At 67.2% G+C, this 56035-nt stretch carries 58 protein-coding genes and 1 tRNA gene (1 of these 59 cut by a window edge); 33 read left to right on the top strand and 26 right to left on the bottom strand.

The window, feature by feature from the left end:
* The 3 genes in view from VNF71_05250 to VNF71_05240 are tightly spaced (at most 11 nt apart) and all read left to right on the top strand, a layout consistent with a single transcriptional unit that may run on beyond the window.
* Positions 1–1131: the 3' portion of a DUF501 domain-containing protein gene (locus VNF71_05250; protein ID HVA73950.1), read on the top strand. 177 nt of this gene lie to the left of the window's left edge; the window shows 1131 of its 1308 coding nt (coding positions 178–1308); its start codon lies off the left edge, out of view; it ends in the stop codon at positions 1129–1131.
* Between the two features lie 11 nt (positions 1132–1142).
* Entirely contained in the window at positions 1143–2222 is a 1080-nt protein-coding gene (locus VNF71_05245) for an alanine--glyoxylate aminotransferase family protein (protein ID HVA73949.1), read from the top strand.
* Positions 2219–2866, top strand: a complete 648-nt coding sequence (locus VNF71_05240) for a GNAT family protein (protein HVA73948.1) — start codon at positions 2219–2221, stop codon at positions 2864–2866. Before VNF71_05245 ends, VNF71_05240 begins: the two co-directional genes overlap by 4 nt.
* 28 nt (positions 2867–2894) lie before the next feature.
* Here the strand turns inward: VNF71_05240 and VNF71_05235 are convergent, their stop codons facing one another.
* Genes VNF71_05235 through sodX form a run of 3 tightly spaced genes read right to left on the bottom strand, consistent with a single transcriptional unit; the run spans position 2895 to position 5240 of the window.
* On the bottom strand, positions 2895–3932 hold the full coding sequence (locus tag VNF71_05235) for an NAD-dependent epimerase/dehydratase family protein (GenBank protein ID HVA73947.1): 1038 nt from the start codon (positions 3930–3932) through the stop codon (positions 2895–2897).
* Positions 3933–3936: 4 nt separating this feature from the next.
* Positions 3937–4815 carry a lysophospholipid acyltransferase family protein gene (locus VNF71_05230; GenBank protein ID HVA73946.1) on the bottom strand — a complete coding sequence of 293 codons (879 nt, stop codon included), beginning with the start codon at positions 4813–4815 and terminating at the stop codon, positions 3937–3939.
* A 14-nt stretch (positions 4816–4829) separates the two neighbouring features.
* Entirely contained in the window at positions 4830–5240 is a 411-nt protein-coding gene (gene sodX, locus VNF71_05225) for a nickel-type superoxide dismutase maturation protease (GenBank protein HVA73945.1), read from the bottom strand.
* Between the two features lie 19 nt (positions 5241–5259).
* Here sodX and sodN point away from each other — a divergent pair, with 19 nt between their 5' ends.
* Both sodN and VNF71_05215 read left to right on the top strand, forming a co-directional pair.
* Entirely contained in the window at positions 5260–5676 is a 417-nt protein-coding gene (gene sodN / locus VNF71_05220; protein ID HVA73944.1) for a superoxide dismutase, Ni, read from the top strand.
* Between the two features lie 77 nt (positions 5677–5753).
* Complete coding sequence (locus tag VNF71_05215) at positions 5754–7286, top strand: MFS transporter (GenBank protein ID HVA73943.1); 1533 nt, start codon at positions 5754–5756, stop codon at positions 7284–7286.
* A 10-nt stretch (positions 7287–7296) separates the two neighbouring features.
* Here VNF71_05215 and VNF71_05210 read toward each other — a convergent pair.
* A tRNA-Leu gene (locus tag VNF71_05210) sits at positions 7297–7377 on the bottom strand.
* 111 nt (positions 7378–7488) lie between these two features.
* On the opposite strand from VNF71_05210, the gene VNF71_05205 reads away from it, so the two are divergent.
* Entirely contained in the window at positions 7489–8367 is an 879-nt protein-coding gene (locus VNF71_05205) for a DMT family transporter (protein HVA73942.1), read from the top strand.
* Between the two features lie 29 nt (positions 8368–8396).
* Positions 8397–8822: a DUF1707 domain-containing protein gene (locus VNF71_05200; GenBank protein HVA73941.1), complete on the top strand. Its 426-nt coding sequence runs from the start codon at positions 8397–8399 to the stop codon at positions 8820–8822.
* 19 nt (positions 8823–8841) lie between these two features.
* Here the strand turns inward: VNF71_05200 and VNF71_05195 are convergent, their stop codons facing one another.
* Positions 8842–9783, bottom strand: a complete 942-nt coding sequence (locus tag VNF71_05195) for an NAD(P)H-quinone oxidoreductase (GenBank protein ID HVA73940.1) — start codon at positions 9781–9783, stop codon at positions 8842–8844.
* A gap of 17 nt (positions 9784–9800) precedes the next feature.
* Complete coding sequence (locus VNF71_05190) at positions 9801–11036, bottom strand: NlpC/P60 family protein (GenBank protein HVA73939.1); 1236 nt, start codon at positions 11034–11036, stop codon at positions 9801–9803.
* A gap of 129 nt (positions 11037–11165) precedes the next feature.
* Between VNF71_05190 and VNF71_05185 the strand changes: the two genes are divergently transcribed.
* A complete protein-coding gene (locus VNF71_05185) occupies positions 11166–12563 on the top strand; it encodes a class II fumarate hydratase (protein HVA73938.1) in 1398 nt (465 codons plus the stop codon).
* A 13-nt stretch (positions 12564–12576) separates the two neighbouring features.
* Here the strand turns inward: VNF71_05185 and VNF71_05180 are convergent, their stop codons facing one another.
* Entirely contained in the window at positions 12577–12912 is a 336-nt protein-coding gene (locus VNF71_05180) for a metalloregulator ArsR/SmtB family transcription factor (protein ID HVA73937.1), read from the bottom strand.
* On the bottom strand, positions 12899–13330 hold the full coding sequence (locus VNF71_05175) for an SRPBCC domain-containing protein (GenBank protein ID HVA73936.1): 432 nt from the start codon (positions 13328–13330) through the stop codon (positions 12899–12901). Before VNF71_05175 ends, VNF71_05180 begins: the two co-directional genes overlap by 14 nt.
* Here VNF71_05175 and VNF71_05170 point away from each other — a divergent pair.
* The 5 genes from VNF71_05170 to VNF71_05150 are packed head-to-tail and all read left to right on the top strand — an operon-like array spanning position 13316 to position 17564.
* Positions 13316–14029: an ATP-dependent Clp protease proteolytic subunit gene (locus VNF71_05170; protein HVA73935.1), complete on the top strand. Its 714-nt coding sequence runs from the start codon at positions 13316–13318 to the stop codon at positions 14027–14029. The genes VNF71_05175 and VNF71_05170 overlap by 15 nt on opposite strands.
* A gap of 49 nt (positions 14030–14078) precedes the next feature.
* Positions 14079–14567, top strand: a complete 489-nt coding sequence (locus VNF71_05165; GenBank protein ID HVA73934.1) for a hypothetical protein — start codon at positions 14079–14081, stop codon at positions 14565–14567.
* Positions 14567–15373: a hypothetical protein gene (locus tag VNF71_05160; protein ID HVA73933.1), complete on the top strand. Its 807-nt coding sequence runs from the start codon at positions 14567–14569 to the stop codon at positions 15371–15373. The genes VNF71_05165 and VNF71_05160 overlap by 1 nt, the downstream gene beginning before the upstream one ends.
* Before the next feature lie 24 nt (positions 15374–15397).
* Entirely contained in the window at positions 15398–16609 is a 1212-nt protein-coding gene (locus tag VNF71_05155) for a hypothetical protein (protein ID HVA73932.1), read from the top strand.
* 22 nt (positions 16610–16631) lie between these two features.
* A complete protein-coding gene (locus tag VNF71_05150) occupies positions 16632–17564 on the top strand; it encodes a CoA ester lyase (protein HVA73931.1) in 933 nt (310 codons plus the stop codon).
* Positions 17565–17597: 33 nt separating this feature from the next.
* Here the strand turns inward: VNF71_05150 and VNF71_05145 are convergent, their stop codons facing one another.
* Together VNF71_05145 and VNF71_05140 are read right to left on the bottom strand one after the other, a co-directional pair.
* Entirely contained in the window at positions 17598–19199 is a 1602-nt protein-coding gene (locus VNF71_05145; protein ID HVA73930.1) for an acyl-CoA dehydrogenase family protein, read from the bottom strand.
* 11 nt (positions 19200–19210) lie between these two features.
* Positions 19211–19864, bottom strand: coding sequence for a methyltransferase domain-containing protein (locus tag VNF71_05140; GenBank protein ID HVA73929.1), 654 nt, complete (start codon positions 19862–19864; stop codon positions 19211–19213).
* Positions 19865–19927: 63 nt separating this feature from the next.
* On the opposite strand from VNF71_05140, the gene VNF71_05135 reads away from it, so the two are divergent.
* The 3 genes from VNF71_05135 (at position 19928) to VNF71_05125 (ending at position 23384) form a co-directional block, all read left to right on the top strand.
* On the top strand, positions 19928–20440 hold the full coding sequence (locus VNF71_05135) for a MaoC family dehydratase (protein HVA73928.1): 513 nt from the start codon (positions 19928–19930) through the stop codon (positions 20438–20440).
* Between the two features lie 192 nt (positions 20441–20632).
* Positions 20633–21370 (top strand): MBL fold metallo-hydrolase, encoded by a 738-nt coding sequence (locus VNF71_05130; protein ID HVA73927.1) that lies wholly within the window; start codon positions 20633–20635, stop codon positions 21368–21370.
* A gap of 136 nt (positions 21371–21506) precedes the next feature.
* On the top strand, positions 21507–23384 hold the full coding sequence (locus tag VNF71_05125; protein HVA73926.1) for an AAA family ATPase: 1878 nt from the start codon (positions 21507–21509) through the stop codon (positions 23382–23384).
* Between the two features lie 26 nt (positions 23385–23410).
* Here the strand turns inward: VNF71_05125 and VNF71_05120 are convergent, their stop codons facing one another.
* Positions 23411–25564 (bottom strand): S9 family peptidase, encoded by a 2154-nt coding sequence (locus VNF71_05120; protein HVA73925.1) that lies wholly within the window; start codon positions 25562–25564, stop codon positions 23411–23413.
* Between VNF71_05120 and VNF71_05115 the strand changes: the two genes are divergently transcribed.
* The 11 genes from VNF71_05115 to VNF71_05065 all read left to right on the top strand — a co-directional run bounded on the left by VNF71_05115 (position 25563) and on the right by VNF71_05065 (position 34990).
* Positions 25563–25793, top strand: coding sequence for a hypothetical protein (locus VNF71_05115; GenBank protein HVA73924.1), 231 nt, complete (start codon positions 25563–25565; stop codon positions 25791–25793). The two genes, VNF71_05120 and VNF71_05115, sit on opposite strands and share 2 nt — an antisense overlap.
* Before the next feature lie 66 nt (positions 25794–25859).
* Positions 25860–26912 (top strand): LLM class F420-dependent oxidoreductase, encoded by a 1053-nt coding sequence (locus tag VNF71_05110; GenBank protein HVA73923.1) that lies wholly within the window; start codon positions 25860–25862, stop codon positions 26910–26912.
* Between the two features lie 213 nt (positions 26913–27125).
* Positions 27126–27317, top strand: coding sequence for a hypothetical protein (locus tag VNF71_05105; protein HVA73922.1), 192 nt, complete (start codon positions 27126–27128; stop codon positions 27315–27317).
* Positions 27318–27375: 58 nt separating this feature from the next.
* Positions 27376–28377, top strand: coding sequence for a patatin-like phospholipase family protein (locus tag VNF71_05100; GenBank protein ID HVA73921.1), 1002 nt, complete (start codon positions 27376–27378; stop codon positions 28375–28377).
* 99 nt (positions 28378–28476) lie between these two features.
* A complete protein-coding gene (gene sufB / locus VNF71_05095) occupies positions 28477–29880 on the top strand; it encodes a Fe-S cluster assembly protein SufB (GenBank protein ID HVA73920.1) in 1404 nt (467 codons plus the stop codon).
* 53 nt (positions 29881–29933) lie between these two features.
* Entirely contained in the window at positions 29934–30479 is a 546-nt protein-coding gene (locus tag VNF71_05090) for a hypothetical protein (GenBank protein ID HVA73919.1), read from the top strand.
* Between the two features lie 6 nt (positions 30480–30485).
* Entirely contained in the window at positions 30486–31808 is a 1323-nt protein-coding gene (locus VNF71_05085; protein HVA73918.1) for a SufD family Fe-S cluster assembly protein, read from the top strand.
* Entirely contained in the window at positions 31801–32115 is a 315-nt protein-coding gene (locus tag VNF71_05080) for a non-heme iron oxygenase ferredoxin subunit (protein ID HVA73917.1), read from the top strand. Before VNF71_05085 ends, VNF71_05080 begins: the two co-directional genes overlap by 8 nt.
* Positions 32112–32915 (top strand): Fe-S cluster assembly ATPase SufC, encoded by an 804-nt coding sequence (sufC, locus tag VNF71_05075; protein HVA73916.1) that lies wholly within the window; start codon positions 32112–32114, stop codon positions 32913–32915. Before VNF71_05080 ends, sufC (VNF71_05075) begins: the two co-directional genes overlap by 4 nt.
* Positions 32916–32919: 4 nt before the next feature.
* On the top strand, positions 32920–34344 hold the full coding sequence (locus tag VNF71_05070; protein HVA73915.1) for an MFS transporter: 1425 nt from the start codon (positions 32920–32922) through the stop codon (positions 34342–34344).
* 16 nt (positions 34345–34360) lie between these two features.
* The gene (locus tag VNF71_05065; GenBank protein ID HVA73914.1) at positions 34361–34990 is read left to right on the top strand and encodes a hypothetical protein; all 630 of its coding nucleotides are present in this window, start codon (positions 34361–34363) and stop codon (positions 34988–34990) included.
* Between the two features lie 25 nt (positions 34991–35015).
* Here the strand turns inward: VNF71_05065 and VNF71_05060 are convergent, their stop codons facing one another.
* From VNF71_05060 to VNF71_05045, 4 genes are all read right to left on the bottom strand, one after another.
* The gene (locus VNF71_05060; protein ID HVA73913.1) at positions 35016–35774 is read right to left on the bottom strand and encodes a PaaX family transcriptional regulator C-terminal domain-containing protein; all 759 of its coding nucleotides are present in this window, start codon (positions 35772–35774) and stop codon (positions 35016–35018) included.
* Positions 35775–35787: 13 nt separating this feature from the next.
* Positions 35788–36447: an adenylate/guanylate cyclase domain-containing protein gene (locus tag VNF71_05055; GenBank protein HVA73912.1), complete on the bottom strand. Its 660-nt coding sequence runs from the start codon at positions 36445–36447 to the stop codon at positions 35788–35790.
* Between the two features lie 96 nt (positions 36448–36543).
* Positions 36544–37551 (bottom strand): NlpC/P60 family protein, encoded by a 1008-nt coding sequence (locus VNF71_05050; GenBank protein ID HVA73911.1) that lies wholly within the window; start codon positions 37549–37551, stop codon positions 36544–36546.
* 201 nt (positions 37552–37752) lie between these two features.
* On the bottom strand, positions 37753–38964 hold the full coding sequence (locus tag VNF71_05045) for an acetyl-CoA C-acetyltransferase (protein ID HVA73910.1): 1212 nt from the start codon (positions 38962–38964) through the stop codon (positions 37753–37755).
* Between the two features lie 40 nt (positions 38965–39004).
* Between VNF71_05045 and VNF71_05040 the strand changes: the two genes are divergently transcribed.
* Positions 39005–39280, top strand: coding sequence for a DUF3039 domain-containing protein (locus tag VNF71_05040; protein HVA73909.1), 276 nt, complete (start codon positions 39005–39007; stop codon positions 39278–39280).
* Positions 39281–39283: 3 nt separating this feature from the next.
* On the opposite strand, the gene VNF71_05035 is transcribed toward VNF71_05040, so the two are convergent.
* Entirely contained in the window at positions 39284–40510 is a 1227-nt protein-coding gene (locus tag VNF71_05035; protein HVA73908.1) for an FAD-dependent oxidoreductase, read from the bottom strand.
* A gap of 116 nt (positions 40511–40626) precedes the next feature.
* Here VNF71_05035 and VNF71_05030 point away from each other — a divergent pair, with 116 nt between their 5' ends.
* Positions 40627–42192 (top strand): hypothetical protein, encoded by a 1566-nt coding sequence (locus VNF71_05030; GenBank protein HVA73907.1) that lies wholly within the window; start codon positions 40627–40629, stop codon positions 42190–42192.
* A gap of 52 nt (positions 42193–42244) precedes the next feature.
* Here the strand turns inward: VNF71_05030 and VNF71_05025 are convergent, their stop codons facing one another.
* Genes VNF71_05025 through sufC (VNF71_05015) form a run of 3 tightly spaced genes read right to left on the bottom strand, consistent with a single transcriptional unit; the run spans position 42245 to position 44802 of the window.
* Positions 42245–42742 carry an SUF system NifU family Fe-S cluster assembly protein gene (locus VNF71_05025; GenBank protein ID HVA73906.1) on the bottom strand — a complete coding sequence of 166 codons (498 nt, stop codon included), beginning with the start codon at positions 42740–42742 and terminating at the stop codon, positions 42245–42247.
* 18 nt (positions 42743–42760) lie between these two features.
* Positions 42761–44068: a SufS family cysteine desulfurase gene (locus VNF71_05020; GenBank protein HVA73905.1), complete on the bottom strand. Its 1308-nt coding sequence runs from the start codon at positions 44066–44068 to the stop codon at positions 42761–42763.
* Positions 44059–44802 carry a Fe-S cluster assembly ATPase SufC gene (gene sufC / locus VNF71_05015; GenBank protein ID HVA73904.1) on the bottom strand — a complete coding sequence of 248 codons (744 nt, stop codon included), beginning with the start codon at positions 44800–44802 and terminating at the stop codon, positions 44059–44061. Before sufC (VNF71_05015) ends, VNF71_05020 begins: the two co-directional genes overlap by 10 nt.
* 99 nt (positions 44803–44901) lie before the next feature.
* On the opposite strand from sufC (VNF71_05015), the gene VNF71_05010 reads away from it, so the two are divergent.
* Positions 44902–47037, top strand: a complete 2136-nt coding sequence (locus VNF71_05010) for a glycogen debranching N-terminal domain-containing protein (protein HVA73903.1) — start codon at positions 44902–44904, stop codon at positions 47035–47037.
* Positions 47038–47049: 12 nt separating this feature from the next.
* Here VNF71_05010 and VNF71_05005 read toward each other — a convergent pair whose 3' ends face one another.
* Positions 47050–47667 carry an MBL fold metallo-hydrolase gene (locus VNF71_05005; GenBank protein HVA73902.1) on the bottom strand — a complete coding sequence of 206 codons (618 nt, stop codon included), beginning with the start codon at positions 47665–47667 and terminating at the stop codon, positions 47050–47052.
* Between the two features lie 62 nt (positions 47668–47729).
* Between VNF71_05005 and VNF71_05000 the strand changes: the two genes are divergently transcribed.
* Entirely contained in the window at positions 47730–48845 is a 1116-nt protein-coding gene (locus tag VNF71_05000; protein ID HVA73901.1) for an acyl-CoA dehydrogenase family protein, read from the top strand.
* Between the two features lie 31 nt (positions 48846–48876).
* On the opposite strand, the gene VNF71_04995 is transcribed toward VNF71_05000, so the two are convergent.
* Entirely contained in the window at positions 48877–49395 is a 519-nt protein-coding gene (locus VNF71_04995) for a gamma carbonic anhydrase family protein (protein HVA73900.1), read from the bottom strand.
* 341 nt (positions 49396–49736) lie between these two features.
* Here VNF71_04995 and VNF71_04990 point away from each other — a divergent pair, with 341 nt between their 5' ends.
* The gene (locus VNF71_04990; GenBank protein HVA73899.1) at positions 49737–50510 is read left to right on the top strand and encodes an alpha/beta fold hydrolase; all 774 of its coding nucleotides are present in this window, start codon (positions 49737–49739) and stop codon (positions 50508–50510) included.
* Here VNF71_04990 and thiE read toward each other — a convergent pair.
* From thiE to aceE, 4 genes are read right to left on the bottom strand one after another with little or no spacing between them, the layout of a single operon-like run.
* On the bottom strand, positions 50507–51199 hold the full coding sequence (gene thiE, locus VNF71_04985; GenBank protein HVA73898.1) for a thiamine phosphate synthase: 693 nt from the start codon (positions 51197–51199) through the stop codon (positions 50507–50509). The two genes, VNF71_04990 and thiE, sit on opposite strands and share 4 nt — an antisense overlap.
* Complete coding sequence (gene thiS / locus VNF71_04980) at positions 51192–51392, bottom strand: sulfur carrier protein ThiS (GenBank protein HVA73897.1); 201 nt, start codon at positions 51390–51392, stop codon at positions 51192–51194. Before thiS ends, thiE begins: the two co-directional genes overlap by 8 nt.
* 3 nt (positions 51393–51395) lie before the next feature.
* Complete coding sequence (locus VNF71_04975) at positions 51396–51980, bottom strand: HhH-GPD-type base excision DNA repair protein (GenBank protein HVA73896.1); 585 nt, start codon at positions 51978–51980, stop codon at positions 51396–51398.
* A gap of 18 nt (positions 51981–51998) precedes the next feature.
* Positions 51999–54704, bottom strand: a complete 2706-nt coding sequence (aceE, locus tag VNF71_04970) for a pyruvate dehydrogenase (acetyl-transferring), homodimeric type (GenBank protein HVA73895.1) — start codon at positions 54702–54704, stop codon at positions 51999–52001.
* Between the two features lie 65 nt (positions 54705–54769).
* Here aceE and VNF71_04965 point away from each other — a divergent pair, with 65 nt between their 5' ends.
* Positions 54770–55279: a ribonuclease H gene (locus VNF71_04965; GenBank protein ID HVA73894.1), complete on the top strand. Its 510-nt coding sequence runs from the start codon at positions 54770–54772 to the stop codon at positions 55277–55279.
* Here the strand turns inward: VNF71_04965 and VNF71_04960 are convergent.
* The coding region (locus VNF71_04960) for a lipid II flippase MurJ (GenBank protein HVA73893.1) at positions 55276–56035 on the bottom strand (760 nt) is incomplete at its 5' end. The genes VNF71_04965 and VNF71_04960 overlap by 4 nt on opposite strands.

The raw sequence follows: 56035 nt of genomic DNA, 5'->3' as shown, positions 1-56035 counted from the left end.
GCGAGGTCTCACGCTCGCTACGCCGCGGAGCGCGGCCGGCTCCTCCCCCCCGGGTGGGAGGGGCCGGCGCCTTCGGGTGGGGTCGGAGGCGCCCGCGCGGGGGTGAAGTGCCTACACGCCCATTACGCGTGGTTTCTCGCCGGCGGCGATGATCCCGTGGGCCGGTGGGTGGCCGGCCGTCTGCGCCCACAGTCGCTGGCGGCGATCGACTGCGGGACCAACTCCACACGCCTTCTCGTGGCCGACGCGGAAGGGCGCACGGTCGAACGGCTGATGCGGATAACACGACTCGGTCAGGGTGTCGACGAGACGGGACGTCTCCGGCCCGTCGCGATCGACAGGACCATCAGCGTGCTGTCGGAGTACCGCACCGTGATGGACAGCTTCGGGGTCGGGCCGGTTCGGATCGCGGCGACTTCGGCGGCGCGCGACGCGGCGAACCGCGAAGACTTCTTCGGGCGTGCCCAGGCGGTGGTCGGCGTGCGCCCGGAACTGCTGGGAGGAGACACGGAGGGCGCGCTGTCCTTCGCCGGTGCCACAGCAGGGCTCGACCCGTCGGGAGCACCGTGGTTGGTGGCCGACATCGGCGGCGGGTCGACGGAGCTGGCCGTGGGGGACGAGCCAGGCGGGGATCCGATCGACGTGGTCTCCCTCGACGTTGGATGCGTACGCATCAGCGAGCGCTTCCTTGACGGCGACCCCCCGGCGGTACCGAGCATCGCCGCGGCGCGGCGACACGTGTCGGGGGTGCTGAAGGAAGCGTCCGCCGTCCACCCGGGTTTCGGGACGGCGGCGACACTGGTCGGCCTCGCCGGCACGGTCGCTTCCCTCGCAGCGATAGACCAACGGCTGGACGAGTACGACCGCAGCCGGGTCCACCACTACCACCTGAGCCGCCAGTGTGTGGAGGAGATGCTCGACGTCTTGGCGCGCGACACGGCCGAGCAACGCGCCCGGCGGCCAGGCGTGGAGCCTGGCAGGGTCGACGTCATCGTCGGCGGGACGATCGTGCTCGCGGCGTTGATGGACCACTTCGGCTTCGACGACTGCCTCACGTCCGAGGCTGACATCCTGGACGGGATGGTCATGAGCCTGCTTCAGGCCCGTTCGGCTCCCCACACCGGCGTCTAGCATCGGCACCCATGGTTCTGACCGATCGAGTGCTCATGGGTCCCGGCCCCTGCAACCCCTATCCGGAGGCGACAGCCGGGCTGTCCCGCCCGATGCTCGGGCACCTCGACCCGGAATTCATCACCATCCTCGACGAAACCTGCGACCGTCTGCGCTCGGTGTGGAAGACCACCAACCCGGTGACGTTGCCCGTCTCGGGCACCGGGTCGGCCGGCATGGAAGCGGCGTTCGTCAACCTGGTCGGGCCCGGCGACGTAGTCGTCGTCGGCGTGAACGGTCTCTTCGGTGAACGGATGTGCGACGTGGCGGCCCGCTGCGGCGCCGAGGTCGTCCGCGTGGACTTCCCGTGGGGGCAGCCGGTCGATCCGGACGCTCTGCTGTCGGCCCACCCCGCGCCCAAGATGATCGCCCTCGTGCACGCCGAGACCAGCACAGGGGTGCGCAACGACGTGGCCGCGGTCGCCGCAGGCAAGGGGGACGCCCTCGTGCTGGCGGACTGCGTCACCTCGCTCGGCGGCATACCGGTGGACATCGACGGTTGGGGTGTCGACGTGGCGTACAGCGGCACACAGAAGTGCATCGGGGTGTCGCCTGGCCTCGCGCCCATCACCGTCGGTCCCCGCGCCTGGGGCCGCAGGGTGGAGTGGCCGCGCAGCTGGTACTTGGACCTCGGGATGATCGGTGACTACACCGCCGGGGCTACGCGCAAATACCACCACACCGCCCCGATCGCGATGGTCATGTCGCTGCACGCAGGGCTGGGCGCGTTGATCGAGGAGGGGCTCGATGCGGCCGTGGCCCGGCACGCCGAATGCGGGGCCGCGTTGCAGGAAGGTCTGCAGAAGATGGGGTTCGAGCTGTGGGCCGCCGAAGGCCACCGCCTCCCGCAGCTGACCACGGTCGTGGTCCCCGCCGGTGTCGAGGACGCAACGGTGCGCCGCACCCTGCTCTCGCGCTACGGCATCGAGATCGGCGGCGGGGTCGGGCCCTGGGCCGGCAAGATCTGGCGTATCGGGTGCATGGGTCACACCGCGCGCCTCCGCAACGTGACCCTGCTGCTCGCAGCGCTCGGCGAGATACTCGGCCGGTGAGCTGGATCGGCACCAACCGGGTGAGCGTGCCCTCGCTCACCGGGCGACGGGTGCTCCTGCGCCCGCTCACCCCGGCGGACTTCGAGGCGTGGCGCGAGGTGAGGACGCGCTCCCGGGATTGGCTCGTGAAGTGGGAGCCGCGGCCGCTGCCGGGCCAGCCGGACGCCACGGAGGATCGCCGCGTGTTCGCCGCCCGCTGCGGGGCTCGCGAGCGCGAGCGGCAGCTCGGGAGCGGTTACGGGTTCGGCATCTTCGTCGGGCCGGGGCGCGACCGCTTTGCCGGCGAGATAAACCTCGGGTCGGTCCAGCGGGGCCCCTACCAGAACGCATACGTCGGTTACTGGATCGACGAGGCCGCGGCCGGTCACGGCTACGTGCCCGAGGCGTTCGCCGTGCTCTGCAGGTTCGCGTTCGACGATCTGTCCCTGCACCGTCTGCAGGCGTCGATCATCCCGCGGAACCGGCCGAGTCACCGGGTGGTCGAGAAGCTGGGCTTGCGAAACGAGGGCGTCGCGGTGCGCTACCTGCAGATCAACGGGGTCTGGGAGGACCACGTGCGCTACGCGATCACGTTCGAGGAGTGGGCCGAGCGTCGCGAGGAGCTCATGGCGGCGTGGATCCTGCCCGACGAGGGCGACTCCTAGCGCACGGAGGAGTTACCGGGCGGAGTCCTCAATGGCGTACGACAGCCGGCGAATGCCGGAAGAAGGCCTCCACGTCGCCCTCGTAGCGGTACGTCGGCCTCGTCTCGCCCATCACGCGACGCAACCGGGTGTCCTCCACGAAGTTCTCGACGGCGCCCGCGGTGGTGTAGCGGTAGCGGAAGCCGGCGGCCTTCAGCTTGCGGTTGTCGATTCCGCGGCCGAACCGGAGAAGGTCGAGCACCTCCGGCGGGAGCGACAAGATCCTGGCCCGGTTGAGCGGTGCGACCGCAAGACCTGTCAGGACCGGGCTGAGGGGGAGCGCGGGCTTGCCGGCGATGGCCCGGATCTCCGACCATGGCAGCCGCCCGTCGCCGGCGACGTTGTAGACCCCTTCGAGGCACCCCCGGATCACGAACTCGATGGAGCGCACGACGTCTTCCTGCTCCACGAACTGCAGCTGCGGGTCGAAACCGACGATCGACGGGACAGCCGGCATGGACAGCGCCTTGGATAGCGAGGTCGCCAGACCGTCGCCGAGCACGTTCGCGCAGCGCAGCACGCAAACCGCGACGGCAGGGTTGTCCTCCGCGAACGCTCTCAGGTAGCTCTCCACCTCCAGCAGCGACCGTTCCGTGCGCGTGCGAGCCGGACCGGTGCGCCGGGTCTCCTCGCTGAACCAGGTTGGATCTGTCCGCGACGCTCCGTACACGAGGGCCGAAGACTTCACCACCAGGCACCGGACCTTGCTGTCCTCGCCTCCAGCCGCAGCGAGCAGGTTCATCGTGCCGATGACGTTCTTCTCGTGGATGCGCCGGTCGGGCATGAGCGACGAGTCGACGACCAGTCCGGCGTGGACGACCGTGTCGACCTGCGTCGCCTTCATCAAGCGGGCGAGGATCGAGTAGTTGTCGTCCGCGCGAACGAACTCGGTGCGCTCGAGCGGGACCACGGGGTTCTCGCTGTCCATCCCGACGATCACCTCGACGTCGGGGTCGCGCTCGAACGCGAGCGCCAGGCGGCCGCCCCAATACGTGGAAAGGCCTGTGATCAGGAGTCGGCGGCCCAAAACGTCACCCGAACCACACGCTGCGGCGTTTGCGAAGCATGTCGTAGATGCTCATCTGCATTCTCCGGCGAATCGCCTCGGCCTCTTCGAATACGTGGCTTCGCGGGTATCTCTCCTGGTCCGGCTCGACGTCGAAGGTGACCGGGTCGAGCACTCGCACCTTGATCTTCGCGGGGAAGTAGCCGAGTAGCCCGAGTGGTCCGAGCAGCAGCATGTTCGCCGTGATCGGGACATACGGGACACCCAGGATCTTGGCCAGGCGCTGCGCCTTGACCACGATCGGCATGACCTCTTCCGAGCCGACGACGGTGATCGGGATCACCGGTACGCCCGCCCGCATGGCGATCTCGACGAATCCCCCTCTGCCGAAACGCCTGAGCTTGTAACGCTCGGTGAAGGCCTTTCCGGTTCCCTTGGTGCCTTCGGGGAACACGAGCGCAAGGTGCCCCTGGTCGTGCAGGAGCCGGTAGGCGTTGTCCGGGTGGGCGGCGACACCACCGCCCCGGGCCCACAGCGTGCCCACCACGGGCAGGGACCGGAACAGGTGGTCGGCCATGCCGTACACGGGCCTTCCGATCTCCTCCTCGATCCCGTGCATGATGATCGGAGCGTCCGCCGGTATCGCGCCGGCGTGGTTGGCGACGAGGAGCGCCCCGCCCTTGGCCGGGATCTTCTCGATCCCCTCCCACTCGACCCTGAACCAGTACCGGTACAGGGGTGTATAGATGCGCCGGAAGAGCTCCCTGGCCGATTCGGACCGGCCCCACTCGTCCACGTCGCTGTGCCGCAGGTCGGGTGGTGGAGCCGGCTCCTCCAGGGGACGGAGCGGGACCAGGGCACCCCCGCGGGCTGGGTGCTGCGTGACCCCGGCCGGTGGCGACATGAGATCCGATGGTACTAGGGACGCCACGTGGCCCTTTCCGTCGGCGCGTAGCGGTACACGATCTTCCCCACCACCGCGCTCCGGCGCACCGGGCCGAAGGTGCGGCTGTCGGTGCTGGCCGAGTCGTTGTCGCCCCTCACCTCCAGGGAATCTCGGGAGACGCTATGGACACGCTTCACCAGGAGCCGTCCCTCTTGCCCGGGATCCGGCACCGCGACGACGTCGCCGGGACGGATTCGCCCCGCCCTGACCGCCAGCAGACGGTCGCCGGCCTCGAACGACGGCAGCATGCTGTCGCCCACGACCTCCAGGCGCCTGCAGCGACGCGCGATCTCCCACGCTGCAGCCGCGACGGTCCCGAGGACCGCCGCCGCCGGCCAACCGCGTCGGGGAGAGTGGGTAGGGTGAGAACGCTCACAGACCATGACGAAGGAGCCTCGGATTATGACGATTGTCTCTCGACTGTTCAGCTTCGCGGATCGCGTAAGCGCGCCGCAGCAGGCCCACGCGCACTGCGACCTGCCCTGTGGCGTCTACGACCCGGCGCAGGCCCGGATCGAGGCAGAGTCGGTCAAAGCGTGCATGGAGAAGTTCAACGGCTCCGACGACAACGTCTTCAAGACCCGCGCCGTGATGATCAAGGAGGAGCGAGCGGAGCTCGTGAAGCACCACCTCTGGGTGCTGTGGACCGACTACTTCAAGCCGAACCACCTCGAAGCTCACCCGGAGCTGCACGAGCTGTTCTGGAACGCGACCAAGGCCGCCGGTGAAGCCAAGAAGACCAACGATGTGTCCGTCGCCGAGGACCTCCTCGCCAAGATCGGCGAGATCGACAAGATCTTCTGGGAGACCAAGAAGTAGAAACCACAGGCGCTGGCCCCACGGAGCCTCTCGGGGCTGCGCCGCTGTGGGCTCCGTCAGCCTTATCGTTGGTCTGAATGGGAGCCATCGACTACGGCCGGCAGTGGCGCCGGCACGCGGATCGGGCTGCTCGGGCGACGGGCAGGCATCTCGACCGCGTTCTCGGGGGTCCGGATCGGCGCCGGATCATCGTGGTCATGGCGTGCGTGCTGGCGCTCAACAGTGCCGACTCGGCGACGGTCGGCGCATCCGCCACACAGCTCCGCTCGGCGCTGCACATCGACAACGCCGACATAGGCATCCTCGTGGCGGTCAGCTCCCTGGTCGCTGCGGCCGCCAGCATCCCTTTCGGCATCATTGCCGACCGGTGGCGGCGAACCCGTGTCCTCGGCTTCACCATCGTCACCTGGAGCGCCGCGATGCTCTGGAGCGCGACTGCCGGGTCTTTTTCCGAGCTGCTGTGGTCCCGTCTCTTCCTCGGGATGGGGACGGCCGCCGCCGGGCCGATCGTCGCTTCTCTCATCGGCGACTACTTCGGCAGCGCCGAGCGGGGGCGCATCTACAGCTACATCCTCACCGGTGAACTCGCCGGCGCGGGTGTCGGCTTCGCGATAACAGGCGACATCGCCGCTATTTCGTGGCGGGCAGCGTTCGTCGCCCTTGCCCTGCCGGCCATGTACCTCGCCTGGCAGGTCCTGCACCTGCCCGAACCTGAACGCGGCGAGCAGGACCCACTGCGGGGGATGGGGGGCGCGGCTTCAGAGCCGACCGACGCCCAGCGGCTCGCCGAGGAACGGGGTATCCAGCCGGACCCGGCGAGGATCCTCGGGCCGGAAGTTCGCAGCATGGGCCTGCGCGACGCCGTGCGCGTCGTGCTCGGGATCCGTACGAACGTCACGCTCATCATTGCGAGCGCGTGCGGCTACTTCTACCTCTCGGGCATCGAGACGTTCGCAGTGGAGTATGTAAAAGAGCAGTACGGGGTGGATCAGGCGCTCGCGAACCTGCTCCTGTTCGTGCTCGGGGTGGGGGCGGTCGGCGGTGTGCTCCTGGCGGGAGGGCTGAGCGACCGCCTGTTGCAGAGGGGCTTTTTGACGTCGCGGGTTGTCGTCCCGGGTGTCGCAGCGATCCTGGCGAGCTTCCTCTTCCTGCCGGCGATCCTGACGCGGAGCACGATCACCGCCATTCCTTATCTGACCGCCGCGGCCTTCATGCTCTCCGCCCAGAACCCTCCGATCGACGCCGGCCGCCTCGACATAGTCCCGCCTCTTCTGTGGGGGAGGGCGGAAGGTATAAGGACGGCTCTGCGAACTGCCGCTCAGTCGTTGGCCCCGCCGATATTCGGGTTCATGTCCAACTCGGTGCTCGGCCACGGCAGGAAGGGCCTCCAGCTGACGTTCAGCGTCACCTTGGTCCTGCTCTTGGCAAGCGGGGTGATCCTGCTGCGCGCGGTCAGGACGTATCCGGCCGACGTGGCAACAGCCTCGGCGTCGCGGGACCGCGAAGTGCGCCAGGGTCCGACGCGGGGAGCCCAACCGGACAGCGCGGGCTCGCCGGTACCCCCGCCGCCCGCTGGGCCGGTATGGCCTGACCCGCCTGTGCCGACCTGAGCTCAGTCCGTGGGCGCGGAGGGATTCGAACCCTCATGCTCGAAAGCCGCAGGGTTTAAGCCCGCTGTGTCTGCCATTCCACCACGCGCCCTCAGAACCTGTCGCCAAGCCGCGTGACGGGAGATGCGACAGCTTCTCATCGCACAAGTCTGGCATGAGCCAGATCGCCGGCGACGCGAGGGAACCGGGTTACCCTCGCCCGATGTTGGCGGTGCTGTGCGCCATTGGAGCGGCGATGATGTACGCGCTGGCATCGGTGCTACAGCAGCGCGGCGCTGCGAAGCAGCCTCTCGAGAGCTCTATGCGGTTCGGCCTCCTGGCCCGACTGCTACGCCATCCGGTTTGGGTTCTCGGGCTCGGGTGCGACGTGGCGGGCTACGCACTGCAGTTCGTGGCCCTCGGTCGCGGACCGATAGTCGTGGTGCAGCCCCTTCTCGTCTGCGGCCTGCTGTTCGCGCTTCCGGTGGGTGCCGCCTGGGCGGGGCGGATGCTCACCGTCCGCGACTGGCTGGCAGCGATCGCCGTGTGCTCGGGCCTCGCCGTCTTCCTCACGGTGGCCGCGCCGGAGAGAGGCCGCGCCGACGTCAGCGCGCCGGTCTGGGCGGCCCTGCTCGCGGGCGGCGGAGCGGTTTCCGCCGTCTTGGTGCTGGCGAGCCGGAGACGAGCGCCGTGGCAGCGAGCGATGCAGCTCTCGGCAGCGGCCGGCGTGATCTACGGGGTCGCGGCTGCGCTGACGGTGACCGCAGCTCATCTGCTCGGGAAAGGGGTTCCGGTGCTTCTGGAGCACTGGCAGCCATACATGCTGGTCGCGGCGGGAGTGGTCGGCATGCTGGTGGCACAAAGCGCATTTCAGGCCGGTCCGCTGGACGTGTCCCTACCGATGATGAGCGTGGTGGATCCCGTGGTCAGCATCTTGATAGGCGCCTTGGCCTTCGAGGAGAGCGTCGCGTCGGGAGCTTCGGCCGTGGCGGGCGAGGTGCTGTCACTGGTGGTCATGTTCGCTGGGGTCGTCGTCCTCGGCCGCTCGCAGGCGATGCAGGCTCTGCACGGGGCCGGGGGGCCAGGCAGTTCGAAGGCTTGAGCCCCCGACGCAATACCATGCCTTCACCCATGCGCATCTCTGACACCGAGCGCCAACGGACTATCGACGAGCTGCGCCGCCACTGCGCGGCCGGGCGCATCGACGTCGACGAGTACGCACACCGTATCGAGACGGTGATGGGCGCCTCGACCCTCGAGGATCTCGATGCGGTCCTCCATGACCTGCCGATGCTGCGCATTGCCGACCCCTCGATGCCAGGGGAGCGGTCGGGGTCGGGCTCGCTGTTCGAGCCTCGGGGTCTCGCCCCGGGCGAGGAAGCGGGTGGTGGACGGCGTCTGGCGGCCGCGGTGACGGTCCTGCTGACAGTGGCGATCGTGATCACTGCGGCCGTGCTGCTCGCTGTCGTGTCGTGGGGCTGGGCGCTGGTGCTCCTGGGGGGATGGACAACCGGCCTGGTCCAGGGAGTCGTCCTGCGAAGGCGCCGTCGCGCCTAGCGAGGCTCTGCGAACCTCTTTAGCCGGTGGTCAGCAGGATCTTCCCGAACTTCCCGCCGCTGTCGAAGTGGGCGTACGCGTCCTCGGCTTCGGTCAGGGCGAAGGTCCTGTCGATCGGGACCCGCAACCGGCCGGCCTCGAACAAGGGCAGCACATGTGCCTCCACGAGCCGAGCGGCGGCTGCCTTTCCCTCGAGAGGCCGCGAGCGCAGCGTCGAGCCGTGGATCCGGCCGCGCCGCGACATGAGCAACCCGAGGTTGATCTGCCCGCTTGCCCCGGCCCCGATTCCGATCACGCAGATGCGCCCGCCGGTCGCGAGCGAACGCAGGTTCACGTCGAGGTTCACTGCGCCGAGGAGCTCCAGGATCACGTCGTAGGGGCCGTTTGCCTCGGTCTCGGCGGGGTCGACGACGGTCGCACCGAGTTCTTCGACCGCCCGCCGGCGGTCCACCGAACGCACGGTCGCCACGACCCTCGCTCCTGCGGTGGCAGCCAGCTGGACCGCCGCCGTGCCGACACCGCCGGCAGCCCCGTGGATGCAAACCCGGTCGCCAGGTGCCAGCCCAGCCTGCGTGAAGAGGGCGTCGTGGGCAGTCGTGAACACCTCAGGCAACCCGCCGGCGGACCCCCAGTCCAGGCCGGCCGGGATCGGCATCGCCTCGCGCTCGTGAACGACTGCCAGTTCGGCCTGCCCGCCACCACCGACCACCGCCATGACCCGGTCGCCGAGACTGAAACGCGAGGTCCCGGGGCCGGCACCAACGACCTCGCCAGCGAGCTCCAGGCCCGGTATGTCCGGGGGTGCTCCCTGCGGGGCGGGGTAGAGGCCGCGCTGCTGCATCATGTCTGCGCCGTTCAAACCGGCAGCTCTCACCCGAACCAGAACCTGGCCCGCGCCCGGGACGGGATCGGGGTGCTCTTGGACCGAGATCCGTCCGTCGCCGGTCGTGACAGCAAGCACGGCAACGATGGTAGGCGTCAGCTGGAGGTGGTCACTCTCCCTGCGCCGAGAAGGTCGGACCAGTAGATCGACTGGATGCTCACGTTCTGCCCTGTCTGGGGTGCGTCGATCATCTGCCCGTTACCGATGTAGATGCCCACGTGGTCGACGTTGTTCGGGGTCCCGAAGAAGATGAGGTCGCCCGGAATGGCGCTCGACACTGGGACCGGCTGCGTGAGGTTGTACTGGTCTTGAGCGAGGTGCGGGAAGTAGATGCCCGCCTGCTCCCAGGCCATCATCGTCAAGCCGGAGCAGTCGAAACTGTTGGGGCCGGCGCCGCCCCACTGGTAGGGCTTGCCGAGCTGCGCGTACGCATACGCGATCGCTTTGTTCGCCCCGGGAGCTTGCGTGTAGCTGCCGCTGGAACTCCCCGAGGAGCTGCCCTGCGACGATGAGCCCGAGGTGGCCGGTGTGGTGCCGGCCAAGGTCGTCGACGTGTGTCCGGCCGGCGGGGTGGTCGTGGGTGATGGTTTGGAGGTGGTCGGCGGTGCCGATACCCGGTGTTGCTGTGCCGCGAGGGCTGCTGCTTTCGCGGCTGCCTGCTGCTGGGCCTGCACTTGTGCGATCAGAACGGCCATCTGCCCGTTCACCTGCGCGAGAGCCTGGCGCCGGGCCGTGTCGGCCTGGATCGCAGCCGCTTTGTCGGAAGCGATGGTCGACAGCGTGACCGCGGCGTCGTGTTGCGCCGTGGCCAGCTGGCGCGCCTGCGACGCCTGCGCGGACATCACCTGCTGGTAGGCCTCCAGCGCCCGCTTCTGGCCTCCGCTGACGATCTCGGCGTACGACAGTGCGATGTTGGGGTCGTGGTTGGCGTTGCCGGGGACCGAGCCGACAACTGGAGCCCCTCCTACGACGTAGGAAAGGACTGCCTGCTGCTTGAGCACCTTCCGGGTCACTACCGCCTCAGCGGCGGTGCGCGCGGACTCCGCCTGCAACGCCGCGACCTGGCTCGCCAGCTGCGTGCTCCTGATCTGAGCGGCGTTGTAGGCCTCGGCCATCTTGTCCAGCTGACGGCCGTCGGCCTGGATCTGGGCGGCGAGTTCCTGCGCCTGGACCTGGAGCGAGGCCTCCGTCGGAGCGGTGGTCGTGGGACCACCGGAGCCCGCGGCGGCGGCCGCAGGCGCGCCGGCGGCGAATGCGGCGGCCGCAGCCAAGGCTGCCGCGAGCGCCGTGGCCCGGACCAGCCGGGGGGAGCGTCCACACGGGTCGGTCATGAATGTCCGATCGTCGGGCAGTTCTGCTCGACTCTCAATTCACTCTAACCACAGGAGTCACTTGGTCAACATCGGCTGACCAATCGGTCACCTTGACTCTTCAGTCCATCGGTGCTGTACGGTCCGGATATGAGCAGCCAGACAAGCGGAGAGTTCCGGATCGAGCACGACTCAATGGGGGACGTGCGGGTGCCCAAGACGGCCAAGTACCAGGCGCAGACCCAGCGGGCCGTGGACAACTTCCCGATCTCGGGCACCACTGTGGAGCGTTCGCTCATTTCGGCACTTGCCGCCATCAAGGGCGCGGCCGCCGCCGAGAACGCCCGCTTGAAGACGGTGGAGCGGAAGGTCGCGGAGGCCATTCGTTCGGCGGCTGAGGAGGTGGCCGCCGGCCAGTGGGACGCCGAATTCCCCATCGACGTATTCCAGACCGGTTCGGGCACGTCGACGAACATGAACATGAACGAGGTCCTCGCGACGCTGGCCACGGAGCGCCTCGGCTCCAAGGTGCACCCCAACGACCACGTCAACGCCTCTCAATCGTCCAACGACGTGTTCCCGTCGGCGATCCACCTCGCCGCGGCGACGGAGATCCGCGGGTCGCTCGTCCCCGCACTGACGCATCTGTCGAAGGCCCTGCGCAAGAAGAGCCGCCAGTTCAAGTCGGTCGTGAAGTCGGGGCGCACCCATCTCATGGACGCGACACCGGTCACCCTCGGTCAGGAGTTCGGCGGATACGCCGCGGCCATCGAGCACGGGGTCGAGCGCCTGGAGTCCTGCCTGCCCCGGGTGGGCGAACTGCCGCTCGGGGGAACCGCGGTGGGGACTGGTATCAACGCGCCGAAGCTGTTCGCTTCGCGGGTGATCAGGCGACTCGCGGAGGAGCGGGATATCCCCCTCACCGAAGCGCGCGACCATTTCGAGGCGCAAGGAGCGCGAGACGCTCTGGTGGAGGCATCCGGTGTCCTGCGCACCATCGCTGTGTCTTTGTACAAGTGCGCGACCGACCTTCGGTGGATGGGAAGCGGACCGCGAACCGGGCTCGCGGAGATCCGTATCCCGGACCTGCAGCCGGGGTCGTCGATCATGCCCGGCAAGGTGAATCCGGTCATCCCCGAAGCTGTGTCGCAGGTGGTCGCCCAGGTGATCGGCAACGACGCCGCAGTCGCGTTTGCCGGCGCCGCCGGCAACTTCGAGCTCAACGTCATGCTGCCCGTCATCGGGCGTAACCTGCTCGAGTCGATCCGGCTGCTTTCCTCGGTCAGCGTCGTGTTCGCGGACAAATGCATCGCCGGCATAGAGGCCGACGAGGAGCGCTGCCGTACCTACGCACTCTCTTCTCCGTCCATCGGCACCTCGCTCAATCCGTACATCGGTTACGAGGAGGCGGCGAAGGTGATCAAGGCGTCGGTCGCCGAAGGCAAGGACCTCCGGACGATCGTGTTGGAAAGGGGACTGCTAACAGAAGAGGAAGTGGACCGCGCGCTCGACGTGGAGGCGATGACGCGAGGTGGCATAGTCGGCTGAGCTACAACGCTCGTCAACCATCGCTCAGCTGTTCAGAAAGCGCGGCGAGGCGGTTGTCCCACTTGGCCCCTATGTCCGCCAGCCACCGCGACGCTTCCGCCAGCCGCGCGGGCGCGACATCGTAGAGCACCTCGCGCCCGCGGCGTTGGGGGCGGACCAGCCCCGCGGCCGTGAGGGTACCCAGATGCTTCGCGACCGCCTGCCTCGAAACGGGGTAGTCGCGCGCGAGATCGGTAGCGCTCAGCGGGCCATCGGTCGACAAGCGGTCGAGTAGGCGCCGCCGGGTCGGATCCCCGAGCGCGGCGAAGAGGTCCTCGCCCGCGACCCTTCCGCTTTCAGCCTCGGGCACCCGACCACGAAGAGGCGCTCAGGCCAACCCACGCTCCCGCCAGCCGGCTGTCCCAGTCGCTCCAGCCCGCGGGGGTCCTCGCGCGTGCCGTCGGGCCGGCCGCGTGCAGGGGCGTTTCCTGAACGGTGAGGCTCGTGCCGTCCGCCGCGGGCTGCAGCAGGTAGGTCACCTCGGATGCTTCAGCGCTGTCGGCGCCGTCCGAGGGCCACCACACGAAGCGAAGTCGCCTTGCCGGGCGCACCTCTTCCACCGTGCCCTGGCGACGCTCTCCGTCGTCGCCGTGATACGACAGCGGGGCACCCGGTTCGAGGACCCAGGCCATCTCCCCTCCGAACCACCCGCACATCTGCTCAGGGTCGGTGAGAGCCTCCCAGACCCTCTCGGCGCTGGCGGGGACCTTGACGTGGCGACGGATCATCGGAACCTCCTATTGCAACCCCATAGTTGCACATCTCGACCCCGGCAGGTAACGTGCAACCAGAAAGTTGCACAGGAGAGACGAATGAGCTACCTCGTACCGACGGTCATCGAGCAGTCCCCGCGGGGAGAGCGGGCCTATGACATCTACTCACGCCTGCTCAAGGACCGCATCGTCGTGCTCGGAACCGAGATCAACGACACGACCGCCAACCTCCTCACGGCCCAGCTGCTCCACCTCGAATCCGAGGATCCGGAGAAGGACATCGCGCTGTACATCAACAGCCCCGGCGGCTCGGTAACGGCCACGCTGGGCATCTACGACACGATGCAGATCATTCGCGCGGACGTGGCCACGTTCTGCATGGGCATGGCCGCCTCGGGCGCAGCGGTGATCCTTGCCGGAGGGGCTTCGGGCAAGCGCAACGCCCTGCCGAATGCGAGGGTCCTGATCCACCAGCCGCACGGCGGCGCTCAGGGCCAGGCGATCGACATCGAGAACCACGCCCGCGAGATCATGTTCCTCCGTCGGCGCGTCGACGAGATCCTGGCCCACCACACCGGGCAACCGATCGAGAAGGTGTCGCGGGACACAGACCGCGACTACATCCTCGGCGCCGCCGAGGCGAAGGACTACGGGCTGGTCGACCACGTCCTGGAGCCACGAAGAGGGTTGACTGTGGTGCCGCCGGTGGATTGACCGGTGCCGGCAGCGGTGGAACGCAGCGCACGCGGCTAGCTTCGCCGGGGTGACCGGTTACCACATCCTCGTGATGCTGCACCTGCTGTGCGTGATCGGCGGTTTCGGCGCGCTGGCGTACAACGCCTTGTACATGAGCCTCGCCCAACGACGGCCGGCGGGCGGCACAGGAGCGATCATCGAGGTGAACGCGCTGGTGTCGGGACTGGCGGAGCTTCTCATCTACGCGGCGCTGCTATTCGGCATCGGAGCCGTCGCTTCGAGCCATTCGACCGTCAAGTTCAGTCAGGGGTGGGTGTCCGCGGCGTTCGGCGTGTACATCGCGGTGATCGCTGTCCTGCACGGATGGATCAAGCGGCATCAGCGGCTGTATGCCGCGCTCGTGGCCAGGCTCGAGAGCGGGGCAGATCCGTCGAACAGGGAAAAAGACGTGGCCGAGCTGAAAGGTCTCGAGAAGCGGGTCGGTTTCGGCTGGGGTGTCTTCAACGTCCTGGTCATCGCGGCCGTGTACCTCATGGTCTTCAAGCCGGGTAGCTGATGCACCCGATCGAGCGCCTCCGACACGTCGCCCGGGTATCGGGGGCGGACCCGGCGCTCGTCGCTTCCGAAGCTGCGGGCGCGCTCGCATCGATGGCGAGCATCGAGCCCGCCGGGCTCGTGCCCGCCTGCCGGCGACTGATCGAGCGGCACGTCACGTCGGGGCCGGTCTGGTGGATGTGCGCCAGGGTTCTCTCGGCAGCAGACCCGGCGGCCGGCGCGCGCCAGGCTGCGTCGGACCTCGACGCCGACCGGACCGACAGGGTTCTGGCCGGCGAGCTCCCGGAGGGGGCCACGGTCACCGTCGTGGGCTGGCCGGACGCGACCGCTGCCGCGCTGAGGTCCCGGGGGGACGTCGAGGTGCTCGTCCTGGACGCGGGAGGTGAAGGTGGGGTGCTCGCGAGGCGGCTGCGGGACGGAGGATCCGAGTGCGATCTCGTGCCGGACCGTGGGGTGGGCCCCGCCGCTGCTGTATCGGACGTCGTCATAGTCGAGGCGCTCATGGCATCCACGGCGGGTCTGCTCGCTCCACCCGGTTCGCTGCCGGCGGCCGCTGTGGCGGCGCACTTCGGTGTTCCGGTGTGGGCCGTCGTTGCGACGGGCCGATTGCTGCCGGCTGGCTTGTGGGACGCAGCGCTCGCGCGCCTGGACGGGAGTGGCGACGAACCGTGGGACCGGGCGGCCGAATTGGTCCCCGTCGGTCTGGTGACCCAGGTGATCACAGCGGACGGCCCGTCGACCCCCGAAGACGGCCTCGCCGACGCGAGCTGCCCGGTCGCGCCGGAACTGCTGCGTCCCGCAGGCTGACGGGCGGCGTATAGGTTCCTGCCGGTGACCGCAGATCCATCGCAGCACGGCGCGCTACATGAGCCGCTCGTGGAGGAGTACCTGCGCCTCGGCCTCGCGGTAGGCAGGCACATCGACGGCTTCGTCGACGCTTACTACGGTCCCCGGGAGCTTTCGGATCAGGCCAGCGCGTCGTCACCGGAGGACCCGGCTTCGCTGGTTGCCAGGAGCCGCCGGCTGCTCGGTGATCTGGCGGCGGACGGCGGGCTCGACCCCGCTCGGCGCCGCTGGCTTCGCTCTCAGGCCCTTGGTCTTCACACGACAGCTCAGAAGCTCAACGGCGACCCGATCGCCTACCTGGACGAGATCGAGTCGTGTTACGGCGTGCGAGCCACGTTCGTCCCCGAAGACGAGTTCGCGGACGCGCACGGGCGACTCGACGCAGCTCTGCCGGGCACAGGTGATCTTGCCGACCGGTACATCGCCTGGAAGGAGGCTCAGGTGGTGCCTGTCGAAGTTCTCGGGGAGGCGGTCGAATCGCTCGCCGAGGACTTCCGCTCGCGTACTTCCAAGACCTTCGGCCTGCCCGACGGCGAGCACGTCGACTTCGAGCTCACGGCGAACAAGCCCTGGGGCGGTTTCAACTACTACCTGGGCGACCTTCGCAGCAGGGTCGCCATCAACACCGACCTTCCGGTCCTCTCGCCGGTACTCGGAGCGCTCGTCGCCCACGAGGCCTATCCCGGTCACCACACCGAGCACTGCCGCAAGGAGGCCGGTCTGGTCCGCCGGCAGCGTCAACTCGAGGAGACGATCTTCCTCGTCGGCACCCCGCAGTGCCTCCTCGCCGAGGGTCTTGCCGACCTCGGCTTGGAGATCATCGCCGGCCGCCGGCCCGAGCCGGTAGTGGCGGAGCACCTGAAGCCGCTGAAGGTCCCATACGACGCCGATATCGCCGGCGAACTGGCAACCGCGGCAGAGGCGCTGGGGGCCGTGCGCGGCAACGCGGCGATCCTGCTGCACGACCGCGGGGCCGGGATGGACGAGGCGATCGACTACGTGGCGCGTTGGGCCCTGGTGCCTCGGGCGCGGGCTGCCAAGACCGTGGAGTTCCTGGTGGACGCGACGTGGAGGGCGTACGTCTTTTGCTACATCGACGGCCTCAGGATGTGCAGGCAGTTCGTGGGCGGGGACGCCGGTCGTTTTGAGCGGTTGATCTCCGAGCAGTTGATTCCTGCTCAACTGGTCGCCGGCTGAACCCGGCCGTAGCATCGGGCGCATGTCGCAGAGGTCGCGCACCCTTCCCAGACGCTCGTGCCATGCCGTCCCCGGCTCCAACGAGAAGTTCCTCTCGAAAGCCCCGAGTCTCCCGGCGGATATGTTCTTCTTGGACCTCGAGGACGCCGTCGCCCCGTTGGAGAAGGAAGCGGCCCGCCAGAAGGTCGTCTCGGCGATCCGCGATCAGGAGTGGGGCGACGCGGTGCTGTGCGTCCGAGTGAACGCGTGGGATACCAAGTGGACATACGGCGACGTGATCGAGGTCGTATCCAACGCGGGGACGCGCCTCGACGAGATCATGCTCCCGAAGGTGCAGAACGCAGCCCAGGTGGTCGCGATGGACCTGCTTCTCACGCAAGTGGAGATCAACGCAGGGCTCCCGGCAGGGCAAATAGGGATCGAGGCTCAGATCGAGACCGCGCAGGGCCTGATCAACGTCGAGGAGATCTGTGCGGCGTCGCCGCGGCTGGAGACCGTCATACTCGGACCGGTCGACTTCTCGGCCTCGATGGGAATGCCGTCGTTGTCCGGCGGTCTGCTCATTCCGGAGTACCCCGGAGACTACTTCCACTACGTGTTCATGAAGATCCTCATGGCCGGCCGCGCGAACAATCTCCAGGTGATCGACGGGCCGTATGTGAAGGTCCGCGACCCGGAGGGCTTCCGGGAGTACGCGCGGCGCACACAGATCCTCGGCTACGACGGGAAATGGTCGCTGCACCCCGATCAGATCGAGATCCTCAACGAGGTGTTCTCGCCGACACAGGAGCAGTTCGACCGCGCGTGGGAGGTGCTGGACGCCTACCGCCAGGCGACTGAAGGCGACCGCAAGGGGGCGGTGATGCTCGGCGACGAGATGATCGACGAGGCCTCTCGCAAGGTTGCCGTCACCCTGGTGGCCAGAGGAGAACGTGCGGGGCTGAAGCGCTCCTAAAGAGGTTCTGCGATCCTCTTTAGCGGGACGGGATCAGTTCCCCGCGCGGTCGACGAGGCGACGAGCGACCACCTTGAGCGCCAGCGTCTCGTCCGCGCCCTCGAATATCGACAGCACCCGCGCGTCGACGAACAGCCTGCTCACCGGGTACTCCTCCGCGTAACCCATCCCGCCGTGGATCTGCATCGCCTCGCGAGCCACCCATTCGGCGGCGCGGCAGACATACGCCTTGATCATCGACGCCTCGAGCGCGCCTTCTCCCTTTGCCATCAACCTGGCCACCGCGTACATGTACTGGCGGGACGCCTGGATCATCGCCGCCATGCGGGTCAGCTTCACCTTCGTGAGCTGGTATTCACCTATCGGTCTTCCGAACACGACTCGCTCCGCCGCATACGCGAGCGCGGCTTCGTAGGCGGCCTGCATCACGCCGACTGCACGAGCCGCGGTTTGCAGGCGTCCGTTCTCGAACCCCTCCATCTGGTAGTAGAAGCCGCGGTTGAGCCCGGCGTTCTCTCCGATCAGGTGGTCAGCGGGCACTCTCCAACCGTCGAACGACAGCTCGTAGGAATGCATCCCTCGATAGCCGATCGTGTCGATCGGGCGCCCCTCCAACCTGCCGCCACCGTCCTGGCCGAGGACGAAACCGGCTCCGTCCGCTCTCTCCTTGGGCACCACGAAGATCGACAGGCCCCGGTGCCCAGCGGACCGGTCGGGATCGGTGCGGGCCAGCACCATGAGAACGTCCGCGCGAGCCGCGAAAGTCGACCACGTCTTGGTACCTGAAATGACCCACTCGCCGCTGCCCGGATCCCGTGTCGCGGACACCGTCAGGCCGGCCACGTCCGAGCCGAAATCGGGTTCGGTGACGGCCACGCCGGCCATGATCTGGCCGGAAGCCAGGGCCGGAAGCCACCGGAGCTTCTGCTCCTCGGTGCCGCCGCGGAGGAGGGCGCGGGCAAGGATCTCCGGTCGGGTGATGAGGGAGCCGCCGGCGCCGAGCGATCCTCGGGAGAGCTCCTCGGTGGCGATCACCATTCCCATGTAGTCGTGCTCCCCGCCGGTGGCGAACCCGCCATATTCCTCGGGGATGGACAAACCGAACGCGCCGAGCTCCCCGAGACCGGAGATGATGTTCTCGGGGATGTCGGCGTTCTCACGGTGGATGTGCTCCGCCACGGGGGAGATCTTCTCGTCGGCGAAGCGGCGGAACGTCTCCGCCACGAGTTGGAAGTCGCCGTCGAGGTGGCGCGGGCCGCTCTCGCCGGCCAGACCCGCCAACCATGCGGGGTCCCTGTGCGCGCCCATGAAATCCATCGCGGCGCCAAACGCGTCGCGGTCCACACCCCACAGGGACTCCCGGCCGAGAGTCCGGGTGGCGACGTCCCATACGGCGTCGGCCGCGAACGCCGCTGCGAGCGCAGCCTCCGTAGCACCGTGCCTTCCATATTCCAAAACGGAGCTCGCGGTCTCGACGGCGGCAGCGGCGTGCGCGACGTCGTAGGCCACCGCCTGGTTCTCGTCGAGCGCACCGCTTCCCAGTGACGCCAGGTGACCCACCCCACGTTCGACTACCGAACGTGCCAGTGCGACGGCCCGTGCAGCGGCTTCGAGGTCGGTGGTGGGGGTGGCCATGATGGGCGAGGCTAACGAGCCGCTCGACGTGCCACCACGGTGACCAGAGGCGGGAGTATCACCGGCTCGTCACCCGGATCCACATCGGTCATCCCCTCCAGGTAGTCGGCGACAGGCCCTGGCCCTGCCCATGCCGGCGCTTCGGCCCACGCGTCGACCAGCTCCAGGCCGGCTTCGAGGACCAGCGCCGGCAGCACCGCTCCCACGTCCGCATCGCGCGCCAGGGTCATCGACAGGGGGCGCCCGCCGATTCGGCCGGCCGATGTGACCGGCTCCTGGGCGACCACCCAGCCGCCGGACCGAACGGCGGAGCGCATCCGCCTCAGGACGGCGACGGGGGAGTGAACGTGCAACAGGAGGAAGCGGCAGAACGCGAGATCCAGCTGTTCCGGCAGGGTCAGCTCCTCCCCGGCCTGGGTCAGCGCCACCACCTGGGCCTGGGCGGCCTCGGCGGCGGCTGCGGCGACCTCGTCGCGCCTCGCCGGGTCCGAGTCGACGGCGTAGACGCGCCCGTCCCTCCCCACGATCCGCGCGAGTGCGACCGTGACATCGCCGCCGCCCGCTCCGATGTCGGCGCACACCCACCCCTCGCGAAGTCCGAGACGGTCGAGTGCTGTCGCCAGGGGGCGGCGGTACACGTCGTTGCGCAGCTCCAGATCAAGCACGGCGGCGACGATACGCACTCGGGCGTGAAGTACGCATCCGCGGCTCGCCTAGCCTCTGCGGCGATGACGACGCACGACCGGCCCTTCGGCCGCTACTTCGAGGACTTCGAGCCCGGCGACGTCTACCGCCACTGGCCGGGCAAGACGATCACCGAGTACGACGACCACCTCTTCTGCATGATCACCATGAACCACCACCCTCTGCACACAAACGCCTGGTTCGCGGAGCACGAGACGGTCCACGGCCGCAATGTCGTAGTCGGGAACCTTGTCTACAGCATCGTCTTGGGCATGAGCGTCCCGGATGTGAGCGGATCGGCAATCGCCAACCTCGAGGTCGAGCAGCTCACACACAAGATGCCCACCTTTCACGGCGACACCATCTACGCGGAAACCCGGGTCCTCGACAGGAAGGAGTCCTCCAGCAAGCCCGACCGTGGTGTCGTGACGGTAGAGACCAAGGGCTTCAACCAGCGGTCAGAGGAGGTGTGCTACTTCCGCAGGAAGGTCATGGTGTGGAAGCGCGAGGCGGCACCGCCGAGAAGGCGCCCGTACTCCGACGCCGGCTGGGGGTAGAACATCCCTGTAGATGACACCGACGTGTTACGGACGTCACACGACCTCCCTGCTGGTCCAGCCGGGTTGTAGCCTTCCGGCCACACCATTGGGGGGTTTCGAGTGGAGTTGACCTTCTACGGGGTACGGGGTTCGTGCCCCTGTCCTTCTGAAGCGAACAGGCGTTACGGTGGGAACACCGCCTGTGTCGCCTTGACGGAGGGCATCAACCCCCCGATCGTCTTCGATCTCGGAACCGGGCTGCGGGCGTTCGGAGAGACTCAGCCGCTCGACGGGTCCTTCGTCGGCGCCGCACTGGTGACCCACATCCACTGGGACCACGTGCAGGGCCTTCCCTTCTTCCCCCCGGCAGACAGGCAGGGGGCGAGGTTCGATATCTACGGCCCGCAGCAGGACGACGGAACCCTCGCCGAGCTGTTCGACGGGTTCATGCGACCTCCCTACTTTCCCGTCACGTGCGCGGAGCTCCGCGGCGACATCCGGTTCCACGAGGTTCTGAAGGACGAGTTCATGATCGGACCGGCGAAGGTGATCGTGAGACCGGTACCCCACAACGGGCCGACGGTCGGATACCGCGTTGTCTGGGATGGCCGCGTGGTGACTTACATCAGCGACCATCAAGCACCACTTGGCCTGGACACTGTCGCGGATTCGGTCGTCGAGCTGGCGCACGGCGCAGACGTGTTGATCCACGACGCGCAGTACACCCGCAGCGAGTTCGAGGAGAAGTCGCACTGGGGGCACTGCACCGTCGATTACGCCGTGACCGTCGCCCTCGAAGCGAATGCGCGCAAGCTGGTCTTGTTTCACCACGACCCATCGCACGGCGACGACCGGATGGACGAGCTCCTCGCCGAGGCGGTTGCTCTGGGCCAACCGCATGGCCTCGAAGTGACGGCCGCTTTCGAAGGTTTGCGACTCGGTCTTTAGGGATTTTTCCCGAAATCCGCGGAAGCGTCCGTTGAGATGGCGCAAACGCGAAATCACCGAAGAGGGGTCCCGGGGTCGTCCGCGGTATCTACCGTGTTGTGAAAGTCAACTCGGTCGGACCAGGTAGGAGGCGTCCATGGAAGCGCTGTCGCTAGCTCGCTCGGACGTGCTTCGCTTCGGCGACGTCAGCGCGGCGGCCGAAGTGGCCAGGCAGCGGCGGCTTCGTCGCATCGCGATCCTGCTGGCCATCATCGCCACGCCGCTCGTGATACGGGCGGTCGTCGGGGGTCTTCGGTACGCGAACGGTAACCTGAAGGGGGCTGCTGCGGCGTTCCGCTGGCCGCTCCCGCACTTGCCAGCCGGCGCCGGAACCTACGTGCCGTCGGTGATCCTGATCCTCGTGCTGGTCGTGGTCCTCGCGATCCCGTTGCTGGGCGCCGGCCGCTCGCCGCATGTCCTGTACCGGCCCGAGGAGATCGACACCCGCCTGTCGGACGTCAAGGGATCGGCGGTCGTCGTAGAGGAGGTCGTCAAGACCCTGAACCTCTTCCTCGCATACCGGACGTTCAAGGAGCGCATGGGCGGGACTCCACGCCGGGCCGTTCTGTTCGAAGGACCGCCGGGCACCGGCAAGACCTACATCGCCAAGGCCATGGCTGCCGAGGCCGGCGTGCCGTTCCTCTTCGTCTCTTCCTCGGCGTTCCAGTCGATGTACTACGGGCAGACCAACCGAAAGATCAGGTCCTTCTTCAAGGCTCTGCGCGCGCATGCACGGCGCGAGGGAGGCGCGATCGGGTTCATAGAGGAGATCGACGCGATCGGCGCCTCGCGCGCCGGAATGGGGCCCGGTACCGGGCGCGAAGGCATCTCCGGGGTGGTCAACGAGCTGCTCATCCAGCTCCAGTCGTTCGACCAGCCGCCGGCGGGGACCCGCATCAGGGGGTCGTTGATCGATCTCGTCAACCGCTGGCTTCCTGCATCGCGCCGGCTCCGCAAGCCTTCGACGGCACCGGCGAACATCTTGGTCATCGGCGCCACGAACCGCGCCGGCGACCTCGACCCGGCCTTGCTGCGTCCCGGCCGGTTCGACCGGACCATCACCGTCGATCTACCCGGGCGGGCCGGGAGGCGGGAGATCCTCGATTACTACCTCCAGCGCAAGGCTCACGAGCACGAGCTCGAAGACCCCGCTCTCAGGGATTCGCTGGCGGCATCTACCTACGGCTACTCGCCCGTCATGCTGGAACACCTTCTCGATGAGTCGCTCGTGTGGGCGCTGCGCAGGGGTGCCGACCGTCTCAGCTGGGACGACGTTCAGAAGGCGAAGATGACAGCCGAGCTGGGGTTGGCACAGCCGGTTGCGTACGCCGAGAGGGAGCGGGTGACCATCGCCACGCACGAGTCGGGACACGCGACCGTCGCATGGCTGGTCACGCCCGAACGCAACCTCGAGGTCCTTTCGATCATCAAGCGCAGCTCGGCTCTCGGGCTCCTCGCTCATTCGGAGACCGAGGAGAGATGGACGAAGACCAAGGCCGAGATCGAGGGCCTGATCCGGGTTGCGATGGGCGGACTGGTGGCGGAGGAGCTGTTCTTCGGCGACACCAGCAGCGGCGTCTCCGGCGACCTGCAGGCCGCGACCGAAGCGGCGGCACAAATGGTTGGCAGTTTCGGGATGGCGGGTTCGCTGATATCGCTCGACGCGCTCCAAGCGCCGGGCTTGCCGAACATCGTCGCGAAGGTGCTCGCGGACGATGCTTGCCGCGAACGGGTCGATGCGATCCTCGACGCTGCTCGCGAGGATGTCCGCGTGATATTGAGCCGGTACTCCTACCTCGTGGAAGCGCTGCGCGACGCGTTGCTCGAACGCGAAGAACTCATCGGGGACGAGATCACGGGGGTTCTCGAGTCGGCGTACGCCGCTCATGACGGCGCCCACGCGACCGAGGTCGTCGATCTCCGCGATCAGGCGGTCGGTGACACGGCGCCCGCGCCGACCTTTTCCGTGGACTAGAGGGGTTCGCGAACCTCTTCAGGTCGCTACGGCTCGACGACGCCCAGCTGCCAGAGGATGAACGCCTGCACCCTGGCTTCGTCCTTCCACGCGTCGTAGCGACCTGACACACCGCCGTGACCGGCGCCCATCTCCGTACGCAGCAGCAGAGGCCGGCCGGCGGCTCCGGCACCGCGTGACCGGAGCTTGGCCACCCACTTCGCCGGCTCCCAGAAGCCGACGCGCGGGTCGTTGATCCCGCCAGTCACGTACATGGCAGGGAACGGGCCGTCCGTCACGTTGTCGTAAGGCGAGTAGGCGAGCATCCGGTCGTACGCCGAAGGGTCATGCAGCGGATCGCCCCATTCGTCCCACTCGGTTACCGTGAGCGGGAGGGACGGGTCGCACATGGTCGTCACCACGTCGACGAAGGGCACCTCGGCGACCACCGCCCGCCAAAGGTCCGGCCGCATGTTCGTGACCGCCCCCATAAGCAAGCCGCCGGCGCTCCCGCCGCGAATCGCCAACCGTTGAGGCTTCGCCCACCCCGTGCTCACGAGGTACTCAGCGGCTGCGATGAAGTCCGTGAAGGTGTTCACCTTGTGATCCAGACGCCCGTCCTCGTACCAGGTACGACCCAGCTCGCCTCCGCCCCGGACATGGGCGATCGCGAAGTTCACCCCGCGTTCGACAAGGTTGAGCCTTGCGGCGGAAAAGGACGGGTCGATGGTTGTCTCGTAGGCCCCGTACCCGTAAAGCACGCATGGGGCCGATCCGTCGAGGGGAGTGTCGGCGCGGCCGACGACCGACACCGGGACCAGGCGCCCGTCCTTGGTGTGAGCCCACAGGCGTTCCGTGCGGTAGTCCGCCGGGTCATGGCCCGAGGGAACCAGCTGGCTCCACACCGGCTGGCTTGTGCGCGCCTGCACGTCGAGCTCCACCGAAGTGGCAGGCGTGACCAGGGAGGTGTAGCCGAAGCGGTACGAGGTTGCGCTCCACTCGGGATTGGGCTCGCCGCTGATCTTGTACACCGGCTCCGGGTGTTCGACGTCGTACTGGTCACCGGTGGACTTGGAGACGATGCGAATGTGCGAGAGCCCGTCCGTCTGATCGCGTTCCCAGACCGCGAGGAATCCCTCGAACGCGTCGACACCTTCGAGCGTGACGTCCTCACGGTGCGCAACGACGACCTCGAGGTCCGTGGGGTCGGAGCTCCCTTCCGGCAGCCGGTAGAGAGCGAAGTTTGTCCTCGGTGAACCGTCGGGAGCCTTGAGGTTGGTACGCACGAGCCAGCTTCCGCCGTCGTACTCGACGTCGTACTCGACCCCGGTCGACCTCTCCATGATCATTTTCGGTTGGTCGACGGGCGACGTCGCGTCGACCGATCGCGACTCGGATGTCACCGAGCTCGCGGTGTGGATGACGATCCTCGACTCGTCCCGTGACAGGCCGATGCTGACGAAGAACCGTTCGTCATCTTCTTGGTACACGAGCTCGTCGCCTTGACCGTCAGGGGAGGAACCCACGACGTGTCGCCACACCTGGAACGGGCGCATCGCCTCGTCTGGACGGATGTAGAAGAAGGTCCGATTGTCCGCAGCCCAAGCTGACCCGTAGTAGACGCCCATAATCTCGTCGGGTAGATCCCCGCCGCCCCGGAGATCCTTGAACCTCAAAGTGAACTTCTCCGAGCCGTCGTGGTCGACGGCGTATGCGAGAAGGTTGTGGTCGGGGCTGATGTCGAAGACCCCCAGGGCCAGGTAGTCCCCGACTGCAAGCACGTTCTCGTCGAGGAGGACTTCCTCGACAGGGAAGGTGCCGCTCCGTGCGACTTCGGCGACTTTCACGGCGCTGAGCGCCCGTTCGGAGTCCAGCACCCTGCACGCGATCGGGTACTGGCGTCCCTCCTCGGTCCGGTAGAAGTACCACCAATCGCGGTGGCGAACCGGTGCGCCGGCATCCGTCTCGCTCACCTTGGATTTGATGCCCTCGAACAGCTCGTTCTGCAGTCGCTCAGTCGGACCCAGGATCGCCTCCGTGTAGGCGTTCTCGGCCTTCAGGTAAGCGACCGCTTGTGGATCGTCCTTGTCGCGCAACCAGTACCAGTCGTCGACGCGTTCGCGCCCGTGGTGGCTGATCACGTGCGGGCGCCGGGCGGCAACGGGCGGCTTCGGGGAGGGCATATCCAACGAGCCTGTCATGCCGGCACGGCTAGGTTGCGCGTCGATGATGGCCGAGGACGTATCGGTGGCGTTCGCTCTGGTCTTTTCAGGGTCGAACGTCGTCCTCGTGATCCCTGAGGGCTTCGATCCGGGTCCCCTGCCCGACGGTCCCGGGCGGCTAGCGGTGATGGTCGGCGAACCCGGCGACCCAGCGACCAGGGCGGCGGCAGCAGCGATGGATGCCGAGCTGTTCGGGACGGAGCGGTGAAGGCAGATTTGTGCCCGTAGAAGGCCGCCCGGACCGCGTTGGCGGGCTGCCACGTATAGTCCGCCTATGCAGATCGCCACGCAGCTCAGTTATGCCGGGGGCTTCAAGGAATCCGCCCGCCAGGTCGGCGAGATGGAGAAGGCCGGCCTCGATCTCGTCTGGGTAGCGGAGGCATACGGGTTCGACGGACCGAGCTTGATGGGCTACCTGGCCGCCCTGACCGACAGGGTCCAGATCGGATCGGGCATCCTGCCGATCTACACGCGCACCCCGACCCTGATCGCCATGACCGCGGCGGGCCTGGACGCCCTGTCGGACGGCCGCTTCCATCTGGGACTGGGTGCGTCCGGTCCGCAGGTCATCGAAGGTTGGCACGGCGTTGCCTATGACAACCCGCTCGGGCGAACACGCGAAATCGCCGAGATCTGCCGGAAGGTGTGGGCTAGGGAGGCGCCGCTGACCCACGACGGACGCAACTACCACATGCCGCTGGCCGCCGGTCAAGGCACCGGCCTGGGCCGACCCCTCAAGATCATCGCTCACCCTGTCCGGCCACGGATTCCCATCTGGGTCGCCTCCCTCGGCGAGAGGAACGTAGCAATGACTGCAGAAGTGGCCGACGGCTGGCTACCGATCCTCTTCATCCCCGAGAGGGCAAAGGACGTGTGGGGCGCCGCGCTCGCGGAGGGTGAGTCCAAACGTGACCCGTCCCTCGGAAAGCTGATGATCTGCGCCGGAGGGATACTGTCCATCGGAGAGGGCGAGGAAGTCACCAAGGTGCGGGAACTGGCGAGACCCATGGTCGCCCTCTATGTGGGGGGCATGGGCGCCAAGGGTCGCAACTTCTACAACGACCTCGCCTGCAGGTACGGATACGAGAAGGAAGCCGCGGAGATCCAGGACCTCTACCTGTCGGGCAAGAAGAACGAGGCCGCGGCCCTCGTGCCCGACGAGATGCTCGAGCTCACGTCGCTCTGCGGGCCGGCGGGGTATGTCGCAGAACGCGTGGCCGCTATGAGAGAGGCCGGCGTGACCCACCTGCAGGTGACGCCCGTCCCGACCGGGGGGCAGACGCCGGCCGACCTGATCGGGCAGTTGAAGGAACTCGCAGACAGCTAAGGCGTTGCTGGCGAGGACCTGTTCCTGATGTGACAGGTTCTGTGTCGTCTGAACTGTGGTCGTACGAGGTGGCCGGCGGTTCGGCCGGCAGCCATTCTGACTGATCCACGGAGACCCGCCGAGCTAGCGCTTCTCGCCCAGCACGACTCGGTGGTGCAGAAGATCCAGGGCGAGGTTGGTCGAGTCCAAAACCGGGCCGGTATGCTGCGACCCATGCGCCCGGCCGCCCTCTACGCCCCCGGTGAGTTCCTCTTCGCCCTTCTCATGGCCGCCTCGCCGATCGTCGGCAGCGTCTGGGTTGAGCCCGACATCACGAAGTGGACGGTCTTCGGGGTGGGCGTGGCGATGGTCGTAGGCGTGCTGCTTGCCGCGATGCGACCCGTCCACCGGCCGGAGCAACGATAAGAGTCCGTCCGGTGGAGGTCCGCCGTTCCGCTGCGGGCCGGCGGTAGCTTGCTTTCTCATGCGAGTGGGCCTTGTACTTGGGGCTGGGGGATCGGTTGGTGTCGCCTACCACGGCGCGGTTCTGTCGGCGCTTGCGGACGCGACGGGATGGGATCCCCGCCGCTCGGAGGTGATCGTCGGGACGTCGGCCGGATCGATGACCGCCGCGATGCTCCGCGCGGGTCTACCGGCCGGCGATCTCCGTGCGATCAGCGAGGGCGGGGCATTATCGCAGGAGGGAGCACGGCTCGCCGAGATCGGCCGACCGCACCGGCCCCGGCCGACCGCCTCCCACTTCCTGTCCATGCGCCCCGTCGCGGACCCCCTGGGCGTGCTGAGGGCTCTTACGCGGCTCCACGTGTTCCCGCCCGTCCCCTTATTGGCGGCTCTGATGCCGGCCGGACGGGTGCCAACCGACGCGATCTCGAGCGGGATCAACGCTGTGTACGCGGGTCGGTGGCCGAACGAGGCGCTGTGGTTGACCGCCGTCAATCTGCGGGAGGGCCACCGCGTGGTGTTCGGCCAGGAAGGGTCGCCGCGAACCGCGGTCGGCGACGCCGTGGCTGCATCCTGTGCGATCCCCGGGTATTTCCGGCCCGTCGCCATCGCCGGGCACCGTTACGTCGACGGGGGAGTCAGGTCGCTGGTGAACCTCGACCTGGTCGCCGGCCTCGGACTGGACCTCGTGATTGTGAGCTCACCGATGACCACCGCTTCCGCATGGCCGGCGCTGGCGACCGGCAGCATCATGCGCCAGCCGCTGCGTGCACGGCTCCATTCTGAGGTGGCCTCGCTCAGGCGACGCGGTACAGAAGTGGCTGCGATCGAGCCCGGTCGCAGCGTGGCCGCCGCGATGGGTTTCAACCCGATGGACGCTCGCGTGCGGGGAAGGGTTTCCCTGGCGGCCTACGTGTCCACCCGGCGCTGGCTGACCGACAACGCCGAGGGTCGCAGGCTGACCACCGCCCTCGCCGTGCTGGCGGACGGTCCCGCCGGCGCGCCCGACACTGTGGCTGTCTGATTCGCCCGAATTTCGGCAGATCACCTACCGGCTACCTCTCAGGGGTTGTTACTATCGGGATAGGAGAAATCCCCCGTCTCCCTGGGAAGGAATCGCCGTATGGCAACAACCTCGGACCTGGATCTCGGGCGTTACAAGCTCGGTTGGAGCGATGTCGAGGACTTCTACGTCTTCAAACCGAAGAAGGGGCTGTCCGAGGAGACCGTCCGCGAGATGTCGTGGATGAAAGGTGAGCCGGATTGGGTTACCCAGCGCCGGCTCAAGGCGCTGCGCTACTTCCAGCGCCGGCCTATGCCGACCTGGGGCGGGGACATGTCCGGGATCGACTTCTCGGACATCTACTACTACATCAAGCCGATCGACAAGCAGGTCAGCGCATGGGACCAGCTGCCGGAGTCGGTCAAGGCCACCTACGACAAGCTCGGCATCCCAGAGGCCGAGCGCAAGTACCTCGCCGGCGTAACCGCGCAGTACGAAAGCGAAGTCGTCTACCACAAGAACCGGGAGGACCTCGAGGCGCAGGGGGTCCTGTTCTGCGACATGGACACGGCGCTGCGTGAGTACCCCGACCTCGTCAAGCAGTACTTCGGCACCGTCATCACGGCCAACGACAACAAGTTCGCCGCGTTGAACACGGCCGTGTGGTCGGGCGGGAGCTTCATCTATGTCCCACCCGGCGTGAAAGTGGACATGCCGCTACAGGCGTACTTCCGCATCAACGCGGAGAACATGGGCCAGTTCGAGCGCACCCTGATCATCGCCGACGAGGGCGCACAGGTTCACTACATCGAGGGGTGCTCGGCACCCGTGTACACCACCGACTCGCTGCACTCCGCGGTCGTGGAGATCATCTGCAAGCAATCCAGCCGGGTCACCTACACGACCATCCAGAACTGGTCCAACAACGTCTACAACCTCGTTACCAAGCGGGCCCGCTGCGACACCGAAGCCCACATGGAATGGATCGACGGCAACATCGGAAGCCGCCTGACGATGAAGTACCCCGCGGTTTACCTGATGGGCCCCAAGGCCTCCGGAGAGGTGCTGTCGGTGGCGTACGCCGGTCAGGGCCAGCACCAAGACGCCGGGGCGAAGATGGTGCACGCGGCACCGGAGACCACGTCGACGATCATCTCCAAGTCCATCTCGAAGGATGCCGGCCGTACCTCCTACCGCGGGCTGGTCCGCTTCGAGGAAGGCGCGAAGAAGTCGAAGAGCTTCGTTCGCTGCGACGCGCTTCTCCTCGACGATCTCTCGCGGAGCGACACCTACCCCTACATCGAGTTCGGTGAACAGGACGCGCAGGTCGGCCACGAGGCAACCGTCTCCAAGGTGGGCGACGATCAGCTCTTCTACCTGATGAGCAGGGGCCTTTCCGAGCAGCAGGCGATGAGCATGATCGTCAACGGCTTCATCGAGCCCGTCACCCGGACGCTTCCCATGGAGTACGCGGTCGAGTGGAGCCGCCTGATCGAGCTGCAGATGGAGGGCTCGGTCGGCTGAGGCTTACCGGCGGCGCCCGCCCGCCGGGTACGACCGGGGGTAGCATCGCCGGTGTGACCGGAGCAGTCGCGCTGACCGTCGTGCTGGTAATCGTCGTGATCGGCCTGAGCCTGGCCATGCAGAGCCAGCAGACGATGCAAGGAACGCGTGTCTCACCTCCGGCGCGACCGGCACGAAGCCCGTCGGCGCCCAAGCGCACCCGCGAGCGGAAGCCACAGCCGGCGGCGTCTGACGTGCCGCCGCCGAGCGCCGAGCCGGCGGTGGGGGAGACCGATGTCAACCCTCCCGATCTTCTCCGCACCGGCGAGCAGACCGATGCCAAGATCATCTCGGTGGTCGACGAGCGGACGATCGGGCCGGTCACCCGGAGCCGGTTGACCGTCGAGATCACTCCGGCGGACGGAGATCCGTTCGAGGTCACCACCCGTGTCGCGTTCCCCACCCAGGAGGCGCGGGCCAGGGTCAAGGTCGGGGGCACCGTCAAGGTGCACTACGACAAAGACGACCATTCGCGCGTCGTGGTCGACATCCCCGCGGATCCCGCCGGTGGGCCCTCGTCTCCGGAGCCGGATGGGCCCAACCACCCCTCGAGCCCGTAAACTGGTGTGTCGCCGGCCCCGGCCGGCGTTCCACACCCGGGTCCCCAGGGAGTTGCTCTGTCCGCTTTCACCGTCGAATCTGCCACCGCGCTCGGAGGTCCGGCATGGTTGCGTGCCGGGCGGCAGTCAGCGGTCGAGGCGTTCGCCGGCGCCGATATGCCGACGGACGCGCTCGAGGAGTGGCGCTACAGCCGCATCGCCGATCTGGACCTGGGCAGATACATGCCCGCTACGGATGGGGCACCCGCACCTGATCTGGGCGGGCTGCTAGCGGAGCTGGTGGGCGCTGCCGGCGCCGAAGCGACCCTGGTCCGCACGGTGGACGGCAGGTTGGCCTCCGTCGCCGGAGAGGCAACTGTCGAGATATCGGACCTCGCTGACGGCGAGACACCGCCGGCTACCCTTGCCGGGCAGGATCCGGACCCCTACGCCACCCTCAACCGCGCGTTCGCATCAAGCTGGCTGCAGCTGAAGGCGCCGGCGAGTTCGGCGGCGGGCACCGTCGTGGTCGTGCACCACGTCGGTGACGGCCCCAGGGCGGTGTTCCCTCGCATCAGCGTAGAGGTGGCCCGCCTGGCCGAGCTCAACGTGATCGAGATCCTCGAGGGCGGCCACGGCGCTTTCGTTGCACCGGTGGCGCGTCTGGATGTCTCGGACGCAGGGCGCCTGACGTACACGCAGGTCCAGCTTCTCGACGGCACGGCGTGGGAGATCGCCTCGCAGTCGAGCACGGTCGGCCGAGACGCGACGTTCGTGTCGGCAGCCGTGACCCTCGGAGGCGAATACGCAAGGCTGCGGACGGAGTCTTCGCTCGTCGCGCCAGGGGCGAACGGGCGGTTGCTCGCCTTGTACTTCGGTTCCGGGTCTCAGATGCACGACTTCCGCACGGTGCAGCACCACGCCGCAGCGAAGACCCAGTCGGAGCTGCTCTACAAGGGGGTCGTCTCCGACAACTCGCACTCGGTGTACAGCGGCCTGATCCGAGTGGACAAGGGCGCCGCCGGGACAAATGCGATGCAGACCAACCGCAACCTCGTCCTGCACGAAGGTGCGCACGCGGACTCGGTCCCGAACCTCGAGATCGAGGACAACGACGTCCGCTGCAGCCACGCATCCGCCGTCGGTCCGATCGCCGACGATCAGCGGTTCTACCTCGAGAGCCGAGGTGTGCCGCCGCGGGTCGCGGACCGGCTGATCGCACTCGGGTTCATGGACGAGCTGCTCGAGCAATTGCCGGTCAGGCAACTGGCGAAGCCGCTGCGGGGAATGCTCGCCGCGAAGCTCGGCAACGTCGAGCAATCAAGAGCGGAGGCGGTGGGAAATGGCTGAGGTAGCGCGCGCCGAGGCGGAGAAGATCGAGGACGGAACAGCTATTCGTCTGGAAGGCGGCCCCGACGGCATCTGCGTGGTGAGGATCGGTGGCAGCTTCTACGCGCTGAGCGACCGGTGCAGCCATGCGAACGTGCCGCTGTCCGAGGGCGACGTCGACGCCGACGAGTGCACGGTGGAGTGCTGGAAGCACGGGAGCACGTTCTCGTTGCTGGACGGCCATCCGCTATGCCTCCCCGCTACGCAGCCCGTTCGTGTCTACGAAGCCCGTGTCGAAGGGACGGATGTGGTGGTGTACGAGAGATGAGGGGCAGCAGCGAGCTCGTCATCCGGGACCTGCGCGCCGGGGTAGCAGGCAGGGAGATACTCAAGGGAATCAACCTGACGGTCCGTTCAGGCGAGGTCCACGCAGTCATGGGCCCGAACGGGTCGGGCAAGAGCACCCTGTCGCACGTCCTCATGGGGCGTCCGGGCTACTCGGTGACAGGCGGAAGCGTCACCCTCGACGGCGTCGACCTGCTCGGGCTCCCGGTTTGGGAGCGGGCGCAGGCAGGTCTGTTCTTGGCCATGCAGTACCCGATCGAAGTTCCCGGCGTGAGCCTGCACGACGTCATGGCGGAATCTTTCTCCGCCGGAAAAAGAGATACCGCCGACGTGACAGACCTGCTCCGCTCCGAAGCCCGGCGCCTGGGTTTCGACGAGAGGTTCCTGGACAGGCCCCTCAACGTCGACCTCTCCGGCGGCGAGCGGAAGCGCAACGAGACCGTCCAGCTGGCCGTCCTACGTCCCAGGATCGCCGTGCTGGACGAGATCGACTCCGGACTCGACGTCGACGCGCTGCGAGCTGTCGCGCGCAGGGTCGAGGCGGCGACCACGGAAATCGGGCTCGGGGTGCTGGCGATCACCCACTACACCAGGCTGCTGCAGGAACTGCGAACGGACCATACCCACGTTCTGTCACGGGGGCGGATCGTCGCCAGTGGAGGGCCGGAGCTCGCAGACGAGCTCGAGAGGACTGGCTACGCGTATTGGGCGGAGGAAGAGTCCGACTCGGTGAAGCAGCCTGCCGCTGTCCATCCCGACCCCTTCGCCGATCCTCTCGCCTGACACGATGCAGGAGCGTTCGCGCTGGTGGCTGCTGACCACCGTGCTGTTCGGCCTGCTCTCGACGAACATCACCTTCACGATCTTCAACGTCGCGCTGGTAGACATCGCGCGGAACCTCCACACGACGCAGAGCACGCTCACGTGGTCGATCACCGGCCCTCTGCTCGTCGTCGGCGTGTCTGCACCGTTGCTCGGGAAGCTGGGCGACCTCCGCGGCCACAGGCGCCTTTATCTCTTCGGCCTGGTGGGGTCCCTTATCTGCGCAGCCCTCACAGCCGTCGCGTGGAACGGCACCTCCCTCATAGCAGCGCGCCTGTTCTCGGGCATCGGAGGTGCGTGCTTGACAGCGTCGTCGTGGTCGTTGCTGTTCCGGGTGTTCGGTCCTGCTGAACGGACCAAGGTTCTCGGCTGGTGGTCGCTCGTCGGAGCCGGTGGCCCGGTCATAGGCGTCGCGATCGGTGGCCCGGTGGTGCAGTACTTCGGTTGGAGGTGGATCTTCATCGCCCAGGTCCCCCTCATCGTCGTCGCGCTCGTGGCGAACTTGAGGGGACTGCCCGATACGGATCGCGCGGAAGGGGAGGACCTCGACATCGCTGGAGCCTTGCTCCTGGCGGTCGGCGTCGGCTCGCTGCTGCTCGCGCTCAACGAGGGAGGCCGCGGATGGACCCGACCCCAGGTGCTCGGGTCCGCCGGCGCCTCGGTCATCGCACTGGCCGTGTTCGGGCTGGTCGAGCGTCGCCGAACGTCGCCGATCTTCCCGCTCGAATGGTTGTCCCGGCGGAACTTCACGCTGCCGTGCGTCGCCGGGTTCGCCATGAACTTCGCATACATGGGTGGGTTCTTCCTGACCCCGTTGTTCCTGGAGCGAGGGCTGCACTACAGCATCGGGTCCGCCGGCTTGCTGCAGATCGCCAGGCCTCTCCTGTTCGCACTGAGCGCCCCGGCCGCCGGCTACCTTGCGGTCAGGACCGGCGAGCGCCCCGCGGTGCTCACCGGGACAGCGCTCATGATCGCCTCGATGGTCGTGTTCGCTCTGTTGCGCCCGGGGTCGTCGGTGCTCGTCATCATCGTCGCCCTTGGCGCCTCGGGCCTTGCCAGCGGGATATCCATGCCGCCGATCTCGGCCATGGTCGCCAACGCGGCCGACGTACGCCGCATGGGCTCCGCGAGCGCGGGCCTGCAGGTGGCCAACCAGGTCGGGGTGGTCGCCGGCATCCAGCTGATGGAGACCGTCCAGACCTCGCGAGAGCACGTGTCCGGGGTGGTCGGATCCTTCCAGGAGGCCTACGTCGCGGGGGCGGTGGTGACGTTGCTGGCGGTGGCCGCGACGATGCTCATACGCCCGCTCAGATCGAGCCCTTCGACAATCGGGATGAACGGAGTGATCGGCTTGTCCGAGGTCACGGCCGCCGCCGAACCCGCGGGTTGAGGCCCGAGCACCCGCCATGACTGTCGCCCTTGCTGCACTGTCGGCGGTGCTTGTCATCGGGCTCGCCGGCATGGTGTCCGTACAGGCGCGGCAGCGGCGGAGCTCTCGGGCACGGATTGCGGATCTCGAACGTTCTCACTCGGCGCTCGCGGGTCGACTCGAAGACGCCGGCGCTGCAACGGCAGCGTTGGAGCGGCAGCTGGCATGCAACCGCAGTGGTATCGAGGTGGCGGAGCGGATCCGGCTGGAACGTGAATGGAGCGAGCTGGCGGGCCCAACCGTGCCGCTTCCGGCCGAGTGGGACGGAACCCTGGGTTCCGCCCTCGCCGTGGAGCTGGAGCTCATACGAGAGATCGTGGGCACTCCGAGCACGCTGGAGCTCGGTGCCGTCCAGGAGGGATTGACAGGGTTCCGCGTGGCGATGGCCGCGGAGTTCCTCCGCGCCGCCGCGCGTGACGCCGACGAGATGAAGGTCCTGATCCACGGCTGCGTGGTCGTCTGGGGCTCGTCTCCAACACCGGGCGCGGCCGGCGTTTCTCCCCACCTCGATGCGATGAAGGCGCGTGCTGCAGAGGGTGGCGCGCAAGTGGTGGTGGAGCCGGGCGAAGCGGAATTCAAGGCGACGCTGCGGTTCGATCCCGACTGAAGAGGTTCGAAGGCGGCGATGCCTGTCAGGAGTGGCGGGAACGTTCGCGCCGCAGCATCTCGCTCAGCTCGACTTCGTAGTCCGCGTACGCCCGGCGAAGATCCTCTCCCGGCCAGTCGTTGGGCAGAAGTTCCTCGGGCAGCACGGGATCGTCCGCGAAATGCCTGACCATTGCGGTCGCGACCATGAACCGGTGGGCTCGGTCGCTGCTTCCGCGTAAGGCGCTCAAGAGCTCGTTGGCACGCCGGGACCAACCCTCCAGATCCCACAACGAGACCGCGAGCTCGGCCGCGGAGGGCTCCGCGAACATCGCGGAGCCGGTGAACCTCATGGCACGACCGTCGAGTTCCTGTGGCCACTCCCGCTCGAGGTTCGCCGGCCGCATCCAGACCCCTTGGCGCAGCTCGGCGAGGCGCAGCGCACCGAGTTCGTTGCCGAGGGCCATCCTCTCTGCGGCCGACCGCAAACTGGGTGCCGCGATAGCGATCTCCCAGAGCCCATCCCATTCGTGGGTCTCGGGATGATGGCCTTCGTCCTGGCGCCGCTGACGGGCGAGCAGGCGGGCCGTCAGGCGGTATCCCCGGTCCTCGGCAACGACGTCCCCGTCCGCGCACAGACGAGACAACGCGACCCTGGTCGTCCCCTCGGTGATCCCGAACAGCTCGGCCGTACGCACGAGGGTCCGGACCGGCAGGTCCGGCGGGTGCGTCCCGAGCAGAACCGAGAGGATGACCGACCGGGCGGTCAGGGGCCGCAGGCCGAGGGCGTCGTCAGCTGCTTGCATTTGCGGCGCTGGCTCAGACCAGCGGTGCGAGGGCCGGGGGGCTCTTCTGGCTCTGCTCCCAGGAGAGCGCGCATGCGGTGGAGCAGAACCTCAGGACGCTGTTGTCGGGACCGAACCGGGTATCGAGCCCCGCTATCGCCGGGAGCTCGAGCCCGCAGCAGGGATCCTTGACCATCTGGGCGTCTCTGCCGATGCTCAGCAGGTTGGCTTCCAAGGGTCGGTCGAACCCGTTGGCCGGGTACTGGTGCGCCTCGCTCGCCGAGACCCATCGCGGGGCCCGGCTGGACACCTCCCGCGTGGCCAGGACCTGGCCCGGGGCGGCCGCGTCGCAGAGCCGCGAGGCGACGTTCGTGGCCCTGCCGATGTAGTCGTCACCCTCGAACATGATCACCGCCCCCTGGGCCACCCCGGCGCGGATCTCCAGAGGCACCTCTCCCGGAACCAGCGCGGCCAACTCGAGGACCATCGCCACCACGGCGGAGGTGTCACCTGAACTCAACATCGCGCCGTCGCCCAGCCATTTGGTCACCCGGACACCGCGCCGTGCAGCGACCTCCCTCACCCTTGTCCGGAAGCTCGCGAGCACCACTACGGTCTGCTCGTCACCGTAGTGCTCTGTGAACGCGGTGAACCCGCTCAGGTCCACGAAGGCGAAGCAGCGCTCGACTCTCATGCCGCGCCAAGGCTACCGGCTGGACGGATGGGGCTCCCCTCCGCAGGGATCTGCAGGCCGGCCTCGACCGAGGAGGGGAGTACCTGCGGGGGAAGATCAGGCGACGCGGCTGGCGAGCACGAACCACGAGCTCATGGGCACGATGTGCACCTGAGCGCCCGTGTAGGGAGCTTCGACTATCTCGCCGTTCCCGACGTACATCGCCACGTGCTCACCGGGATTGGAAGGGAACACGAGATCGCCCGGCTGCAACGCCGACATCGGGATGTGAGTCGTGTCGGAGTACTGTGCTCCGCTGTAATGCGGCAGGGAGATACCTACCTGCGCATATGCCCACATGACGAGGCCGGAGCAGTCGAACGTGTTGGGCCCGGCAGCTCCCCACTGGTACCAGTCCCCGACGCGGCTCTCCGCCGCGGCGACAGCACCCGACGCACCATGACCGACCGGTGGCACGTTGGTGGAGGGCATGCTCACCAGCCGTGCTGCTGCGGCCTCTCGGGCCAACGCCTCTTGGCGCGCTTTCTCTGCTGCGGCCTTCTGCGCTGCAGCGACGAGCGTTGCGATCTGACCGGTCACCTGGTTCTTGAGAGCGGTCAGCTGCGCTGCGGTCTGCGTGGCGGCCTGGCGGTCCCTGCTCACCTGGTCGAGCTGCGATTGCACTGAAGCCTGTTGCTGTTGAAGTGTGTTCTTGGCCGCCTGCTCCTGCAGGGCCGCGAGCCGGAACTTGTCGATTGCATCGTTCTGGTTCGCGGCGAGGCTGTTGACGTACTCGGCACGCAGGAGACTGTCGTTCGCGGAGCTCATGCCGCCGGCGCCGGACATCGGGTCGCTGCCGCCGTGGACGTACGCCTGTAGGGCATCGGCCTTCAACGCCTGGCGAGCCTTGTTGGCGCTGGCCTCTGCCGTTGCGACCTGTTGAGCAGCCAGGTTGACCTGCTCCTGCAACGACTGCATGCGCATCTGCGCTGCGTCGTATTGCTCGGACAACGCTTCCTCCTGCTGTCCGAGCGCGTTGATACGAGTAGCAATCGCGGCGGCCTTGGCCTTGAGGCTCGAGATCTGATCTGCAGATGCTCGAGGAGCCACGAGACCTGAAGTCATGACAGCAACCATTGAGGTCGCAACCAAGACCCGACCCGCGTGCCGGCGGAAAATCCACGTGCACGTAGTCACAACGGGATTTCACCTTAGGCGATCCCGGCCGGGGCAAGCAAGGCTTTCCCGTTCAGCGATCCCACGGGGAGGGGGCGACACCCCTGCGACATGCCCGTCATTGGGCGCGATCAGGTGTTTCGCGCGAGCTCAGCTGAGGCGCTCAACCACCATCGCCATGCCCTGACCGCCGCCGACGCACATCGATTCCAGCCCGATCGTCTTGTTCTCGGTCTGCAGGCCGTTGATCAGAGTGGTCATGATGCGCGCGCCCGTCATGCCGAACGGATGGCCGAGCGCGATCGCGCCACCGTGCACGTTGAGCTTGTCCCAACTGATGCCGAGATGCTTCGCGCTCGGCACCACTTGTGCTGCGAAGGCTTCGTTGATCTCAACGAGGTCGACGTCGTCAATCGTCATGCCGGCGCGCTTCAACGCCTGGCGGCACGCCTCGATTGGGCCGAGTCCCATGATCTCCGGATCCAATGCGGTGACACCCGACGAGACGACACGAGCAAGAGGCGTGATCCCGAGTTCACTCGCCCTGGTGTCGCTCATGACGATGGTCGCTGCCGCGCCATCGTTGAGTGGGCAGCTGTTGCCGGCTGTAACTTCACCGTCCGGCCTGAATGCCGGCTTGAGTTCGGCGAGCTTCTCGACGGTGGTGCCAGGTCGTGGTCCGTCGTCCTTGGTCACTTCCGTTCCGTCCGTGAGTGTCAGCGGGCTGATCTCGCGATCGAAGAAGCCGTTCTCCTGCGAAGCCACGGCCCTCTGCTGCGAGAGCGCAGCGAACTCGTCCATCTCCTTGCGGCTCACGCCTTCCTTCTCGCGCACGTTCTCGGCTGTCTGGCCCATCGCTATGTAGATGTCCGGCAAACCCCGAGCGGGAGTCCAACTGTCGTTGCCGCCAAGCGACCTCGCGGCGCTGCGCTCCTCCGCATCACGGAACAGCGGGTTGTGGGTGTCGGCCATGCCGTCTGCCATGCCCTGGCCGAAGCGGCTCACCGCCTCCACTCCGGCCGCGACGAACACATCACCCTCACCGGAGCGGATTGCGTGCGCCGCCATGCGTATCGTCTGGAGGGAAGAAGAGCAGTATCGATTGACGGTGGTGCCTGGCACCGATGGCATTCCGGCGAGGATCGCCACGACACGCGCCATGTTGTAGCCCGCTTCGCCGGCAAGCTGCGCGTTGCCGAGAAGGAGGTCTTCGACGTGGGAAGGGTCGAGCTGCGGCACCTTGGCGAGAACCGCCTTGACCATCTGCGCGGCCATGTCGTCGGGGCGAAGGCTGACGAGTGATCCTTTGAACGCACGCCCGATGGGGCTGCGAGCGGTTGCGACGATGACTGCTTCTGGCATGGGACCCTCCTGTCCTTCGGCACCGGTATCGTGGGTGACGATGACTGATCTTACGGTCACGCCGGTGCGAAGCGATCCGGCGCTCGACGGCGACCACGAGCGCATGGCTCACATCGTCCTCGAGGGGTGGAAGCCCGAAGAAGGCGACTTCGTGTCAGCCGGCCCGTCCGTGGTCGAGGGCATCGTCAACGGCACAGCGGTCAAGGCCCTGTGCGGCAAGGTGTGGGTGCCCTCGCGCGATCCCAAGCGCTACCCGGTGTGCCCGACCTGCCAGGAGATCGCCAAGTCGATGGGATGGCAGGTCCCGGCCAGCTGACCTTCAGCCGTGCTCGGGTGGGGGGAACGCCGCTCCTTCTCCGATCAACCTCTGAAGCGCCATGACCTTCGCCGGACGCCGCATCCCCAGCGCCGCGGTGAGCTTGCCGCCGCGGCCGTAAGCCGCGACGAACCTTTCCTCCTCGACGGAGCCATCCACGACGACCACGTCGTCCCAAGGGCGTGCATCGCCGACGAACTGGATCTTGGCTCCGTGCTGGTCCGACCAGAAGTACGGCACGGGTTCGAAAACCGGTGCCGCCTCGGCGAGCAGGAGAGTCCGCGCAGCCGCCTCGCCCTGCTCAACGGCATTGGTCCAATGCTCTACGCGGACGTGCGTGCCGTACGCCGGATGGAACCACCGCGCCACGTCTCCCGCCGCGACCACCCCCGGGACAGGACGGCCCCCCGCAGTGGCGCGCAGCTTGTCGTCGCAGACCACCCCGTTGTCGATGTCCAGTCCGGATCCTTCCAGCCATGCCGTGACGGGACTCACCCCTACCCCGACGACCACGACCTGGCCGGGCACTACCTCGCCTTCTGCCAGCTTCACGCCTTCGACGCAGCCGGACTCCGCGACGACGCCTTCGACTGCAACGCCGGTTCGTACCTTCACCCCGTGGCGGCGGTGAAAGTCGGCCACGGCGTTGCCCATGTCATCGCCGATGGCCCGCGACAGAGGAACAGGGAGTGCCTCGAGGACCGTGACGTCCACGCCCAGGGTCGACGCGCTGGATGCGACCTCCAGGCCGATGAATCCCGCGCCTATCACCACCAGTTCCTGTGCCTTCAGCAGGGCGTCGCGAACTTGCAGCGCGTCCTCGATGGTCCGTAGGTAGTACACGCCGGATGACGGTTCGAACGCACGCAGCACACGGGGCTCGGCCCCGGTGGCGATCACAAGCAGGTCGTAGGGCACTTCTTCGCCCGCACTGCTAGGCGACGCGGGCGTCGCCGGCTCCACTGTGATGCGCCTTCTTTCGATGTCAAGGGATGTCGCTCGTGTGGACAGCATCCATTTGACGTCGTCAGCGGCCGTCCGATCGAGGACGATCGAGTCCGCGTCAGCTTTTCCAGTGAGAACCTGTTTTGACAGAGGAGGGCGGTCATAAGGCAGATGTGGCTCTGCCCCGATGACCGTGATTTCTCCTTCGTAACCGCTTCGCCGCAATCCCTCGGCGGCACGCAAGCCTGCGAGAGACGCACCTACCACTACAGCCCGGGCTGTCACGGACGGTGACGATACCGGTTCGCTTTCCTGTTTCTGCGGTTGTTGGCGCGAACTTCTCAAGCGAGGAACCGGAATCTCCGACCATCCAGGGGTCACGTCGAGCAAGTAGGCGAGGAATGCGGAACGGTCGTCCCCTGTCCCTGAAGACGCGCGCCCTTGTGGCAGCTGCAGCGGCAACAGCCGTGATTCCCGGCACGTCACTGTTCAGCGTCGCCGCTGGTGCGCCATCGACTGTCGCCGCTCATGCCCAACCGGCAGGGCACAGCGTGTCGAAGACCGCTGCAGGCGTCACCAAGGTCACGCGGGTGCAACCCCGTGAGAGGACCTCGGAGCAGCCTCCGACCGGTTCCGGATCAGCTGCCTCCACCGTTGCGACGGTCGTGGCGGCGACACCTACCCCGGACGGCCGCGGCTTCTGGATGGCCTGGAGCAACGGTCAGGTCACTACTGAGGGCGATGCGACATGGTTCGGCGACATGGCGGGCCACGCGCTCAACGGCCCAATCGTGGACATCGCTTCCACTCCCACCGGTCTGGGGTACTGGTTGCTCGGAAGCGACGGAGGCGTGTTCACGTTCGGTGACGCCGCGTTCTATGGTTCCACGGGCAACATCCGCTTGAACGCCCCTGCGTTGCAGATGGTGTCGACGCCGGACTCGCACGGATACGAGTTCGTCGCGGGAGACGGTGGAGTCTTCAACTTCGGTGACGCCGGCTTCTACGGATCCACCGGCAACATCCGGCTCAACCGGTCCGTGGTCGGAATCGCCCTCGCGCCGCATGGTGACGGCTACTGGTTGGTCGCCCAGGACGGCGGGGTCTTCAACTTCGGCAACACCGGCTTCTACGGGTCCACAGGTGCCATGGTCCTCAACCAGCCCGTCGTCGGGATGGCTCGTACCCTGGCTGGGGACGGCTACTACCTCGTGGCACGCGACGGTGGTGTGTTCAACTTCGGCAACGCTCCCTTCTACGGTTCGGGAGTAGGCCAGACCGCAGGTTTCCCGGCCATCGGCATGGTGGCTGACGGTGACGGTGGCGGTTACTGGATCATCCTGTCCAACGGCCGCGTGCTGTCCGAAGGGGACGCGACGACGTTCGCTGCGCCTGTCGCAGCCAGCAGTCCTGCGCCGTCCGCCGACAACAACTACGCCTTCGAGGTCACCAACGGCTCTGGAGCTCCGGCACGTTGGAATCCCTGCGAAGCGCTGCATTACGCGGTCGTATACCCCGGGGCGCCGAGCGGTTGGCAGACCGACGTGGCTAACGACATCAACCAGGTCAGCGCGGCGACCGGGATCTCGCTCGTCTACGACGGCGCGTTCTCGAGTTCGGCGGCGGTCCCCTCCACGTCGAAGATCGTGATCAGCTGGACATCGTCGATCACCGGCGGTGACGATGTCGGGCTAACGACCTACTGGTACTACAACACCAGTGGGTACGCCGCCCAGATGGTGTCGGCACAGATCCAGCTGCTCGGCTCCCTGAGTGGTGGTAGCGGTCCGTCAGGCGAGCAGCCGGTACTGCTGCATGAGCTCGGACACGCGATGGGCCTCGCCCACGTGAACGCTGCCGAGGTCATGAACCCGGTCGATCAGGGCTACGCCAGCTACCAGGCAGGGGACATCAACGGTCTGTGGCACCTCGGGTCCTCGCAGGGCTGTGCCAACTTCTACCAGTAGGGCGCAGCTCTACCAGTAGGCGTTCAACGTCGAGCGGAAACGGCGGCCGGCTTCAGCCGGCCGCCGGCGCGAGGTGATCGAGGGCCAGGGCAAGGGTGTTCCACGACAGCGTGGCGCACTTGATGCGCACCGGGAACTTGACCACCCCCTGGAGGGCTTCGAGGTCACCCAGAGCGACTTCGGGCTCCGGGAGCTCCGAACCATCGGCGGCGTCACCGTCACCATCGTCACCATCCAGTCGATGCTCGTGGATGGACATCATCGCCTTGAAGGTCCGGATGGTCGCTCGGGCCTCGGCAAGGCTCTTGCCCTTGACGGCGGTCGACATCATCGACGCGGACGACTGGCTGATCGAACAGCCCTGGCCGGTCAGCTTTATGTCAGCGAGCCTGTCGTCGTCGATCTGCACGTAGAGCGTGATCTCGTCGCCGCACAGCGGATTGAATCCCGTCTCGGCGTGAGCGGGAGGAGTCGGCAGCTCCCCCCTGTTGCGGGGATTGCGGTAGTGATCGAGGATGATCTCGCGATACAGGTCTTCAAGACCGGGCATCGTGTGCTCCTGCCCTTCCTATGCGAACAATCTGTCTGCGGTTGTGAGACCTTCCACGAGGGCGTCCACGTCAGCCTCGTCGTTGTACACCGAGAACGACGCCCGGGCCGTGGCCCCCACTCCGAGTCTGCGCATCAGAGGCTTGGCGCAATGATGGCCGGCCCTGACGCAGATGCCGGCCTCGTCGAGCACTTGTGAGAGATCGTGAGGATGGACGTTGTTGTAGTTGAACGAGATCACCCCGCCGCGACGCTCGGCATCAAGCGGCCCGTGCAGGACCAGCCCGGGATGGCGTTCGTGCAACTGTTCGAGCGCGTACGCGGTCAGGGACTTCTCGTGTTCGCGGACGGCGGGCATGCCGAGAGCCGACAGGTAGTCGATGGCGGCGGCGAGCCCGATCGCCTCGGCGATGGGGGGAGTACCAGCCTCGAACTTCCACGGAATGTCATTGGTGGTGAAGCCGTCGAGGCGGACGTCGCGGATCATCTCCCCGCCTCCCAGGAAGGCAGGCATGGAATCGAGCAGCTCGGCCCGGGCCCACAATGCTCCGATGCCAGTCGGGCCGAGCATCTTGTGGGCGGTGACACCGAAGAAGTCGACTCCGAGCGCCCTCACGTTGGTCGGCAGCTGGGGTGCGTGTTGGGCGCCGTCGACGAGGATGAGGGCGCCGGCGGCGTGAGCCGCGTCGGCAAGCTTCCGGACCGGGTTGATGGTGCCCAGGACGTTGGACATGGCCGAAACGCCCAGCAGCTTCGCCCCTTCGAGAGTCCGATCGAGATCGGTCAGGTCCAGCTCGCCGTCATCGGTCAGGGGCAGGTACCGAAGTTCGATACCGCGCTCTGCCTTGAGCGCGAGCCACGGCACAAGATTGGCGTGGTGCTCCATCTCCGTCAGGACGACGACGTCACCCTCGCCGAGGTTCTGGCGCCCCCACGAGTACGCCACCAGGTTGATCGCCTCGGTCACGTTCTTGGTGAAGACGATCTCCTGTGCCGAACCCGCTCCCATGAACCTGGCGAGCGCGGCACGCGAAGCCTCGAACAGGCGAGTCGACTCCTCGGCGATCGCGTACACGCCCCTGTGGACGTTGGCGTGAGTCGTCTCGTAATAGTGGCTCATGGCGTCGATCACGGCTGCCGGCTTCTGTGAGGACGACGCCGAGTCGAGGTACACGAGACGGCGACCGTGGATCTGACGGTCGAGGATCGGAAAGTCCTTCTTTATCGTGGCGACATCTAAAGACCTTGGCGCGATGGGTGGTCCAGAAGAACGCTGCTCGGCAGCGTTCTTCTGCTCGGTCGATTCTGCGAACCTCTTCAACGCCATGCTTCATACCCTTCCTGCTCGAGGCGAAGGGCGAGATCCGGGCCCCCGCTCTGGACGATCCTGCCGTCGATCAGAAGGTGAACGAAGTCTGGGAGCAGCTGCTCGAGGATTCGCTGGTAGTGCGTCACGACTATCACTCCGAGCTCCGGCCGGGCTTGGCGAACGGCAGTGACCCCTCTGCCGACGACCCCGAGCGCGTCGATGTCCAATCCTGAGTCCGTCTCGTCGAGAATGGCCAGATCGGGCTCCAGGATTGCCATCTGGAGCACCTCGTTGCGCTTCTTCTCTCCGCCGGAGAACCCTTCGTTGAGGTATCGATCCCCGAAGGAGGGGTCCATCCCGAGCTTCTTCATCCACTCCATGATCGATACGCGCAACTCGAGCACGGACAGCTCGGTCCCGCGTCGGGCGGAGAGAGCCTGTCTGAGGAACTGCGCGATCGGCACGCCGGGGATCTCCTCCGGGTACTGGAAGGCGAGAAACATCCCTGCCTTCCCTCGGACATCCGCCGGCCAGTCCGTGACGTCCTCGCCCTTGAACAGCACCCGCCCCGAGTCGACCTGGTAGGCCGGGTTGCCGAGCAAGGTGTTGGCAAGGGTGGATTTGCCCGAACCGTTTGGGCCCATCAACGCGTGGGTCTGGCCGATGTCCACTACGAGATCGACACCGCGGAGGATCAGCGTACCGTCGACCGATACGTGCAGGTCCTGCACCTCGAAAAGCGGGGGGGGCACGCAACGATTCTATTACCACTACCGAGATAGGGAAAAATATTGCGTACCGGACTGGGGGTGGGAAGGAGTGGGTAACGACAGCGGGTAACCTGCCGCGGGATGGCCGACCCGTGGAACTCGCAGGTCAGCACGTCGCTTGGCGGTCCGGGCGACCGTGTGACGCTCGTCGAGGGCTCGGCATTCCTCATCTGTGCTCCTGGCGGCCAAGTGTCGCCGGAGTCAGCCGAGGGATTCTTCTTCCGTGACACCAGGTTTCTGGCCAGATGGATTCTGCTCGTCAACGGCCAGGTGCCCGAGCCGCTCGCCAGGTCCGTGCCCGACCCCTATTCGGCCACGTTCGTGGCGAGAACCCACCCGGGGCCGGGCCGGGCGGACTCCAACCTCATGATCGAGCGGCGCCGCTACGTGGGCCGCGGGATGCGCGAGGACCTGATCGTCAGGAACTTCGGGGAGGAACCCGCCTATTGCAAGGTCGAGATCGGCTACGGAGCAGACTTCGCCGACCTGTTCGCGGTAAAGGAGGGTCGCGTTACTGGGTCGGCGGACATAGTTGCCGACAAGGGAGAGAGCGACATCCGCTTCCGTCACAAGAACGGAGCACACCGCCGATCGCTGCGCGTCGCTTTTTCTCACCCGCCACAACTCGACGGCCCGGCGGCCCGTTGGGAGGTGATCATCCCGTCGAAGGGCGCTTGGACGCTTTGCGAGCAGTTCTCGTGCGGCATCGACGACGACGAGATCGAACCGAGGTGGCTCTGCGGTCAACCGGTGTCGCGCGCGAAGCCGGCAGAGCGGATGGCCGCATGGAGGCGCAGCATCCCGGTGCTGGACACCGACCATGAAGGCCTGCGGACGGTCGTCAACCGGAGTGCCGAGGACCTCGGGGCCTTGCGGATCTTCGACCCGGATTACCCCGAACGCACCGTTGTCGCTGCCGGCGCCCCTTGGTTCATGACACTCTTCGGGCGCGACTCCCTGATCACCGCGTGGATGGCGTTGCTGGTCGATCCCGAGCTCGCGTTGGGGACGCTCCAGACGCTCGCCCGGTTCCAGGGCACCGACGTACGCCCGGGCAACGAGGAGGAACCCGGGCGAATTCTCCATGAGATGCGTTTCGGAGAGGCATCCTCTCTTTCTCTCGGCGGTGGGGCGATCTACTACGGGACGGCCGACGCCACACCGTTGTTCGTGATGCTGCTGGGGGAGCTCCGCCGCTGGGGACTCGCTCGTGAGGCCGTCGACGAGCTGCTGCCGCACGCGGACAGGGCGATCGACTGGATCCAGAAGTTCGGTGACAAGGACGGCGACGGGTACGTCGAGTACCAGCGCACGTCTGACCGGGGGCTGCGCAATCAGGGCTGGAAGGATTCGTTCGACGCCGTCCGCTTCGCCGACGGGCGCATTGCCGATCCGCCGGTGGCGCTGGCGGAGGTGCAGGGCTACACGTACGGCGCCTACCTTGCGCGGGCGTTCTTCGCTGCCGAGCAGGGCGATGTCGCCCTGGCGACGGACCTCCGGTCGCGTGCTGCCGAACTGAAGGCGGCGTTCAACCGGGACTTCTGGCTGGAGGACAAGGGTTGGCTGGCGATGGGGCTCGACCGCGACAAACGACCCGTGGACGCGCTGACATCGAACATGGGCCACTGCCTGTGGACCGGGATTCTCGATGCGGAGAAGGCGGACCAGGTGGCGCGCAAGTTGATCGGGCCCGACATGTTCAGCGGCTGGGGTGTCAGAACCCTGGCGGCTTCGATGGTGGGCTACAACCCGATCAGCTACCACTGCGGCTCGGTATGGCCACACGACAACGCGATCGTCGCGGCGGGCCTGATGCGATACGGCTACGTGCGGGAGGCTCAGCGCGTGATCATGGGCGTCCTCGACGCCGCAGTGGCGCAGGGGGGTCGCCTGCCCGAGCTCTTCAGCGGACTCGAGCGGATGGAGTTGCCGCTAGTGGTGTCGTACCCGACGTCGTGCTCTCCGCAAGCCTGGGCGGCGGCATCGCCGTTGCTGATGCTGCGCACATTGCTTCGGCTCGACCCGTGGGTTCCCCGGGGCAAGGTCTGGCTTCACCCGGCACTTCCCGAGCAGATCGGGCGGCTGCGTGTCGGTCGCATCCCGCTTGCGGGTGCCAAGGTGACGGTCTCAGTGGAAGGCGACGAGGTCTCGGTCGAGGGATTGCCGGCAGACCTGGAACTCGTGGACGCGCCCCGTCACCCGCTCACCGGGTCCTGATCCCTGGGTGGTCTACCAGCCTCTGTCGATCCACTCCTGAAGGTGCGGCCGCTCGGTGCCGATCGTCGTGTCGGCCCCGTGGCCAGGCATGACGATCGTGTCCTCGGGAAGCGGGACGAACAGCCGGTGCTCGATCGACCGGATGATCGCCGGGAAGTCCCCGCCCGGGTACTTGGTCGCTCCGGGACCGCCCGGGAAGAGGGTGTCACCGCTGAACAGGACGGGGGACCCTTCGAGCCTGAAGCACATGGAGCCGGGAGTGTGGCCGGGCGTCGCGATGGTGTGGAGCCGGAGCCGGCCGACCCCTATGACGGCCTCGTCCTCGAGCACGAAGTCGTAACTTGGGAGCATCTCCGAGTCGGCCGCCGTCACCCCCACGTCGTAGCCGGCGTCGCGCACCGCCGGCACCGCCTGTATGTGGTCCCAGTGTCCGTGGGTCTCCAGGACCTTGCGTACGCCGAGACGGGAGCAGAGGTCGATCAGCTTCTCGTGCTCGTTCGCGGCGTCGAGCAGGACCGCGTCGCCGGTCTGCCTGCAGCGGAGGATGAAGACGTTGTTGTCCACGGGGCCGACGACGAGCCGGTGGATCTCCGCCTGGCCGTCCTCGTAGTGAAGGGTTCCGGGGTGCATCCTTACCAGCCTATGGGCTAGAAACTACCTGCAGACGACCGAGTGCCCGAGGGGGACCAAGCGTGAATTTCGCCTTCAGCGAGGAGCAAGAGGAACTGCGGAAGGCGGTCCGCCGCTTCCTGGAAGACAAGTCCCCGGAGGCGGAGGTCCGCCGCCTCATGGACACCACCGAAGGTTACGACCCCGCGGTCTGGTCGCAGATGGGCGACCAGCTGGGCCTGCAAGGGCTGATCATCCCTGAAGAATTCGGTGGTTCGGGCTACTCGTACGTCGAGCTGATCGTGGTCCTGGAGGAAATGGGGCGGGCTCTGCTGTGCGCGCCGTACTTCTCCAGCGTTGCTCTCGCAGCGAACCTTCTCCTGGTATCGGGAGACGACGCGGCGAAGAAGGACTACTTGCCAGGCATCGCAAGCGGCTCGACGATCGCCACCGTCGCACTCGCAGAGGCCTCCGGGCGCTGGGACGAAGAAGGCGTGACCGTCGAGGCGAGTGGGTCCGGGGACACCTGGACACTGTCCGGCGAGAAGCTGTACGTGCTCGACGGCTACACCGCGGACCTGGTGCTTGTCGCCGCCCGGACACCCGCCGGCGTTTCGGTGTTCGCCGTCGACAAGGGAGCGCCCGGCTTCACCGCCACGCCGCTGTCGACCATGGACCAGACGCGCAAGCAGGCGAAGCTCACCTTCGACTCCACCCCCGCTCGCCTGGTGGGCACCGACGGGCAGGGGTGGCCGGCCATCTCCAAGATGCTCGATCTGGCAGCGGTGGCGCTGGCAGCCGAGCAGGTCGGCGGCGCGCAGAAGGTTCTGGACATGGCCGTTGAGTACGCCAAGGTGCGCGTGCAGTTCGGACGCCCGATCGGCAGCTTCCAGGCGATCAAGCACAAGTGTGCCGACATGTTGCTCGAGGTGGAATCGGCGAAGTCCGCTGCCTACTACGCCGGTTGGGCCGCGGCAGAGGACAACGACGAACTGCCGGTCGTGGCGTCGTTGGCCAAGTCGTATTGCTCCGAGGCGTACTTCCACGCCACCGCCGAGAACATTCAGATCCACGGCGGTATCGGGTTCACCTGGGAGCACCCCGCCCACCTGTACTTCAAGCGGGCGAAGAGCTCGGAACTGCTCTTCGGGGACCCGACCTACCACCGCGAGCTGCTCGCACAGCGAATCGGCATCTAGCGCATCCCGCCCCAGAGGGCGGCGAGGCGGGTCAATCGAGCCGGCGCAGGCCCTTCTTGTAGCGAGCGGTGTTTTCGACGTACACCTGCGCCATCAGCTTGATGAGCCCGGTGTGCGACCGGTCCGGCTTGATCGAGGCCGGTACGCCCACCGCGAGGGCGCCGGACGGGACCCGCATGTCGTTGGTGATCACGGCGCCTGCCGCGACCGTGGAGCCGTGCTCGACGACGGCCCTGTGGAGCACGATCGACCCGACACCTATCAACGACTGGTCCTCCACCGTCGCGCCCTCTATGTGGGCCAGGTGCCCCACGACCACCCACGACCCGATACTGGTGTCGAGATCGGAAGTGGCGTGGATGATGGCGCCGTCTTGGATCGACGTCGCTTCGCCGACGTGGATGGTTCCGTAGTCGCCCCTCAGCACTGCTGAGGGCCACACGCTGCTGTGGGCTCCGATCCGGACGTCGCCGATGACAGTGGCATCAGGATGGACGTAGGCCTCTGGGTCGATCGAAGGAACGCGCTCGCCTATTGCGTAGATGGGCACGTCCGCACCGTACCGGGGCCAGCTGTTGCCGTGCACGGTGCCGGTCGGTAAATGCTTGGCGCGGGCCACTCCTCCCGGTAGCATTCGTGTCACCGAGGAAAGGAGGTGGTCCAGCTGAGCAGTCAACGATTTGGGACCTCGGAGGTGTCTGGCCGCTAGGCGGCGCCTGGACCACCTGGTGAATCCGAGCCAGCTACCCGGGGTGTTCTCCGGCCGGGAGCCGGTCCCGCCCGGCGCGTAAGGAAGCGCCCTGCAATCCAGCAAGATCGAGCGAGGGGTCGCCTCAGGGCGGCCCCTCGCCTCTCTCTACGCCGAGGTCGACCGTGCGCGAGAGTGAACGGGTGACTTCCCCGAGCGGCGCCTTCTCGATCGAATCAGGCGACGCCACGCTGGCCGCTTACTTGGCGCGTCCCGCCCCCTCTGCTGCCGGAGGCGCCGGCCGTCACGGGCTCGTGCTCTGCCACGGCTTCCCGTCGGAGTCCAACGACAGCACGGTCTCGAGCCGCGGGTTCGAGGAACTGGCGGACCGGCTCGCCGCGGACACCGGCTGGGTTGTGTTGACGTTCAGCTTCCGCGGCACCTCGCAGTCGACTGGCAACTTCTCGCTTGGTGGCTGGCTGGCCGACCTCAAGGCCGCCACCGACGCGCTGCTGAGCGCGCCGGGTGTGGACGGCGCGTGGTTGTGCGGGTTCGCGGCAGGAGGCGCGCTCGCGATCTGTGCCGCGGGCGAGGATCCGCGCGTGCGCGGTGTGGCTGCCTTCGCGGCTCCGGCGGACTTCGGGGAAAGGGCTGCGGACGCCCGCAGGTTCGTCGCCCAGGCACGAGCGGTAGGGGTCATCCGCGACCCGAACTTCCCACCCGACCTCGACGCGTGGGCACGCGAACTGCGGGAGGTGCGGCCCCTGAGCCTCATCGGCAAGATCCCGCCACGCCCGATCCTGCTGGTCCACGGTGCCAACGACGAGGTCATCCAGGTGCTCGACGCGAGGGCGCTTGCGGACGCCGCAGGAGGCGAGGTCGAGCTACGGGTGCTGCCAGGCGCGGCGCACCGTCTCCGCCATGACCCGCGCGCCATCGCCATCCTCATCGGGTGGCTGGACCGGCAGCACCTCTAAAGAGGTTCGCAGACCGCCGGGCCCCAGCCGGCTTGCTCGTCGATCACTTTCCGCAGCGCCCGTGCGGCACTCTGCGGTTCGCCGGATTCGGTCAGGTACCTGACCACGACGAATCGCCGCGCTCCGGCGGCGGCCATGGCGGGGATCGTCTCGGGGGTCACTCCACCGGTGACGAACCAGGGTCTCCCGTCGAGGCGGCCCTGGGGCGTCGACGCGACTTCCCTCAGGTACCCCACGCCGGTGCCGGGACGGCCCGGTTTCGTCGGTGTCGGGGTCACCGGACCGGCGGAGAGATAGTCGACCGGTTCGCTCTCGGCGGCCGCCCATTCGGAGAGTGCGTGGGTGGAAAGACCGACGATGGCGTCGGGCCCGAGAATCTGCCGGGCTACCGCCGGTGGCGTGTCGTCCTGGCCGACATGAACTCCGTCGGCCCCCGCCGCGAGGGCGAGATCGGGACGGTCGTTGAGGACGAACGGCACGCCGTGCTCCGCGCACACTGCCATGGCGCGCTCGGCACGGCTGATCAGGTCGCGAGCGTCGAGGCGCTTGTCGCGCAACTGCACGACGTCGACTCCACCGCGGATGCACTCCCTCAGGAAGTCCTCCAGGTCCGGCCGGTCGGCGGTGCACAGGTAGAGGCGCCGCCCTTCCAGGGCAGTTACCGCCGGACGCTGCCGAGCGTCATCCACCTGCGACCGCCCTGACGAGCTCGACCCGATCCCCCTCGTGAAGCACCGTCGACGGCATCTGCGAGCGCTCGACGGGCTCGCCGTTGAGCTCGACGATCACCCACTTCGACCCGACTCCCATTGCTTCGAAGAGTTCGGGGAGTGTGGCCGCGTCCGCGAGCCTTACAGGATCGCCGTTGGCGATGACCTCCACGCGCTAAGGCGCCGAAGCGGCTGCCCTGGCCGCCGCCTTCATCTGTTGCTTGTACGCCCTCACCTTGCCGAGCGAGACGCCGTCCGTGATGTCCGCAACCGACAGGAAGCTGCCTTTCTCACCGAATTTCCCTGCCGCGGCTTGCCAGCCCTTCGGGCGCACGCCCATTTGCTTGGCGAGCAACGCCACGAAGATGCGAGCCTTCTGCTCGCCGAACCCCGGCAGCGAGCGGACCCTCTTCAGCAGCTCGTCTCCCGTGGCCGCCGTCGTCCAGACATTCGACGCCGAACCCTCGTAGCCGTCGACCACGATGCGGCACAGATCCTGGACTCGCTTCGCATTCGCCGCCGGGAAGCGGTGAAGGGCCGGTCGCTCCGAGAACACCGCCGACAGCCGATCCGGGTCCATGTCGGCTATCTCGGCGGCATCGAGACGTCCACCGAGGCGGTCCTTGAGATCCTTCGGTGAGCTGAATGCCCGTTCGAGCGGGATCTGCTGGTCCAGGACCATCCCGATCAGCAGGGCCAGCGGATCCTCGCTCAGCAGCTTGTCCGCTTCGGCGTCCCCCGACAGGTGAAGCGTGGCCATGGGCGAAGCCTAACTTCTCTAGCTGAGCCTCGGATCGGGAGCATCGGCGTCGATGCCGTAGCGGGCGATGGCGTCTTCGACTTCCTTGGCCTTCGCCTCGCCGGTCGTCAACAGGCCGTCGAGGACCGCGACCACCACGTGAGCGGCGTCGGTCTCGAAGTGCCGGCGCAGGGCCTCCCGCGTGTCCGACAACCCGAAGCCGTCGGTGCCGAGCGGGATGAAGTGTCCCGGAACCCATCTGGCGACCTGATCCGGCACGGCCTTCATGAAGTCGGTCACCGCCACGATCGGGCCCTCAGCCCCTCCGAGGGCCTCCGTAACGTACGGAACGCGTGGCTGGAGACTCGGGTGCAGCCGGTTCCAGCGCTCGACCGACAACGCGTCTTCGCGCAGGGCCTTGTAGCTGGTCGCCGACCAAAGCTCGGCCGCGACGTCGTGCTGCTCGGCAAGAACGCGCTGCGCCTCCAGCGCCGCCTGGGATGCGCTGCCCGAGAAGAGGATCGTCGCCCGCCGCGGCGGACCTTCGGGCGCTGCCGCGAAGCGGTAGAGGCCCCGCAAGATGCCGTCGTGGATACCGTCCGGCTTGGGCGGCATCTGATAGTTCTCGTTGTAGAGGGTCAGGTAGTAGAAGATGTCCTCGGGATCGGGGCCGTACATCCGGCGGATCCCGTCGTCGATGATCGCCGCCACCTCGAAGGCGAAAGCAGGGTCGTACGCCTGAAGGTTGGGCACCGCGGAGGCGAGCACGAGCGAGTGCCCGTCGTCGTGCTGGAGCCCCTCGCCGAGGAGGGTGGTGCGCCCCGCGGTCGCCCCAAGTAGGAACCCGCGCCCGCGCATGTCGCCGAACGCCCAGATCAGGTCGCCGACGCGCTGGAACCCGAACATCGAATAGAAGATGAAGAACGGGATCATCGGCTGTCCCCACGTCGCGTAGGAGGTCCCCGCGGCTGTGAAGTCGGCCATCCCCCCCGCCTCGCTGATCCCTTCCTCGAGGATCTGACCGTCCTTCGCCTCCATGTAGGAGAGCATCAGCTTCGAGTCGACGGGCTCGTAGAGCTGACCCATGGGAGCGTAGATCTTCATCTCCTTGAACAGCGCGTCCAGGCCGAACGTCCTCGCCTCGTCCGGGATTATCGGCACGACCCGCTGGCCGACGCCCTTGTCGCGCAGAAGGTTGCGCAACATGACGGCGAAGGCCATCGTCGTCGAGACCGCGCGCTTGCCGGAGCCTGTGTCGAACTCGGCAAGGGCCTTCTCGGCGGGGGCCGGCAGTGGCTTGGAGCGGACCAGCCGGTGCGGAAGCGAACCGTTCAGAGCGCGGCGCCGTTCGACCATGTACTGGTACTCGGGCGAGTCGGGCGCGGGCCGGAAGAACGGCGGCTCACCCTTCTCCAGCGCCGAGTCCGGTATCTCCTCATCGAGATAGAGGCGGTCGCGGAGCAGCTTCAGCTGCGCTGCGTTCATCTTCTTGATCTGGTGGGTCGAGTTGCGGGCCTCTATCTCCGGGCCCAGGGTCCAACCCTTGATCGTCTTCGCCAGGATCACCGTCGGCTGGCCCGTCGTCTCCGTGGCTGCCTTGTACGCGGCGTACAGCTTGCGGTAGTCGTGACCGCCTCGGGGAAGGTTGCGAAGGTCGTCGTCCGATAGGTGCTCCACCAGGGCGCGCAGCCTCGGGTCGGGACCGAAGAAATGCTCCCGGATGTAGGCGCCGTTCTCGGTGGCGTACTTCTGGTACTCGCCGTCGACCGATGTGTTCATCTTGTTGAGCAGGACCCCGTCGACGTCTCGGGCGAGCAGGTCGTCCCACTTCGATCCCCATACAACCTTGATGACGTTCCATCCCGCGCCACGGAAGGTCGCTTCGAGCTCCTGAATAATCTTGCCGTTCCCCCGGACGGGCCCGTCCAGGCGTTGCAGGTTGCAGTTCACGACGAAGATCAGGTTGTCGAGCTGCTCGCGGCCGGCGAGGGAGAGAGCTCCGAGCGTCTCGGGCTCGTCGCATTCGCCATCGCCCAGGAAGCACCACACCCTGCTGCCGGACGTATCGGCGATGCGCCGGTTCTGCAGGTAGCGGTTGAAGTGAGCCTGGTAGACGGCCGACAGGGGTCCCAATCCCATCGAGACAGTCGGGAACTCCCAGAAGTCGGGCATCCACCGCGGATGGGGGTACGAGGAGAGCCCACCGACGCCGGCCTTCTCCCCCTGCAGCTCCATGCGGAAGTAGGCGAGCTGTTCCTCGCTCAGGCGACCTTCGAGGAAGGCCCGGGCGTAGATGCCCGGAGCGGCATGCCCCTGGAAGTACACCTGGTCGCCCGCCTGCCCGTTGTCCTTGCCCCTGAAGAAATGGTTGAAACCGACCTCGTAGAGGCTGGCCGACGAAGCGTACGTTGCGAGGTGACCGCCGATGCCTTCAGCCGCGTGGTTCGCCCTGACCACCATGATCGCCGCGTTCCAACGTATGTACGCTCTGATGCGCCGCTCGATGTGCTCGTCGCCGGGGAACCACGGCTCCAGGCCCGATGGAATGGTGTTGACGTAAGGGGTCGACACGGTGGCGGGGAACCCGACCTGGTTCTCTCGGGCCCGCTCGAGGAGCTTCATGAGAAGGAACCGCGCCCGCGTCTTCCCCCGCGCGTCGAGCACCGCGTCAAACGAGTCGACCCACTCCGCCGTCTCTTCGGGGTCAACGTCGGGGATCTGATGAGAGAATCCGTCGAAAATCACCTCTACATGCTCGCGCCGTGAGGGCTGGAAGCGGCGCACGTCTTCGCGCCGGGCATGCTGTGCGGATGCAGGAGAAGCCCGACGACCCCGCAGCGCGGCCCTCCGGGGTAGGAATCAACGCTACCCAGGTGACTCTCGTGTACACCGATGGAGCCTGTTCCGGCAACCCCGGACCCGGGGGCTGGGCTTGGGCCATTCCCAACGGCTCTTTCCGCAGCGGCGCGGCTCCGCTGACGACCAACCAGCGCATGGAGATAAATGCGGTTCTCGACGCCGTCACGACCCTCGACGGGCGGTTGGAGGTCGTCAGCGACTCGACCTACGTCGTCAACTGCTTCCGGGACGGCTGGTGGCAGCGCTGGTTGTCCCGCGGTTGGACCAACAGCCAGAAGAAGCCCGTCGCGAACCGCGACCTGTGGGAACCGCTCATCGACGCTTACCGCTGTGATCCGAGGCGCATCTCTTTTCGTTGGGTGAAGGGCCACGGAGGCGACCCGTACAACGACCTCGTCGACCGCCTGGCCGTCGAGGCCGCCGCCCGCCAGGTGGGGCGCGCAGGGGAGGGCGTGCCCTAGCGGGCCCTCGACACCATTCTGAATATGGGGCGCAGCTCTCTTATACCGAACACCCTCGCCAGAAGGAGGTACGCCACCGCCGAGCCTCCGACCTGCAGCACCAGCCTTGCTACGAGGACCGGGTCGGTAGCACTCGAGGGAAATGGAAGCCCGATCAGAGCGGCAACCGCGCCGGCGACCCCCCCGGCGACGGCAATCCTCACGAGCGCCCGGGTGGTGTTCGCCCCGCCGAGCCGGCCGACCCGGCGGCGCAGGTCGGCCCAGGCTACGAACGACACGACGGTGTAGGGGGCCACCCAGCCGAGCGCGAGACCCGGCACCCCGAGGACAGGGTCGAGCGCGGCCGCGGCCGCGATCGTCAGGGCGTTCTCCAGCACGTACAGCCAGAACATCGCGCGTGCCTCCTGCATCGCCTGGTAGGCGCGCATCAGGAGGAAGAAAGCGCTGAACCCCGGCAGCCCGACGGCGAAGAGGGCGAGCGTGGACCCGACCAGGTGGGCTCCTTGGGCGCTCACCCTGCCGTGGTGTACCGCCAGCTGTATGAACGGCTGAGCCACCGCGATGTAGACGAGACCCGCTGGTAGCAGGACGGCGAGCGTCGTGCGGAGCCCAGTGACGAACTGTCGCTCGAAACCGCGAGTGTCCCGCGCCGTCCAGCGTTCGGAGAGGTCGGGCATGATTGCCGAGGCGACCGACACCGCGACGAGGGCGTACGGGAGCTGGAAGAACTGGAAGGAGAACTGGTAGGCGGTGACC

The organism is Acidimicrobiales bacterium (assembly GCA_035533095.1).
Taxonomy (GTDB): Bacteria; Actinomycetota; Acidimicrobiia; order Acidimicrobiales; family Palsa-688; genus DATLUM01.
This window is presented reverse-complemented; position numbering and strand designations above follow the sequence as displayed.

Excerpts from the sequence above, each read along its gene's own strand:
- VNF71_05100 (HVA73921.1), top strand. The coding sequence starts at position 27,376 with ATGCGAGTGGGCCTTGTACTTGGGGCTGGGGGATCGGTTGGTGTCGCC.
- VNF71_05105 (HVA73922.1), top strand. The coding sequence starts at position 27,126 with ATGCGCCCGGCCGCCCTCTACGCCCCCGGTGAGTTCCTCTTCGCCCTT.
- VNF71_05065 (HVA73914.1), top strand. The coding sequence starts at position 34,361 with ATGACTGTCGCCCTTGCTGCACTGTCGGCGGTGCTTGTCATCGGGCTC.
- VNF71_05060 (HVA73913.1), bottom strand. The coding sequence starts at position 35,774 with ATGCAAGCAGCTGACGACGCCCTCGGCCTGCGGCCCCTGACCGCCCGG.
- VNF71_05020 (HVA73905.1), bottom strand. The coding sequence starts at position 44,068 with ATGGCGTTGAAGAGGTTCGCAGAATCGACCGAGCAGAAGAACGCTGCC.
- VNF71_05185 (HVA73938.1), top strand. The coding sequence starts at position 11,166 with ATGAGCAGCCAGACAAGCGGAGAGTTCCGGATCGAGCACGACTCAATG.
- VNF71_04965 (HVA73894.1), top strand. The coding sequence starts at position 54,770 with ATGCAGGAGAAGCCCGACGACCCCGCAGCGCGGCCCTCCGGGGTAGGA.
- VNF71_05005 (HVA73902.1), bottom strand. The coding sequence starts at position 47,667 with ATGCACCCCGGAACCCTTCACTACGAGGACGGCCAGGCGGAGATCCAC.
- VNF71_05045 (HVA73910.1), bottom strand. The coding sequence starts at position 38,964 with ATGCCAGAAGCAGTCATCGTCGCAACCGCTCGCAGCCCCATCGGGCGT.
- sodX (HVA73945.1), bottom strand. The coding sequence starts at position 5,240 with ATGGTCTGTGAGCGTTCTCACCCTACCCACTCTCCCCGACGCGGTTGG.
- VNF71_05245 (HVA73949.1), top strand. The coding sequence starts at position 1,143 with ATGGTTCTGACCGATCGAGTGCTCATGGGTCCCGGCCCCTGCAACCCC.
- VNF71_05040 (HVA73909.1), top strand. The coding sequence starts at position 39,005 with ATGACTGATCTTACGGTCACGCCGGTGCGAAGCGATCCGGCGCTCGAC.
- VNF71_05205 (HVA73942.1), top strand. The coding sequence starts at position 7,489 with ATGTTGGCGGTGCTGTGCGCCATTGGAGCGGCGATGATGTACGCGCTG.
- VNF71_05030 (HVA73907.1), top strand. The coding sequence starts at position 40,627 with ATGCGGAACGGTCGTCCCCTGTCCCTGAAGACGCGCGCCCTTGTGGCA.
- VNF71_05175 (HVA73936.1), bottom strand. The coding sequence starts at position 13,330 with ATGATCCGTCGCCACGTCAAGGTCCCCGCCAGCGCCGAGAGGGTCTGG.
- VNF71_05025 (HVA73906.1), bottom strand. The coding sequence starts at position 42,742 with ATGCCCGGTCTTGAAGACCTGTATCGCGAGATCATCCTCGATCACTAC.
- sodN (HVA73944.1), top strand. The coding sequence starts at position 5,260 with ATGACGATTGTCTCTCGACTGTTCAGCTTCGCGGATCGCGTAAGCGCG.
- VNF71_05125 (HVA73926.1), top strand. The coding sequence starts at position 21,507 with ATGGAAGCGCTGTCGCTAGCTCGCTCGGACGTGCTTCGCTTCGGCGAC.
- VNF71_05230 (HVA73946.1), bottom strand. The coding sequence starts at position 4,815 with ATGTCGCCACCGGCCGGGGTCACGCAGCACCCAGCCCGCGGGGGTGCC.
- VNF71_05070 (HVA73915.1), top strand. The coding sequence starts at position 32,920 with ATGCAGGAGCGTTCGCGCTGGTGGCTGCTGACCACCGTGCTGTTCGGC.
- VNF71_05055 (HVA73912.1), bottom strand. The coding sequence starts at position 36,447 with ATGAGAGTCGAGCGCTGCTTCGCCTTCGTGGACCTGAGCGGGTTCACC.
- VNF71_05115 (HVA73924.1), top strand. The coding sequence starts at position 25,563 with ATGCCGGCACGGCTAGGTTGCGCGTCGATGATGGCCGAGGACGTATCG.
- VNF71_05190 (HVA73939.1), bottom strand. The coding sequence starts at position 11,036 with ATGACCGACCCGTGTGGACGCTCCCCCCGGCTGGTCCGGGCCACGGCG.
- sufB (HVA73920.1), top strand. The coding sequence starts at position 28,477 with ATGGCAACAACCTCGGACCTGGATCTCGGGCGTTACAAGCTCGGTTGG.
- VNF71_05010 (HVA73903.1), top strand. The coding sequence starts at position 44,902 with ATGGCCGACCCGTGGAACTCGCAGGTCAGCACGTCGCTTGGCGGTCCG.
- VNF71_05080 (HVA73917.1), top strand. The coding sequence starts at position 31,801 with ATGGCTGAGGTAGCGCGCGCCGAGGCGGAGAAGATCGAGGACGGAACA.
- VNF71_05160 (HVA73933.1), top strand. The coding sequence starts at position 14,567 with ATGCACCCGATCGAGCGCCTCCGACACGTCGCCCGGGTATCGGGGGCG.
- VNF71_04975 (HVA73896.1), bottom strand. The coding sequence starts at position 51,980 with ATGGCCACGCTTCACCTGTCGGGGGACGCCGAAGCGGACAAGCTGCTG.
- VNF71_05145 (HVA73930.1), bottom strand. The coding sequence starts at position 19,199 with ATGGCCACCCCCACCACCGACCTCGAAGCCGCTGCACGGGCCGTCGCA.
- VNF71_05120 (HVA73925.1), bottom strand. The coding sequence starts at position 25,564 with ATGACAGGCTCGTTGGATATGCCCTCCCCGAAGCCGCCCGTTGCCGCC.
- VNF71_05135 (HVA73928.1), top strand. The coding sequence starts at position 19,928 with ATGACGACGCACGACCGGCCCTTCGGCCGCTACTTCGAGGACTTCGAG.
- VNF71_05215 (HVA73943.1), top strand. The coding sequence starts at position 5,754 with ATGGGAGCCATCGACTACGGCCGGCAGTGGCGCCGGCACGCGGATCGG.
- sufC (HVA73916.1), top strand. The coding sequence starts at position 32,112 with ATGAGGGGCAGCAGCGAGCTCGTCATCCGGGACCTGCGCGCCGGGGTA.
- VNF71_05150 (HVA73931.1), top strand. The coding sequence starts at position 16,632 with ATGTCGCAGAGGTCGCGCACCCTTCCCAGACGCTCGTGCCATGCCGTC.
- VNF71_05050 (HVA73911.1), bottom strand. The coding sequence starts at position 37,551 with ATGACTTCAGGTCTCGTGGCTCCTCGAGCATCTGCAGATCAGATCTCG.
- VNF71_05110 (HVA73923.1), top strand. The coding sequence starts at position 25,860 with ATGCAGATCGCCACGCAGCTCAGTTATGCCGGGGGCTTCAAGGAATCC.
- VNF71_05200 (HVA73941.1), top strand. The coding sequence starts at position 8,397 with ATGCGCATCTCTGACACCGAGCGCCAACGGACTATCGACGAGCTGCGC.